A 50,876-nucleotide genomic window follows, 5' to 3' on the forward strand; every position below is an offset into this window, starting at 1 on the left:
GCCGAGGACGAATACCTGCTGGCCACAGATACGGCCGTCATCGTCCCGGTCGGCAAGGTCGTCGTGATGACCGTCACCGGGTCCGACGTGATCCATTCCTGGACGATCCCGGCCTTCGGTGTGAAACAGGATGCCGTGCCTGGCCGCCTCGCGCAGCTGTGGTTTGCCGCCGAACAGGAAGGCATCTATTTCGGCCAGTGTTCCGAGCTTTGCGGCAAGGACCACGCCTATATGCCGATCACCGTCAAGGTTGTGGACGAGGCGACCTACGACGCCTGGAAAGCCGCCAGCCAGGATGCGGGGCAATTCGTTCCCCTGACCGATCTGACGACAAGCTGATCCGGGCGACCCGCGCCTGTCCCTGCCGGGGCAGGCACACGGAGAGGGCCCCGGTTCAGGGACCGGTTCTCCGAAAAAGTCCGGCTATCTGAAAGAAAGACCCCATGAGCGACGCGAGCATCACCCCACAGGCAGCGACAGGCGAGGCGGAATTCGGCGATTACATCGCCCTGCTGAAGCCGCGTGTCATGTCCCTGGTCGTGTTCACCGCGTTTGTTGGGCTGGTCGCGGCGCCTGTTCCCGTGCACCCGGTCATCGCCTTTTGCGCCGTGCTGTTCATCGCCATCGGCGGCGGCGCCTCCGGGGCGCTGAACATGTGGTATGACGCGGATATCGACGCGGTGATGAAGCGCACTGCCCGCCGCCCGATCCCTTCGGGGCGGGTCGGCGCGCAAGAGGCGCTTGGCCTCGGGCTGGCGCTGGCGGGCTTTTCCTGCGTCATGCTGGCGCTGGCGGCGAATGTCTTTTCGGGGCTGTTCCTGGCCTTCACGATCTTCTTCTACGCAGTGGTTTATACCATCTGGCTGAAACGCTGGACGCCGCAGAACATCGTCATCGGCGGGGCGGCAGGGGCCTTTCCTCCGATGATCGGCTGGGCCGTGGCGACGGGCGGGGTCAGCATCGAATCGGTGCTGATGTTCCTGCTGGTCTTCATGTGGACCCCGCCGCATTTCTGGGCCCTCGCCCTGTTCATGAAAAGCGACTACGAAACTGCCGGCGTGCCGATGCTGACCGTGACACATGGCCGCCCGGCCACGCGGCGCCATATCGTCGCCTATACGCTGCTGCTGGCGCCGCTTGCGATCGGCACTGGCTTCACCTCGATCGGCGGGCCGCTTTACATGGCGGTGGCTGTCGTGCTGAACGTCCTGTTCCTGGCCGGAGCCCTGCGCATCTGGCGGCGGGATGAGACCCAGGCGGCGGCAGATGGCTACAAGGTCGAAAGAAGCTTCTTCCGCCTGTCACTGATCTACCTTTTCGCCCATTTCGCCGCGATTCTGGGCGAAGCGGTGCTGGGCCATTACGGCATGGGGGGCTGGTAAGATGCCGCTGGCTCATGAACATGAAATCCACCGCCGCCGCTTTTCCCGCAATGCCGGGCTCGGCGTGGTGCTGGGCGCCTTTGTGGTGCTGATCTTCGTGCTGACCTTCGTGAAGGTCACACAGCAAAGCATGGTCTTCCCCGATCAGCCGACCACTTCGGGCACGCCTTCCGCCCCCTTTGAAGTACAGGAAGGGCAGTGATGGACCGCAATATCAAGACCCTCTGGCAGACCGTCGGCGTCGTTGTCGTCATGGGCTCCCTCGCCTGGGCGGCGGTGCCGGCCTACAACTTTTTCTGCAAGGTCACCGGCTTTGGCGGCATCACGCAAGAGGCCGACGCCGGATCGGACATCGTGCTGGATCAGACGATCAAGGTCCGCTTCGATGGCTCGCTTGACCGCAACATGCCCTGGTCATTCCGCCCCGTGCAGCGCGAAATGGAAGTGCGCATCGGCGAAACCGCCCTTGCCTTCTACGAGGCGCATAATCCCACGGATCGTGTCGTCGCGGGCACAGCGGCCTACAACGTCACGCCCTACGAAGCGGGTGGGTTTTTCACCAAGATCGACTGTTTCTGCTTTACCGAACAGGTATTGCGGCCCGGCGAGACTGTGCAGATGCCCGTGACCTTCTACGTCGATCCCGAAATCGTCGCGGATCGCGATGCAAAGCATGTCCACACGATCACCCTGGGCTATACCTTTTACGAAACCGAACTGCCCGAAGGCTATGTCGTTCCCGAGGAACAGGCAGAGCTTCGGGTCCCGACCCCAACTGCAACCGATTTGAACTGACCCGGCCGCGGCGAGGAAGAACGATATGGCGCACGAAAAGAACCACGATTACCACATTCTCCCACCGTCGATCTATCCGTTCCTGGGGTCGGTCGGCACTTTCATCATGCTCTTCGGTGCGGTCGTCTGGATGAAGATCGCCGGGCCGTGGATGTTCCTCGTCGGCCTGGTCATCGTGCTCTACACGATGTTCGGCTGGTGGAGCGATACCGTCGCGGAAAACAAGGCCGGGGATCACACTCCGGTCGTCCGCATCGGCCTGCGCTACGGCTTTATCCTGTTCATCATGTCCGAGGTGATGTTCTTCGCGGCCTGGTTCTGGAGCTTCTTCAAAAGCGCAATTTACCCGCTTGGCCCGGAATATCCGGCCGTGGACGGTGTCTGGCCGCCCGCCGGGATCGAGACCTTCGACCCCTGGCACCTGCCGCTGATCAACACGCTGATCCTGCTGTGCTCGGGCGCGGCGGCGACCTGGGCGCACCATGCGCTGGTGCATGAAAACAACCGCAAGGACGTGAAGACCGGCCTGACCATCGCCATCGCCCTGGGGCTGATCTTCACCGCCTTCCAGGCCTATGAATACAGCCATGCGGCCTTCGGGTTCGGCGGCAACATCTACGGCGCCAACTTCTTCATGGCGACGGGCTTCCACGGGGCGCATGTGATCATCGGGACGATCTTCCTGTTCATCTGCCTGATGCGCTTCCACTCGGGTCATTTCACCCCCGAGAACCACGTCGGTTTCGAAGCGGCAGCCTGGTACTGGCACTTCGTCGATGTGGTCTGGCTGTTCCTGTTCGCCGCGGTCTATATCTGGGGCGGCTAAACCGACCTGGCCTTCAGGGACCAGACAGGGAATTTCGGAAAAGGCGCGGGGTTCCGCGCCTTTTCCTGCGAACAGGGGGGCGTGATGCGGGGAAAACTGATCGGATCGGTGGTGCTGGGGGCGGCCGGGCTGGCGCTGCTGGTGTCGCTTGGCAACTGGCAGGTGCGGCGGCTGGACTGGAAGCTGGGGGTGATCGACCGGATCGAGACACGGATGGCGGCCGCCCCCGTTGCCCTGCCCGTTTCGCCCGACCCGGAGGCGGATGCCTACCGCGCCGTCGAGGTGGCGGGCCGGTTCACTGGCCGCACCCTGCGTGTGCAATCCGCGATGGAGGGCTTCGGCGCCGGGTACCACCTGATCCAGGCGCTTGAAACGCCAGCGGACGGCAGCCTGTTGATCGACCGGGGGTTCGTCCCCCAGGGCCAGCCTCTGCCCCCCGCGCCGACGGGCGCGGTGACGATCACCGGCAATCTCCTGTGGCCTGACGAGCAGGATGGTTTCACCCCCGACCCCGACCGGCAGGCGGGGCTGTTCTATGCCCGCGATGTGCCCTCCATGGCCGGTCTGCTTGGCACGCGGGCGTTGATGGTGGTACGCCGCGACGGTCCGGCGGGGGGCGGGGCCCTTGTCGTGGCCCCCGTCGGCACCGCGGGAATCCGCAATGATCACAGGGGATATGCGATCACCTGGTACTCACTGGCCGCCGTATGGCTGGTCATGTCGGGCTTTCTGATTTATCGCATGGCCAAACAGTCGAAAGGCAAAGCAGCGTGAAATATATCTCGACACGGGGGAAAGCACCCGAGTTGACCTTCGAAGAGGCCATGCTGACCGGGCTTGCCCGTGACGGCGGGCTCTACGTCCCTGAAGAGATCCCGAGCTTTTCCAGCGAAGAGATCGCCGCCCTTGGCGGGATCTCCTACGAAGAAGCTGCCTTCCGCATCATGTGGCCCTTCCTCGGCAATGCCTTCGGGGCGGATGAATTCCGCGCCTGCATCGCGCGCGCCTATGCGGGCTTCGGTCATGCCGCCCGGGCGCCGCTGGTCCAGCTTGAGCCGAACCATTTCCTGGCAGAGCTGTTCCACGGTCCGACCCTGGCTTTCAAGGATTTCGCCATGCAGCTGATCGGTCAGCTGTTCCAGGCCGCGCTGAAGAAATCGGGGCGTCGCGTGACCATCGTCGGCGCGACCTCGGGCGATACCGGCAGCGCGGCGATCGAGGCCTTCCGCGGGCTCGACAATGTCGATGTCTTCATCCTGTTCCCGCATGGCCGCGTTTCCGAAGTGCAGCGCCGCCAGATGACCACCCCGGCGGATGCCAATGTCCATGCTCTTGCGGTCGATGGCGATTTCGACACCTGTCAGGCGCTGGTCAAGGACATGTTCAATGATTTCGCCTTCCGCGATGAGGTTGGCCTGGCCGGTGTGAATTCGATCAACTGGGCGCGGGTGCTGGCGCAGGTGGTCTATTATTTCACCTCTGCCGTCAGCCTTGGCGCGCCGGATCGCAAGGTCAGCTTCACGGTGCCCACGGGCAATTTCGGCGATATCTTTGCCGGTTACATCGCCCGTCGCGCCGGTCTGCCGATCGACAAGCTGATCGTGGCGACCAACCAGAACGACATCCTGCACCGTTGCCTGACCACCGGCGAATACCGTCCCGACGGCGTTTCGCCCTCGATCTCTCCGTCGATGGATATCCAGGTCAGCTCGAACTTCGAACGCGCGCTTTTCGACGCCCTTGGCCGCGACGGCGCCGCCGTTGGCCAGTTGATGGACGAACTGAAGGCCGGTGGCTTTACCGTGCCGCAGGGCGCGCTTGGCCATTTGCAGGACCTCTTCGCCTCCGGGCGCTGCTCCGAGGACGAGACCCGCGAGACGATCCGCGACATGCGCGCCCAGACCGGCGAATTGCTGTGCCCGCATTCGGCGGTTGCGGTGAAGGTGGCGCGCGAAATGCGCGACCCGCATGTGCCGATGGTGACGCTGGCCACCGCCCACCCGGCCAAGTTCCCCGATGCGGTCGAAGCGGCCTCGGGGCTGCGACCGGGCCTGCCGCCACGTATGGCGGACCTGTTCGAACGTCCCGAACGTTTGACCCGTACCAGCAACGATCTGGCCGAAATTCAGGCGTTGATCCGCGATAAAAGGGCAGAAGCATGAGCGTAGAACTAAGCACCCTCCCGAACGGATTCCGCATCGTTTCGGAACATATGCCGGGCCTGCAATCGGCCTCCATCGGGATCTGGATCGCCGCCGGTGGCCGCCATGAACGCCCTGAACAGAATGGCATCGCCCATTTCCTTGAACATATGGCGTTCAAGGGCACGCGGACCCGCAGCGCGTTGCAGATCGCCGAAGTGATCGAGGACGTGGGCGGCTATATCAACGCCTATACCTCGCGCGAGGTGACCGCCTACTACGCCCGTGTCCTGCAGAACGATGTGCCGCTGGCTCTGGAAGTCATCGCAGATATCCTTCGTGATTCCGTCTTTGATCCGCACGAGATCGAGGTCGAGCGCGGCGTGATCCTGTCCGAGATCGGGCAGGCGCTTGATACCCCTGACGACGTGATCTTCGACTGGCTTCAGGAACGCGCCTATCCCGAACAGCCCCTGGGCCGCACCATCCTCGGCCCCGAAGAGCGCGTGCGCGCCTTCACCCGCGAGGACCTGTCGGGCTTCGTGCGCGAACATTACGGACCGGGGCAGATGATCTTGTCCGCTGCCGGGGCCGTCGATCACGCGCAGATCGTGCAGATGGCCGAAAAGCTGTTCGGCGACATGGCCGCCCACGGCCAGCCCGACCTTGTGCCTGCCCGTTTCGTCGGTGGCGAGATCCGGCACGAGAAGAAGCTGGAACAGGCCCATGTGACCATCGGCTTCGAAAGCCCCGATTACCGCCACAAGGATGCCTATGCGGCGCAGATCTATTCCGCCGCGCTTGGCGGGGGCATGTCGTCGCGGCTGTTTCAGGAGATCCGCGAAAAGCGCGGCCTCTGCTACACGATCTTTGCCCAGGCCGGCGCCTATACCGACAGCGGCATGACCACGATCTACGCCGGCACTACCGGCAAGCAGATCGGAGAACTGTGCGAACTGGTGCTGGACGAGATGAAGCGGGCAGCCGACGGTATTTCCGAAGCCGAGGTCAACCGGGCCCGCGCCCAGATGAAGGCCGGCATGCTGATGGGGCTCGAAGGGGCCTCCTCCCGCGCCGAACGCCTGGCCCGGATGATCGAGATCTGGGGCCGGGTCCCCGACCTTGACGAAATCGTCCAGCGGATCGATTCCGTGACGCCCGAGGAAATCCGCGCCCATGCGGAACACATGGCGACCCGCGCCCCGATGGCGCTGGCGCTATACGGGCCGGTAGCCAATGCGCCCGATTTCGCGGGTCTGTCGGCCCACCGCGCCGCCTGATGCTGCGGAACCGCCGGAAGGTCCGGATAGAGACGGAGCGCATGGTGCTCCGTCCGCCGATCCATGCCGACTACCGCGACTGGACGACCCTGCGCCATTCGAGCATGGATTTCCTGACCCCCTGGGAACCGGCCTGGTCCGAAGATCACCTGTCGCGCCGCAGTTTCACCAACCGGGTCTATTGGGCGCAACGCTCGGTCACCGGGGGCACCGCGGTGCCACTGTTCCTGCTGAACCGCGCGGACGACAGGCTTCTGGGCGCGATCACCCTCGACAATATCCGCCGGGGGCCGAGCCTGTCGGGCACGCTCGGCTATTGGATCGGGGAACGATACGCCCGCCAGGGCTATATGCGCGAAGCGATCTCGGCTGTTGTGCACCACGCCTTTCATCGCCTTGACCTGAGCCGGATCGAAGCAGCCTGCCTGCCGGAAAACACGCCTTCGCGGCGCCTGCTGGAAAGCTGCGGGTTCAAGTACGAGGGCGTCGCGCAAAGCTATCTTCAGATCGACGGCCGCTGGCGCACCCATGTGCTCTACGCCGCGCTGCGCATCGACAGACGCGGACGCACCGACGCGGGCTAAGCCGCCGTTGCCCGGTCCGCTCTGCGCATGGCGCCAATCTGAATTGGCCAAAATGCGGGCAAAGGGTGGTGTTTTTCGCCCCTTATCCCCCGGTAACGCCAGAGTTACCCAAAGGCGGCGACACTTTCGCTAGGATCTTACTGAAAGGTTCCCCTGCGGAAGGATCAGCCCATGTCCCGTTGCTCTGCCTTTGCGGCTTTCACCACTTTGCCGGCCCTGGCCGCGCTTTTCCTGCCCGATCCAGCCCCGGCGCAGGGCCGTGTCAGCCATTGTATCGCCATCGCCGATGCCGCGCCGGGGATCACCCATCTGCACAAGGCCAGCTTTCGTGATCCGGTGCCGGATTTCTCGGTCCGCATCCAGTACCTGACCCACTCCGCCTACCTCATTCAAAGCGCCGGGGGGGTGTCGGCAGTGACCGATTTTCCAGGCTTCATCGGCACGGCTGATTTCATTCCCGATGTGGTGACGATGAACCATGCGCATTCCTCGCATTTCACAGCCCATCCCGATCCGCTGATCCCCCATGTGCTGCCCGGCTGGTCCGAGGATTTCGGCATCGCGGTCGATCACCACGTCGAGGTCGGGGATATGCTGGTGCGCAATGTCTCGACCGACATTCGCTCGGGTCAGGACGGGATCGAGGAAGACGGCAATTCGATCTTCATCTTCGAGGTCGAGGGCCTCTGCATCGGCCATCTCGGCCACCTGCATCACGAACCGAACGAGGCGCAATATGCCGCGATCGGGCGGCTCGACGTGGTGATGGTTCCGGTGGATGGCGGCATGACCCTGAACACCGAAACGATGGTGCGGGTGGTGGAGCGGATGAAAAGCTCGGTCGTCCTGCCGATGCACTGGTTTTCCGGCACCAGCCTGACCTGGTTTCTGAATGAGGTTTCCGGCACTTTCGACATCGACGTGCGTGAGGAAAGTGCGATGACCCTGTCGCTGCGCGATCTGCCAAGGCGCCCGACCATCGTCGTGCTGCGCCCCGAAACCCTCAGAGATCCGGATTGAATGTCAGGAAGGTGGAGCAGGGGCTTCAGGCCGCCCGCGTGACCTCGCCCGTGACGCCTTGCCAGGCGCCGTCTATCAGTTCCAGCCCCAGAACCCGATCCGGGTTGGTTGGCGGGGGCATTGCGATCCCTTCCAGCCGGGAAAATCCGAAACGGGCGTAATAGGGCGCGTCCCCGACCAGCAGCACGCGCTGCCAGCCACGTTCCCCGGCGGCGGTCAGCGAGGCATGGATCAACATGCCACCCAGACCTTCGCCCTGGTGCACCGGGTGCACGGCTACCGGCCCCAGCAGCAGCGCCTGCGCCGTGCCGATCCGCACCGGCCAGTAGCGGATTGCCCCGGCCACGATCCCCTGGATGTCGCGCGCGACCATGCTCAGCCCCTCGACCGGGGGCACGTCATCGCGCAGGCGGTAGGAACTGAGCGCGGTGCGTCCCGGTGCGAAACAGAGATCGTAGAGGCCCTCGACCTCCCACCAGTCGTCCATCCGTTCGGGTGTCAGTGTAAACATGCGCGGCTCTTGCCTTTGTGGTGGAAAGGCCCCTAGCACGGGACAGGATCAGCTACAAACGGATCGAGAAACGATGTTCTACACCACCGCCGAAGGCCACCCCCTGCCGCATGACCCCTTCAAGGCGATCGTATCCCCACGTCCCATCGGCTGGATTTCCACCCGGGGTGCGGCGGGCGACAACCTGGCGCCCTATTCCTTCTTCAACGCGGTGGCCGACGCCCCGCCGCAAGTGGTCTTTTCCTCAACTGCGCAGAAGGCCGACCGCAGCTTTGGCAAGGACAGCGTCGCGCAGATCGGCGAAACCGGGGTCTTCTGCGTCAATATCGTCAGCTATGTCCTGCGCGATGCAATGAATACCTCATCGGCCCCGCTACCCGCAGGTACGGACGAATTCATCGCCGCCGGTCTGGAAAAGGCCGAATGCAACACCATCGATTGCCCGCGCGTGGCGGCCGCGCCCGCGGCGCTGGAATGCCGGATGCTGGCGATGCAGCATTTGAAAGGGGACAACAATATCCTGGTGATCGGAGAGGTGACCGCCGTGCACATCCAGGACGCCCTACTGCGCGACGGCATGCTGGACGTTACCGGCTATCAACCGCTGTCCCGCCTCGGCTACCGCGATTACGCAGCCGTGGAAACTGTCTTCCCTCTGAGCCGACCGGGCCGGAATTAAAGGCCGCGCCTCCGCCTCGTCATCTGGCCGGAAATACTCCGGGGGAGCGCAGGCCGACCCCGTCGAGGGGACGGCCTGCGCGGGGGCAGAGCCCCCGGCCCCCCGGCGCCCGTGACCTCAGTGACCGCCCAGAATGCCGGTGCGCACACCGTAATCCACGGCCAGCTCGTATTCGGGGTCGTCCGAACTGTCGACCATCAGATGCCCGGCCTTCTTCAGCAGGTCATGGCACGCCCGGCTGAGATGGCGCAGCTGGATCTTCTTGCCTGCGGCTTCATATTTCGCCGCGATGGATTCGATGGCCTGCAGGGCGGATTGATCCACCACGCGGCTCGCCTGGAAGTCGATGATCACCAGCGACGGATCGCCCGTCACGTCGAACAGTTCGATAAAGCCATCGGTCGAGCCGAAGAACAGCGGGCCGTTGACCTGGTAGACCTTGGCGCCTTCGTCAGAGACATAGGTTTGCGCATGGATCCGGCGCGCGTTGTTCCAGGCATAAGCCAGGGCCGAGACGATGACACCGATGACCACAGCCGTTGCGAGGTCCGTCAGCACTGTCACGATTGTCACCAGCACGATGACCACGGCATCGGTCAGCGGCACCCGGCGCATGATCTTGAAGCTGTTCCAGGCAAAGGTCCCGATCACCACCATGAACATCACGCCGACCAGCGCGGCGAGGGGGATCTGCTCGATCAGCGGGGCGCCGAACAGGATGAAACTCAGCAGGCAGAGCGCCGCGAAGATCCCGGCGATCCGCGTCCGCCCGCCTGAATTCACGTTGATCATCGACTGGCCGATCATGGCGCAGCCGCCCATGCCGCCGAACAGGCCGGTCACCACATTGGCGGTCCCCTGGGCCACGCATTCCTGGCTAGCGCCGCCGCGCTGGCCGGTGATCTCGCCCACCAGATTCAGGGTCAGCAGGCTTTCGATCAGACCCACGGCGGCCATGATGACCGCATAAGGTAGCACGATATGCAGGGTTTCCCAGGTGAAGGGCACCATGGGAATATGGAAGCTCGGCAGCCCGCCCGCGATCGAGGCCATGTCGCCGACACGCGGCACGTCGAGCCCGAAGAGGATGACGAGGAAGGCGGTGATCCCGATGCCCGCCAGCGGGGCGGGAATGATCCGCGTCAGCTTGGGGGTGAAGTGGATGATCGCCATGGTCAGCGCCACAAGGCCCAGCATCAACATCAGCGGCCCGCCGGACAGCCATTCACCGCCCGAGGTCCCGTGACCGGACACCTCGGCCGTGCCGGGCACCTTGAATTGCGTCAGCTGCGCCAGGAAGATCACGATGGCCAGCCCGTTGACGAAGCCCAGCATCACCGGGTGCGGCACCAGCCGGATGAACTTGCCCCAGCGCATGAAGCCGACGAAGATCTGGATGACCCCCATGACAACCACGGCGGCGAACAGGTATTCGGCTCCGTGCTGGGCGACAAGTGCAACGATCACCACGGCAATCGCCCCGGTCGCACCCGAGATCATGCCGGGCCGCCCACCCAGGATCGCCGTGACCAGCCCGATGATGAAGGCGGCGTAAAGCCCGACCAGCGGGTTGACCCCGGCGACAAAGGCAAAGGCCACCGCTTCGGGAACCAGCGCCAGCGCGACCGTCAACCCGGACAGCAGTTCGATCCGCACCCGGTCAAGGCTCAGCCCTTCGGTGGGGGATAGCCGGAGATCCGGCAGGGTGATCCGCTCGGCAAAATCCGAGAAGGAGGGCTTGGGCATATGATGTCCTGCGCGCTTGGGATGAAATTTTGGTGTCGCGCTCCGATAGCGCGTTTGCCCCATCGCGGCAAGACAGGGGGGCATTTCGCGCGCGCCTGCGGTCTTGCTGGGCGTCGCGGGGCGACGTTCGGGGGGCAATCGGGGCCGCTGCGCGCAATCCCGTTGCAGCGCGCGCATGGGCACGGCAGGTTTCCCCGCAGGGCGTGACCCTGCGGTTCAGCGCCGCGACAGGCCCGAATGGCGGCAACAGGACAGGAGACCGGGCGATGACGGAAACCATGCTGGCGGTGATCGGCGGATCGGGGCTCTATGATATCGACGGGCTGCAAGACGCCCGCTGGCAGGCGGTGGACAGCCCCTGGGGCGCGCCTTCGGATGACATTCTGACCGGCACGCTCGACGGGATAAAGCTGGCCTTCCTGCCGCGCCACGGCCGTGGGCATGTGCATTCCCCGACCGACGTGCCCTACCGCGCCAATATCGACGCGCTGAAGCGGATCGGGGTGACCCATGTACTTTCGGTCTCAGCCTGCGGATCCTTCCGCGAGGCGATGGCGCCGGGGGATTTCGTCATCGTCGATCAATATATCGACCGCACGGTGCTGCGCGAAAAAAGCTTTTTCTCCAGCGGGATGACGGTCCATGTCTCGATGGCGCACCCGGTTTGCGCCGATCTGGCTGCCGCTGCCGCCGAGGCCGCGCGCAAGACCGGGGTCACGGTGCATGACGGCGGCTGCTATCTGGCGATGGAGGGGCCGCAGTTCTCGACCCTGGCGGAAAGCCGCATGTACCGGGAAAGCTGGGGGTGCGACGTGATCGGCATGACCAACATGCCCGAGGCCAAGCTGGCCCGGGAAGCCGAGCTGCATTATGCCTCGGTCGCCATGGTCACGGATTACGACAGCTGGCATCCCCAGCACGGCGAGGTCGATATCAAGCAGATCGTCGCGGTGCTGAAGGGAAATGCCGCCCGTGCCCGCAGCATGGTGGCGCATCTGGCGGGCGCGATGGCGGACCTGCCGGCGGCAGGCTGTGCCACGGGTTGCGATCACGCGCTTGATTTCGCGGTGCTGACCGCGCCGGAAAAGCGTGATCCGGCCCTGAAGGCCAGGCTGGATGCGGTGGCGGGCCGGGTGATCGACGCGCCGCGATAAGGCGGGGCGGGGGCCTGCCCGAGGGTAGGGTTTACCTTACGTTACCCGCGCGCACCGCAATGTTACCCTGGGTCATATTTCAGAATGTGACTCAGGGAGTTGTCCGCATGACCAAGGCTCAGATCCGACTTCTGCAAGGCAAATTGACCAGGCTCGGGCTATACGATGGCGCGATAGACGGGGTGGCCGGCCCCATGACGCTGGCGGCCTTGCCCGCCTGTTTCGCCGCTATGAACCAGCTTGCCCCGCCCGATTTCGCGAGGTGGGGCAAGTCGCGCCGCTGCATCGCCGCCATGCAGGCCTATGCCCTGTCCGAAGCGATCGACGCCGGGGTGATCGACGGCCTCTGGGGGCCGCAAACTGATTTTGCCATCATGGCGCTGGCGCAAAAGGTGGCAACCGGTCAGGTTCGTCAGTTCAACGATGAAGGCCCGGACGAGATCCGCAATCCGGCAGGCTTTCCCGATGAAACGCGGTCTCAGGCCGAGCTTGTGGCCTTCTACGGCCCCGCTGGCACGGCGGACGGCCGCATCCGCCCGCCGCTGGTCAGGGTGCCGCTGCCCTGGAAGATGAAACTGGCCTGGGCCAAACATCAGACGCGCAGTTTCCTCTGGGCTCACGAAAAATGCGCCGAGAGCCTGGTCAGGGTGCTCGCCCGCGTCGATGCCCTTTATGCGCCGGCGCAGAAAACCGACCTTGGCCTCGACCTGTTCGGCGGCGATTACGCGCCCCGCCTGATGCGCGGGGCGGACCGGGCCTCGCTGCATTCCTGGGGCATCGCGTTTGATTTCGACCCCGCCCGCAACCGCCTGCGGGACAACCTCTTCGAGGCGCGACTGGGCCAGCCCGACGCGATCCCCTTCTGGGAAGCCTGGGAAGCCGAAGGTTGGTGCAGCCTGGGCCGTGTGCGCAATTACGACTTCATGCATGTGCAGGCCGCCCACCGGGCCTATTGAGTCTTCGGGGCATTCCCCAAAGTCGTGCCGACGATTTTCGGGTGACAAACCGGTCGCGCCTTGGCACCAAGGCGCGATATTGCCCTTGCCCGAAAGGACCTGCCCCCGTGAAGACCGTCAGGGACTACATCCGTACCATTCCCGATTTCCCCCACGAAGGAATCCTGTTCCGGGACGTGACCACGTTGTTCGCGGACCCGCGCGGGTTGCGTCTGGCGGTGGATCAACTGCTGCATCCCTATGCCGGCGCGCCCATCGACAAGGTCGTCGGGCTCGAGGCGCGCGGCTTCATCCTTGGCGGGGCCATTGCGCACCAGTTGGGCAAGGGGTTCGTCCCGATCCGCAAGAAGGGCAAGCTGCCGGGGCCGACCATCGGGGAAAGCTATACGCTGGAATACGGCGAAGCCTCGGTCGAGATCCACAATGATGCCATCCAGCCCGGCGAAAAGATCCTGCTGGTCGATGATCTGCTGGCCACCGGCGGCACCGCCGAGGCGGGGATCAAGCTGATCGAACGGCTGGGCGGAGAGATCCTTGGCTGCGCCTTCATCATCGACCTGCCGGATCTGGGCGGTCGGGACAAACTTGTCGAAATGGGCATGAACATTCACAGCCTCTGTACCTTCGAGGGTCTTTGACGGGGCCCTGTGGCGGGCCGCCATGGAAGAGGAGGTTCGTCCGTAGGTGTTCGAATTTTCGCGCGGCGTAAGGGACCCTTAAAGGACGGCTTGCTAGGAATGGATCACCGGCCGCAAGGCCGCGTCTGCTTGCACGGCTCCTGACGGAGCCACATGCGCCCTGCCATTGTCCCCCTCGGCAGGGCGCACCCTTTTCCGGCCCTGCAATGCCGGTGTCAGGTCAGCACGGCACCGGGGTTCAGGATGCCATTGGGATCGAACAGGGCCTTGATGCCGCGCATCATTTCCAGCTTTACCGGATCGCCATAGCGCGCAAGATCCGGGGCCTTCAGCCGCCCGATGCCATGTTCGGCGCTGATTGACCCGCCATAGGCCACCACCAGATCATGGATGACTTTCATGATCCGCAGTTTCTGACCCGCGTAGTCTGCTCTGTCATGTCCCTTTGGCGGGAAGACGTTGTAATGCAGGTTGCCGTCGCCCAGATGGCCAAAGCAGTTCAGCCGATAGGGACCAAGGGCTGCGATCTGTGCGCGGCCCTCGTCGATGAAGGCGGGCAGGGCGCGGATCGGCACCGAGATGTCGTGGCTCGAGATTGACCCCACGAGGCGGTTCGCCTCGGGGATGGCTTCGCGCAGGCGCCAGAAATCCACCGCCTGGGCCTCGTTCTGGGAAATCAGGCCATCGCTGACCAGCCCGGCCTCGAAACCTTCGGCAAAGATCGTCTCCATCACCGTTTCGGCGTCCGAGAACAGGCCAAGGTCGACCAGCACCATCCAGTCCGGGGCGGGATCGAACAGGCGGCGGGTGTCCGGCATTGTCTCTGCCAGGAAATCAAGGCCCACCCCCGAGATCAATTCGAAGGCCGAGATCCCGTCGCCGGCATGGCCCCGCGCCAGTGCCAGCAGATCCAGCGCCTGCGCGGGTGACCCCGTGACCATCAGCGCCACGGACCGGCTGCGCGGGCGGGGGAACAGCTTGAACGTGGCGGCGGTGATGACCCCCAGCGTGCCTTCCGAGCCGATCATGAGGTTGCGCAGGTCATAGCCGGTGTTGTCCTTGCGCAGCCCGGTCAGGGTGTTCATCACGCGGCCATCGGCCAGGACCGCCTCGACCCCGAGGCAAAGTTCGCGCGCATTGCCATAGCGCAGCACATTGGCCCCGCCGGCATTGGTGCCCAGCACCCCGCCGACGCGGGCCGAGCCCTGCGCGCCGAAGCTGAGAGGGAACAGGCGATCTGCGTCAAGCGCGGCATTTTGCAGGTCCTCGATCACCACGCCGGCCTCGACCGTGGCGACATTGCCCACCGTGTCGATGCTGCGGATGCGGTTCATCCGTTCCAGTGTCAGCACCAGTGGGGTGGGGCCGTCGGGCATGATCTGACCGCCGCACAGGCTGGTGCCGCCACCATAGGGGATCACGGGCACGCGGGCGGCATTGGCAGCGGCCAGGATCGTCGCCACCTCTGTTGTGGAGCCGGGGGCCAGGACCAGTTCTGCATGACCCTTCCAGACGCCGCGGGGTTCGCGGTTGTAGGGCGCGGGATCGGCCCGAAAAGCGGCCTGCGGCAGTTGGGCGCGCAATTGCGTCGTCAGGGTAGTGTCGGCGGGGGACAGCGGCGGAATGGTCATGGCCGGTTGGGTCTTTCGAAGGGCCGGGCCGGGTCAGCCGACAAGGCGCAGATGGGCATTGACGGCCTCGCGCACCGATTGCTCTCCGCGTTCGGCGGCGGCTTCGATGACGGCGCGGACCTCGGCCAGGTCGACCTTCAGCAGCAGGCTTTTCACCGGTCCGATGGAGGCCGGGCGCATCGACAGGGCATGCAGGCCCATGGCGGCCAGGCAGACGGCCTCTACCGGGCGGCCCGCGTCTTCGCCACAGAAGCTGAGCGGGGTGCCGGTTTCCTCGCAACGCTCGACGATGCGTTGCAGGAAGGTCAGGAAGGAAACGTTCAGCGTGTCGTAGCGTTTGCGGACCCGTTCGTTTTCGCGGTCCGCGGCAAAGAAGAACTGCTTGAGGTCATTGCCGCCGATCGAGACAAATTGCACTTCCTCGAAGAACTGGCGCGGGGCGAAGGCGAGGCTGGGCGTTTCCAGCATGGCGCCGATTTCCAGCGATGAAGGCAATGCGTGACCCAGGATACGTTCGCGTGCCAGCGCCTTGTCCATCTCGGCGCGGGCCGCCTTGAATTCCTCGTATTGCGCGACAAAGGGGAACATTACCGACAGAGGGCGGCCATTGGCGGCCCGGATCAGCGCCTGCAGCTGCATCCGCATGACGCCGGGCTTGTCCAGCCCGACGCGGATCGCCCGCCAGCCGAGCGCCGGGTTGGGTTCATCCGTCTTCTTCATGTAGCTCAGGACCTTGTCCGAGCCGATGTCGAGCGTGCGGAACACGACCCGCCGGCCGCCAGCATTGTCCAGCACATGAGCATAGAGCTTGGAGAGCTCCGACCGGGTCGGCATCTTGTTGCGGATCAGGAACTGAAGCTCGGTCCGGAACAGACCGACGCCTTCGGCCCCCGACCCTTCGAGAGACGGCAGATCGGCCATCAGACCGGCGTTCATGGTCAGAGAGATCCGCGTGCCGCAACTGGTCACCGCCGGCGTGTCGCGGATCGAGGCATAGCGTTGCTGCGCTTCGGCCTGCATCGCGATCTTGTCGCGGAAGGCGCTGACGACCGTGTCCTCGGGGCGCAGATGGGCCAGACCGTTGTCGCCATCGACCATGATCAGGTCACCGTTCAGGGCCTCGGTCGTGATGTTGGACGCATGGATGATCAGCGGGATCGCCAGGGCGCGGGCGACGATGGCCGCGTGACTGCCGACAGAGCCTTGTTCCAACACGATGCCGCGCAGCGTGCGCCCGTAATCCAGCAGCTCCGCCGGGCCGATGTTGCGGGCCACGAGGATCGGATCGACCGGGATCTCGGCACCGGTCTCCTTGCCCTGGCCGGTCAGGATGCGCAGCAGGCGGTTGGACAGGTCGTCCAGATCATGCAGCCGTTCCCGCAGATAATGATCCGCGGCGCTGGTCAGCCGGATGCGGGCGGCGGTCTGTTCCTTTTCAACGGCGGCTTCTGCGGACAGGCCGACATCGATGTCCTCTTCCATGCGGCGCATCCAGCCCTTGGAATTGGCGAACATCCGGTAGGTTTCCAGCACTTCGAGCTGATCCGCATCGCCCTGGCTGGCGGTGGCCAGCATCTTGTCGACCCCGACGCGCAACTGTTCGACGGCCTCGTGCAGGCGTTCACGTTCGCGGACCGGATCATCCGCGATCGGGTTGGTGATGACCACGCGGGGTTCATGAAGCCAGACGTGCCCTTCGGCGGCGCCTTCCTGAGCGCAGGCGCCGCGGAACATCACCGGCTTGGTATGGCGCTTGGTCATCGGGGCGTTGTCGCCGACGAAGGCGCCAAGCTCGGCCATCTCGGCCAGCACCATGGCGACAACTTCCAGGGCATAGATCTCGTCGTCGGAATACTTGCGCGCGGTCCTGGATTGCACCACCAGCACGCCAAGGGTCTCGCCAAGCCGCTGGATCGGCACGCCGCCGAAGGAAGAATATATCTCTTCCCCGGTTTCCGGCATGAAACGGAAGCCCTGTTCCTTGGGCGCGTCGGCGGTGTTGATGACATTGCCGGTGCGCGCCACCCGCCCGACCAGGCCTTCGCCAAGGCGCATACGGGTTTCATGGACTGCACTGGGGTTCAGCCCTTCGGTGGCGCAGAGTTCCAGGGTCTCGGCATCGCGGAACAGGTAGACCGAGCAGACCTCGGTCAGCATGGAATTTGCAATCAGCCCGGTGATCCGGTCAAGCCGCGCCTGGCCATGCCCGTCCTCGGCCATGACTTCGCGCAACCGCCCGAGCATCTTGCGGCTATCGGTCTGATTCTCGTCGCCCATTTCGCGGCTCCCATGTCTTCCGGCGCCGGGACTGAATAGACCACAACGGATCGTGAAGCGAAATGGCTAAGTGACGCGGGATCGCATCGGTTGCGGCGGATTGGTGCGTATCGGGGGGAAGGGGAGCCGCCACACTTGGGGCAGCTGGCCTCAATTCACCCCGGAGTATTTTCGACAGGGTGCCGTCAGGGCCGCGGCCGGTGAGGGCCGCGGCTAGGGTCATGGCGGCCCGGTCAGGCGGATTTTTCGAGGCCGAAGGCGTCGTGCAGGGCCTGAACGGCCAGTTCGAGGTACTTGCGGTCGATCAGGACCGAGATCTTGATTTCCGAGGTCGCGATGACCTTGATGTTGATGCCTTCGTCCGACAGCGTCTGGAACATCCTGGCCGCCACGCCGGATTGCGAGCGCATGCCGATCCCGACGGCAGAAAGCTTGCAGACGCCGGTATCGGCGACAAGTTCCGCGAACTTCAGATCGCCACGGGTCTGGGCGTCCGCCATGGCTTTTTCGGCCCGTTTCACCTGGTCGATGGGGCAGGAGAAGGTCATGTCGGTCAGCCCATCTTCGGCGATGTTCTGAATGATCATGTCGACGTTGATCCCCGCCTCGGAAAGCGGGCCGAAGATGGCGGCGGCGATGCCGGGCCGGTCCTCGACCGAGACCAGGGTCATTTTCGCTTCGTCACGCGAAAAGGCGATACCGTTGACGACGTTGGATTCCATGATGTCCTCCTCGGCACAGACAAGGGTGCCGGCAGTGTCGGATTGTTCCTCGAAACTGGAAAGAACCCGCAGTTTGACGTTATAGCGCATCGCCAGTTCGACCGAGCGGGTCTGCAGGACCTTGGCGCCGAGCGAGGCCAGTTCGAGCATTTCCTCGAAGGCGATCCGGTCGAGCTTGCGGGCCTTGTCGCAGACGCGGGGGTCGGTGGTGTAGATCCCGTCGACATCCGTGTAGATGTCGCAGCGTTCGGCATCAAAGGCGGCGGCAAAGGCGACGGCGGTGGTGTCAGATCCCCCCCGGCCGAGGGTGGTGATGCGGCCTTCGGGCGAGACGCCCTGGAAGCCGGCGACCACGGCGACCTTCATGCCTTCGGCGAATTTCGCCATGATGTTTTCGGGGGGGATTTCCTCGATCCGAGCGGCGCTGTGGGCGGAGTTGGTCTTCAGCGGCACCTGCCAGCCCTGCCAGGACCGTGCGGGCACGTCCATTTCCTGCAAGGTCAGGGCCATCAGCCCGGCGGTGACGTTTTCGCCCGAGGAAACAACCGCGTCATATTCGCGTGCGTCATACATGGGCGAGGTTTCGTTCACCCAGCCGACCAGTTCATTGGTCTTGCCCGACATGGCCGAGACGATGACGATCACGTCATAGCCCTTGGCCACTTCGACGCCGACGCGCTTTGCCGCGCGGCGGATACGGTCGAGATTGGCGACGGATGTGCCGCCGAACTTCATTACGAGAACAGGCATATGTGTCTTCGCCCAGGTCCAGACTTCGGATTGCGGGGGGTTTACGCGCAGTCCGCGAGGGGCGCAAGCGGGCAATGACAGAGCAGGGACAGGGTGGGGGTGGCGCGCAGGGCGATCAGCGGGTCGCGCTGCCGCGTCAGTTGGTCTTGCGGCGCGGGGTGAAGGGCAGGGGCAGGACCGGGACGCCGTCTTCCAGAAGGGCGCGGGCTTCTTCGGGGCGGGCTTCGCCGTAGATGGCGCGTCCGGGCTTTGCGCCGTCGTGGATCTCGCGCGCCTGACGGGCGAAATCCTTGCCCACGTAATCGGCGGTTGCCTCGACCTTGCGACGCATCTCGGCCATTGCCTGTTCGGCCTGAAGTTGAGCCGCTTCGGTCTGAAGCGGATTGGAGCCGGGCGCGGCGTCGTCCCCGCGCGAAGTCTGCACACGCGGGGCCATCGGGGCCTTGTCGACATGCGCCGAGCCGCAGATGGCGCAGGTGATCATGCTGGCACCCTGAAGCTTTTCAAAGGCTTCGGACGATTGGAACCAGCTGTCAAAGCGGTGGTCCCGGTCACATTTCAGGGAAAACTGGATCATCGCGGCGCGGCGCCTGCCTGTCTTGCTATGGATGCCTGGCCCCTGGACGGGGCATGGGGCGGAACGGCCGCCCTTGCATATCACATAATTCCCGCAGGGCCGGATGCAAGCCTTGTCGCTGACGCGAGGTCTGGCGCGGGCGCCGGTGCCACCAAAACAGGCCGGGGTACCAACTGGGCGTCGGGATCGTCCGACGGGGGGCGACACGGCCTAGAAGCTGACGGCCTCGGGGTCGAACTGGCGCAGCAATTGGGCCAGTTCGGGTTCATCCACAAGGCGCGCGGCCTTCTTGCGCGACACCCATTTGCGGCGGCGCTGGCCGGCTTCGGGGAACTGGCGTTTCAGGTGGTCGACCTCGACCGGGTAGACAACGCAGCGGCAGGGCAGGGCGGCCCCGTCATCCAGCATCTTGTCATAGCCATAGGTGCCAAGTGCTTCGTCGGAGACACGGCCCGAAACGCCGGCCTCTTCATAGGCTTCGCGCAGGGCGGCGTTTGCCGGCGAGCGGTTTTTCATCGGCCAGCCCTTGGGCAGGATCCATCGTCCGGTACCGCGCGAGGTGATCAGCAGGATTTCGGGGCGGTCCTTGACCATGCGATAGGTCAGGGCCGCATATTGGGCATGGCTGCCTTGCAAGCAAGCGGCTTGGGGCGGCGAAGTCATCGTGAGATGTGCCACGCCCTGAACGTCGGGTTCGATCAATTCCGCCTGTGCTGTCACGCTTGCCTGCCTCTCCTCACTTCGAAACTGCCCCGTTTTTCCACCCCACGAGGGGCTGACCGGGATCTTGCGTTGAACTCCACATGTAGTGGAATCCTTATCAGTCGAGAGATTGAGGGCGTTTTATGAAAAATTCATTAACAATTGTGGCCAATCCCGCCGGCGCCGGGCCGTGGTGGCATAAAAACAAGCGGGCCGGGACGATTTTGCCCCGACCCGCCTGATATTGCAGCAGTCAAGGGGATCAGCGGTCCGAGACCTGCCAGCGCGGATTGATCCAGGGCGCAACGTTTTCAGCCGCCAGGGGGGCCTTGCCAAGGATGTGATCCGACGCCTTTTCGCCCACCATGATCGAGGGCCCGTTGAGGTTGCCATTGGTGATGCGCGGGAAGATCGAACTGTCCGCCAGCCGCAGGCCCTCGACCCCGATCACGCGGCATTCCGGGTCCACGACGGCCATGGGATCATCAGCACGTCCCATGCGGGCGGTGCCGCAGGGGTGATAGGCGCTTTCGGCATGTTCGCGGATATGATCGTCCAGGGCGGCGTCGCTTTGGGCGGCATCTCCCGGCATGATCTCTTTTCCGCGATAGGGGTCAAAGGCTTGCTGGCCGAAGATCTCGCGCGTCAGACGGATGCAGCGCCGGAAATCCTCCCAGTCGCTGTCTTGTGACATGTAATTGAAGAAGATGCGCGGGTCCTCGCGCGGGTCGGCCGATTTCAGCGTCACCTCGCCCCGGCTTTCCGACCGCATCGGCCCCACATGGGCCTGGAAACCGTGGCCTTCAGCGGCGGCCTTGCCATCATAGCGTACGGCTATGGGCAGGAAATGGTACTGGATGTCGGGATATTCGACCCCGGCTTTCGAGCGCAGGAAGGCCGCGCTTTCGAACTGGTTAGAGGCCCCGAGCCCGCGTTTGGTCAGCAGCCATTGCGCGCCGGAGATCGCCTTGCCCCAGAGGTTCCAGTGCTTGTAGAGCGTGATCGGCTGGGTTGCGGCCTGCTGGATGTAAAGCTCCAGATGGTCTTGCAGGTTCTGGCCGACACCGGCGCGATTGGCGACGACCTCGATCCCGTGGTCGCGCAGATGGGCGGCGGGGCCGATGCCCGACAGCATCAGCAGCTTGGGCGAATTGATCGAACTGGCGGCGATGATGACCTCGCGCCGGGCGCGGATCACTTCGATGCGGCCGCGGCGTTCGACCTCAACCCCGACAGCGCGGCCCTGTTCGATCACCACGCGACGGGCAAGGCAGCGGATCAGCTGAAGGTTCTCGCGCTTCAGCGCCGGTTTCAGATAGGCATTGGCCGTGGACCAGCGGCGGCCCTTCCAGACCGTCTGCTCCATCGGGCCGAAGCCTTCCTGTTTCTCGCCGTTGTAATCCTCGGTCAGCTCGAAGCCGGCCTGGGCGCCGGCCTGCACGAAGGCGTCGAACAGCGGGTTTTCCCGGGGGCCGCGCCCCACGTGCAGCGGGCCTTCGGTGCCGCGCCAGGCAGGGTCGCCGCCATGGCCGCCGTCATGCCAGTTCTCCATCCGTTTGAAATAGGGCAGCACATCGGCATAGCCCCAGCCGGCTGCGCCCTGATCGGCCCAATGGTCGAAATCGCGTGCGTGACCGCGCACATAGACCATCCCGTTGATCGAGGACGACCCCCCGATCACCTTGCCGCGCGGGGTCACCAGGCGGCGCCCGCCCAGCCCTGGTTCGGGTTCGGACTGAAAGCCCCAGTCATAGCGGGCCATGTTCATCGGGTAGGACAGCGCGGCGGGCATCTGGATGAAGGGACCCGCATCACTGCCGCCGAATTCCAGCACGATGACGCGGTTCTTGCCATCCTCGCTAAGGCGCGACGCCATCACCGAACCGGCAGAGCCGGAACCGATGATGACGAAATCCGCTTCGGTGGCAGACATCAGAAGGGTGCCTCGACATCGCCGGTCGCCACGTAGACCGATTTAACCTGGCTGTAATGTTCCAGCGCCGCGCGGGAGTTTTCGCGCCCCACACCCGACAGCTTCACCCCGCCGAAGGGGGCTTCGACCGGGGTCAGGTTGTATTCGTTGATCCAGCAGGTGCCCGCTTCCAGCGCGGCAACCATACGGTGCGCGCGCTTCATGTCGGCGGTAAAGACCCCGGCGGCCAGGCCGAATTCGGTGGCATTGGCGCGGGCCGTGACCTCGGCTTCGTCGCTGAAGGACAGGATGGACAGGACCGGGCCGAAGATTTCCTCGCGCGCGATGGTCATCCCGTCCGTGACGCCGCCGAAGATCGTCGGCTCGATCCAGTAGCCGGGACCGTCGGGGCAAGTCCCGCCCAGAAGAAGCTGCGCGCCCTCCTGCTGACCGATGCGGACGTAGTTCAGCACCTTCTGGCGCTGATCGTCCGTGATCATCGGGCCGATGGTGGTCTCGGGGTCGAGCGGGTCGCCGATGCGGGCGTTGCGGGTGCGTTCGACCAGCCGGTCGGTAAAGGGTTTCACCATCGCCTCCTGCACGAAGACGCGGGTGCCGTTGGAGCAGATCTGGCCGGTGGAATAGAAGTTGGCGTTGATCGCCGCGCTGACCGCGTTTTCAAGGTCCGCGTCGTCGAAGATGACCAGGGGGGATTTGCCGCCCAGCTCCATGGTCACATGGCGGATGTTTCCGGCCGCTGCAGCATAGACCTTGCGCCCCGTCGGGACGGAGCCGGTCAGCGAGACCTTGTCGACCCGTGCATCGGTCACCAGGGCCGCGCCGACGTCGCCATAGCCGTTGACGACGTTGAACAGCCCCTTGGGCGCGCCTGCCTCGACAAAGATCTCGGCCAGTTTCAGCGCGCAAAGTGGCGTGACTTCGGAAGGTTTGAAGACCATGGCATTGCCGCAGGCCAGTGCCGGGGCTGCCTTCCAGCAGGCGATCTGGGTCGGGTAGTTCCAGGCCCCGATCCCGACGCAAAGGCCAAGCGGTTCGCGGATCGTATAGACGAAGTCGCCCCCCGCACCGCCGAAATGCATGGTTTCGCCGGTCAGAGACGCGGCAATACCGCCGAAGAATTCCAGCGCATCGGCGCCCGAGCTTGCATCGGCCACCCGCGTTTCCTGGATCGGCTTGCCGGTGTCGATGGTCTCAAGCTGTGACAGCGCTTCGTTGCGATCGCGCAGGATGTCGGCAACCCGGCGAAGCACGCGGCCACGGGCCACGGGGGGCAGGGCGGCCCATTCCGCTTGTGCGCGTTTGGCCGAGGCCAGCGCCTGTTCTATCACCGCAGGGGTGGCTGAATGCAGGGTCGCGACGACCTCGCCGGTGGCAGCATAGCGGCACAGGATTTCCCGGCCCGCCTTGTCTTCGACATGGGCGCCATCGATGAAGTGGCTGCCCTGCGGCTGGATGGTTTGCTGGATGGTGTCCATGGTCACTCTCCTCGGGGAAAGCGCTGGTTTTCTTCCAGCACGTTCAGGTCCATGTGGTTGCGCATGTAGCGTTCGGAGGCCTTCTGCAGCGGCTCGAAGTCCCACGGGAAGTAGTCGCCGTTGCGCAGCGCCTCGTAGACGATCAGGCGGCGGGCCTGGCTTTGCCGCACCTCTGCATCGAAGGCGGGCAGGTCCCAGTATTCACCGACCATCTTCGCGAAACCCGCTTCGATCGTCTGCCAGTCTGGGTTGCCGGCCAGGTTCACCCGTTCGTGCGGATCTTCGGAAAGGTCGAACAGCAGCGGCGGGTCCAACTCGCAGGCGATATACTTGTAGGGGCCCTGCACCAGCCCGACCAGCGGCGCATAGGAGCCCTCGGCGGCATATTCCATCCGCACCGGGGCACTGCGCGCGGCCCCGTTCGACAGGGCGACAAGACTTTCGCCATCGGTCCAGGGCGCGATTTCCGAGATGTCGATACCAGCGAGGTCGGCGACCGTGGGGGTCACGTCCATGGTCGAGACCGGCGTGTCCACCCGTCCCGGCGCCATGGCGGGCGCGGCGACCATCAGTGGAACGCGGGCGGAGCCTTCGAAGAAGGTCATCTTGAACCACAGTCCCTTCATGCCCAGCATGTCGCCGTGATCGGACACGAACAGCACCACGGTATTCTCGGCCTGCCGGGTGTTTTCCAGCGCCTCCATGATCTCTCCGATCTTGTCGTCGAGATAGGAGATATTGGCGAAATAGGCCCGGCGGGACCGCTTCACGTCTTCTTCGGTAATGTCGAAATTGCGCCAGTCGTTGGCGTCGAAGATGCGCTTGGAATGCGGGTCCATGTCCTCGTAGGGCTGGGCGGGGATCTCTGGTAGCAGGTGCTCGCAATCCTCGTAGAGATCCCAGTATTTCTTGCGCGCGACATAGGGGTCATGGGGGTGGGTGAAGCTGACGGTCATCATCCAGGGGCGCGGGTCCAGACGGCGGCCGAGGTGGCGCACCTTGGCGGTGGCCTGAAAGGCGACCTCGTCGTCATATTCCATCTGATTGGAAATCTCGGCCACGCCGGCCCCGGTGACCGAGCCCATGTTGTGATACCACCAGTCGATCCGTTCGCCCGGCTTGCGGTAATCCGGGGTCCAGCCGAAGTCGGCCGGGTAGATGTCGGTGGTCAGGCGCTTTTCGAAGCCGTGCAGCTGATCCGGGCCGACAAAGTGCATCTTGCCCGAAAGATAGGTCTGGTAGCCCGCGCGGCGCAAGTGATGCGCATAGGTCGGGATGTCCGAGGCGAACTCGGCCGCGTTGTCATAGACGCGGGTGCGGCGCGGCAATTGGCCGGACATGTAGCTGGCCCGCCCCGGCGCGCAGAGCGGGCTGCCGGTATAGGTATTGGCAAATCGGGTGGAGCGCGCCGCCAGCGTCTTGAGGTTGGGCGCATGCAGCCAGTCGGCAGGGCCGTCGGGAAACAGCGTTCCGTTCAGCTGGTCGACCATGAGAATCAGGATATTGGGGTGTTCAGTGGCCATCATGCGCCCTTTCGAGCCAGAAGTTGAGGTAGTCGCCCACCATGGATTTGATCCGTTCGCGTTCGGGAACGGAATCCTGCAGGGCGGCGCGGATGTAGAAGCCGTCGATCAGTGCGGCGAGGCCCTGCGCGGCGGCCTCGGCACAGTCGTCGTCCAGCAGTTTGCGCAGGTCGTGAAGCAGGTTCGATTGCAGCCGCCTTGCGTATATCTGCAACAGGCGGCGGGTCTCGCTGGACCGAAGGGCACGGACGTAGAAATTCAGCCAGGCGGCGATGACTTCGCGTTCGAACTGACTGGAATCAAAGCTGGAATCGGTAATCGCCCGGATACGTTCCTGCGGGGTCTTCGCCTGTGCCAGGTTGGTCCGCACCGCCGCCCCGTATTGCCGCAGCACGAAGCGCATCGTTTCCAGAAACATCTGTTCCTTCGAGCCGAAGTAGTGATGCGCCAGGGCCGATGACATGCCGGCCCGTTTCGCAATTCGGCTGACGGTCACGTCCAGGGTCCCGGCTTCGCCGATCTCGGCAATGGTCGCGTGGATCAATGCGCTTTTTCGCACCGCTTCCATCCCGATCTTCGGCATCTTCGGAGTCCTTTCCGCCACAAGCCTTTACTTTTCAGGCTCTCTCGTTTTTGATTAACCCGTCAATCAACAAAAACGCAACCCTAGCCAAGCAACAGGAAAACCAATGACCAAAACTCTGCTCATGATGACGAGTGCATTGGCAGTGTCGGCCACGGCCGCCTATGCCGATTGCGGCGATGTGTCCTTTTCGGACGTCGGCTGGACCGATATCACCACCACGACCGCGGCAACCAAGCAGGTCCTCGAGGCCCTGGGTTACGACGTGGACGTCAAGGTGCTGTCCGTGCCCGTCACCTTCGCCTCGCTGGAAAGCGACGATGTGGATATCTTCCTCGGCAACTGGATGCCGGCACAGAACGGCGCGATCGGTCCCTACCTCGAATCGGGTGAGATCGAATCCGTGGCGACCAACCTGACCGGCACCAAGTACACGCTGGCCGTGCCTGCCTATACCTATGAAAAGGGTCTTGAGACCTACGCCGATATCGCCAAGTTCCGCGACGAACTGGACGAAAAGATCTACGGCATCGAACCGGGCAACGAAGGCAACGCCTACCTCGTGTCGCTGACCGAAGAGAACACGCATGACCTTGACGGATTCGACGTCGTCGAAAGCTCCGAACAGGGGATGCTGTCAATGGTGCGTCGGGCCTATGACAAGCAGGAAGACATTGTCTTCCTCGGTTGGGAACCCCATCCCATGAACGCCAACTTCGACCTCAAGTACCTGACCGGCGGCGAGGACTTCTTTGGCGGTGAAGGCGTGGTCAACACGGTGACGCGCAAGGGCTATTCCGAAGAATGCCCCAATGTGGGTGCCTTCCTGTCCAATCTGACCTTCTCGCTGCCGATGGAAAACGCCGTCATGGGCGAGATCCTGAACGAAGGGGCGGATGCGGACGAGGCCACCATGGAATGGATGAAGGCCAATCCCGATGCGGTCCTTGCCTGGGTCGATGGCGTGACCACCGCCGATGGCGGTGACGGCACCGCCGCCGTCCAGGCCATGCTGGACGACTGATCGCCCCAAAACCCTGATCGGCCCGGTCACAAGCCGGGCCTTTCAAATTTCGGGCCCTATCATATGCTGGGCCTGTTCATGAAGGAGACCGCCTTGGAGTGGCTGGAAAACAACAAGATCCCTGTCGGGGATTGGGCCGCCGATTTCTTCGACTGGCTGAGGGACAATTTTTCCGGAGTCGTCGATCTGCTGGCAGAGGGCGCTGAAAACCTGATCGACGGATTGCTCTGGCTGCTGCAGACGCCGCATCCCTTCCTCATCATCGCGATCTTCGTCGCCCTGACCTGGGTGTTGCAGCGCAACTGGAAGATCTGCCTGTTCGTCGCGCTGGGCTTCCTGTTCATCATCAACCAGGATTACTGGGAAGAAACCACCGAAAGCCTGACACTGGTGATTTCATCCTGCATTGTCTGCATGGCGATCGGGGTGCCCGTGGGCATCGCGGCGGCCCACCGGCCACGGCTCTACAAGGTCATGCAGCCGGTGTTGGACCTGATGCAGACCCTGCCGACCTTCGTCTACCTGATCCCGGCCATCGTCTTCTTCGGCATCGGCATGGTGCCCGGCCTGATTGCCACGGTGATCTTCGTGGTGCCCGCGCCGATCCGGCTGACCTATCTTGGCGTGTCTTCGACCCCGACGCCGCTGCTGGAAGCCTCCGAAGCCTTCGGGGGCACGCCGACCCAGACCCTCACCAAGGTCGAACTGCCCTATGCCCTGCCGCAGATCATGGCCGGGCTGAACCAGACCATCATGCTGTCGCTGTCCATGGTCGTCGTCGCTGCCCTTGTGGGCGCGGACGGCCTTGGCGTGCCGGTGGTGCGGGCGCTGAACCAGGTGAATACATCGCTGGGCTTTGAATCGGGCTTCGTCATCGTGGTCGTGGCCATCATCCTTGACCGGATGCTTCGGATCGGAGGCCGCAAATGAGCGAAGCTACCATGACCGGAAAACCCGCCGTCACTTTCGACAATGTTTCCATCGTTTTCGGCGACAAGCCCAAGAAGGCGCTGCCGATGATGGACGCCATGAAGGACCGCGCCGAGATCCAGAAGGACACCGGCCAGGTGCTGGGCGTGCATGATTGCTCGCTCGACGTGGCCGAGGGCGAGATCCTCGTGCTGATGGGCCTGTCCGGGTCGGGCAAGTCGACGCTGTTGCGCGCGGTCAACGGGCTGAACCCGGTGGTGCGCGGCCAGGTGATCGTGCGCGCTTCGGGGCACGAGATCGACGCGGCCTCGTCCAAGGGCACCGAGTTGAAGAAGCTGCGCCGCGAAATGGTCGCCATGGTCTTTCAGCAGTTCGGCCTGCTGCCCTGGCGCAACGTGCTGGACAACGTGGCCCTGGGGCTGGAGCTGTCGGGGATGTCGCGCAAGGACCGCGAAGACAAGGCGCGCGAACAGCTGGAGCTGGTCGGGCTGACCGACTGGGCCACCAACAAGGTAGGCGAGCTTTCGGGCGGCATGCAGCAGCGCGTCGGCCTCGCCCGTGCCTTTGCGACCGAGGCACCGATCCTGCTGATGGATGAACCTTTTTCAGCGCTCGATCCGCTGATCCGCACGCGCCTTCAGGACGAATTGCTGGAGCTTCAGCAAAAGCTGAAACGCACCATCATCTTCGTGTCCCACGACCTTGACGAGGCCTTCAAGCTGGGCAACCGGATCGCGATCATGGAAGGCGGGCGTATCGTGCAATGCGGCACCCCGCAGGAAATCATTGCCAATCCGGCCAATGCCTATGTCGAGGATTTCGTCACCCACATGAACCCGCTGAACGTACTGCTGGCCTCGGACGTGATGTCCGATGCCATCGCTGCGGATGCGCCGGTGAAGGTGGAGCGCGACACGCCGGTCAACGATGTGATCCAGAGCTTGTCGACCGGTGCAGATGTCGTCTCGGTCAACGAAGGCGGCGCGCCGGTGGGGTCCATCACGCGCAAGGACATCATCTCGGCCCTGCATGCCAAGAATTCCTGATATCTGACGGGTTTCAATGGAAAAGGCCGGGACCTACGGGTTTTCGGCCTTTTTCGATTTTGGGCGTCAGCCGAGAGTCTGCCTTTTCCAGCCGAGGTCTTCGCGCAGGAAGGTCGCCTGATCGCGGATCTCGAAGGAGTGGGGCGTCTCGGGGCTGCCGGCGGCCCAGGCGGTGATCTCGACCCTGCCGGGGGCGCAATCCAGCATGTTGAAGGTGTTCTCTTCGCCGCGCAGCCGTGTCGAAAGGCCTGTGCCGGCCTGGACGAACAGCAATCCGGGGGCAGAAGTGAAAGGCGCCCAATGGGCATTGTGCAAATGCCCCGAAAGAACGACATCCGTGCCCGCACCCGCCAGATCCCGCAGCGCGCCAGCGGCGCCGCGCATCTGGGGGCGCCCCCGTTCCGGCGGAGTTTCCAGCGGGTGGTGCAGGACCGCGATATTTATCCCGGATTTATGCCCGTTTTCGCCTTGTTCGATAGCCCGGCCCAGACGCCGCAGCGTGCCGCCTTTCAGCCGGCCGGTCTGCCAGGCGTAAGGATTGACGCTATTGATGCCGAAGACCGAGGTGCCCTTGCCGTGAAAGCGGGGTTCGAGATCGCGGGTGATATGTTTCCTGTAGCGCGAGAAGGGCTTGAAGAACCGCATGAAAAGGTTGTCGAGCGGCGTATCATGGTTACCCGGCACGGTGAGGACAGGGGCCGTTATCCGATCCAGAAAGGCCCGCGCGCGGGAAAATTGCCCATGCCGGGCCCGTTGGGTCAGGTCGCCGGACACCACCACCAGATCGGGGGAAAGTGCCGCGATACGGTCCAGAAGCGGGTCTTCGAGGTCGGGGTCGGTGCGGCCGTAATGCAGGTCGGACAGGTGCAGAATGCGTGTCATATGGTCGGGGTGGCCTTTGGTTTCAGGTTGGCCTTTGGCTGAACAGGGCCGTTGGCGCATGCAGGATTGCGATCGGCGGCCTGAGGGGCTTGGCCTTCCGTGTGCGTGGTCGGGTCAGCCGTCGGCTGAACCGGCAGGCGCAGGTCCAGGGCGCCTTCGGCCATGCGGAACCGGAAGGGGCTGGGCATGCGCTGCTTTTCCCCGTCAAAGGCCAGCAAGGATTTGCGTCGCGTGGTCTCCACGTCCAGTTCCCGCGCGCGGATCAGGTCGTAATCGCGTCCCTCGCGCATGTTGCGGGTGACCAGACGCCAGGCCAGCTTGAACAATTGCGCCCGGCTTTGCCCGCGCCCGGCCAGCACGGCAAAGCCGTCGTCATGGATCGCTTCTTCGCCCGACAGGCCGAAGATCCGCAGCTGATAGGCCGAACGGGCGACGAAAATCAGCGGCGTGCGCAGGTCCCGCACCGCGCCATCGGCGGTGATCCTGACGCACAGGGGCCGCTGGAATCGCAGGAAGGTCTTGACCACGGACCAATGCGCCATGATCCGGCGGCGTCCCCACCGAGCGTAGATGCTTTCCCGTTCCTTGAGGATATCGGGATAGATGCCGAGGCTGGCATTGTTCAGGAAAACCCTGTCGTTCACCGTCCCGATGGAAACGGTCCGCGTGGTGCCGGCCACAAGCTGGGCGGCGGCGCGTTCGGGGTCCTCGTCCAGCCCAAGGCCCCGGGCGAAGTAATTGAAGGTGCCAAGCGGCAGCACGGCCATCGCGGGGCGTTGCGGCATCTGCGCCTTGACCAGGGCCGAGGCGACGGCCATGGCGGTGCCGTCTCCGCCAGCGGCCAGAACTGTCCGCGCGCGGGCGGTTTCGGGACGTTTCAGCAGATCGCCGAGGTCCTCGACGGTCTTCCAGTACAGGATCTCGGTCTCGGCACCGGCATCTTCCAGCACCTTGCGGGCGCGGGTGATCGCGGCGGTGTCACGGGCATTGGTGCCCGATTTGCGGTTGGCGATGATGACGACCGGACCGATGTCGGGATTCCCGGCCTGCGGAGCGCCGCCGATCTTCCCGACAGTTTCTGTATGCGTCCGCATTGGGGTCCCCTTTGATGCGACTTGCGATCAGGAACCAACGCGCAGGCCGGGGTTTGGTTGCGTCCAATGCGGCAAGGGCGGGCGTCGCGGGGCGGGCCGGGCCTAGCCGGGCTGAACCTCCTCCGCCGCGAGGCGGGTGATTTCGGCGGCAAGCTCGCTGGCGAAATCTTCGGTGATGGCCGAGATATGCGGGGTGAGGATCGTATTGGGCAGGGCGGCAAAGCGCGGATCTGGGCCGGGTTCGGATTGGAACACATCGAGCGCCGCGCCGCGGATGACATCGCTTTGAAGGGCCTCGATCAGGGCGTCCTCGTCCACGACACTGCCGCGCGAGACGTTGATCAGAAAGCCCGCCGGACCAAGCGCGCGCAGGATGGGGGCGTCGATCAGATGCCGGGTGGCCGCGCCGCCGGGCACCGCGACCACCAGGTAATCGGCGCGCTGTGCAAGGGTTTCCAGGTCAGGTTCATGCGGCCAGGGAGCCTCGGGGAGGGGGGTGCGGCTGTGGTAGATCGGTTTCAGCCCGGCGCCGGCGAGGCGTTCCGCGATCAGCCAGCCGATGCGGCCCAGGCCGACGATCCCGACGGTCTTGCCGGTGACCCGTGTCCGATGCCCGAAATGCGCCCCGGCCCAGGTCCCGGAGCGGACATGGGCATCGGCGCGCACCAGATCGCGCGACACGGCATACAGCAGCCCCACCGCCATTTCAGCCGTATCCGAGGAGACGAGCCCGCCGGTGTCGAACAGGGCGATCCCGCGGCGTTCCAGATCGGCCATATCGTAGCGGTCCCGCCCGGCCCCGGCCGAGACGACGCGGCGCAGGTTGGGCAGCAGGTCCAAAAGTTCGGCTGGGGCGCCGTGGACGGCCGAGGTCACTGCGCAGGTGATCGCCGCGCGCCGGGCGTCGGGCAAGGCGGCGATCCGGTCATGCGGCACGGGTGTGCCGATCTGACCAAGGCCGTCGCAGACGGAGTCCATCATGTAACCCAGCAGGGCGATATCGGGCAGGTCAGGCATGGGAGCTCACGATTCGGTGGTTTTCGACGGGTCTGAATGCAGGAAGGCCGCGCGGGTCTTTTCCCAGGCGCGCCAGATCAGCTGTTCGGTGACATCGCGGGCCCCGGCGCCGCGACCGGCGCGGATTTCCGCGATCATGCGGGTGTTGCCCTCGATCATCGAGACCAGCATTTCCGGTGCATGCCGATAGGCGCGGTAACGATAGCGCAGGGCCGAGACATCCAATTGCCGCAGCAGCCGCACCAGCACGGAATTGCCGCAACGATCATGCGACAGCATGGTCATCCGCACGTTGGCTTCGAAACCGGCAAGGGAATCGCCGCTGTCATGCGCGCGCTGCATCGCGGAAAGTTCGACCTGCAGCGCATCGGCCACGGCGGTGTGATCGGCAAGCTCGGCCAGCAGCCCGGCACAGGCCGCTTCCAGCGGGGCGCGGCATTGGGTGATCTCGTCCAGGGTCTGCACGGTCATTTCGGTCACCCGCGTCCCGATCCGGGGGCGGCGTTCGACAAGGCCGCGATTCTCCAGGATCTGGAAGGCCTCGCGCAGTGGCGACCGCGACACCCCGAGCTGCGCGCAGATTTCGGCTTCACGCAGCTTTTCGCCGGGGGCGAAGGTTTCGCGCACGATGGCGGCTTCAAGCCGGTCCGCGACCTCCAGCCCGATGGGCCGCAGTTGCAGTTGAGAGACGGGTTCAATCATGCTGCGTCAGTCACGGCGACCGAACAGGAGATCCGCGGTCACGACCAGGACAAGGGTCAGCAGGATGGAGACGGTGGACACGGCGGCGGCCTCGGGGGTGAAGTTGAAACGCAGATAGTCGAACAGCTGGATCGGCAGCGGGGCAGATCCGGTGCCCTTCAGGATGAAGGAAATTCCGAAAGTGTCAAAGCTGATGATGAAGGCAAAGACCGCCCCCGTCGACAGGCCCGGCGCGATCAGCGGCAGGGTGATGCGACGGAAGGCCGTGTAGCGCGACGCGCCCAGGGTCCTTGCCGCCAGTTCGACCGAATTGTCCCGTGCCTGCAGCGATGTATTCACGTTCAGGAAGATGAAGGGCAGCGTCATCAGCACGTGGCCGGTGAACAGCGCGATCTTGTGCCGGGTGCCGATTCCGATTTCGTAAAAGAAGAACAGCAAGGCAATGGCCGTCAGGATCTCGGGCAGGATCAGCGGCAGCAGGACACCGATCCGCACCACCTCGGCCTCGGGTCCGGCGTGGCGCACGAAATAGAGCGAGGCCATGGTGCCGAGCACCAGCGAAACCGCCGTGGCGCAGACCGCCAGGATTGCGGAATAGAGGATCGCGTCGATGAAGACGTCATTGTCGAGGAACGTCCAGAACCAGCGCAGGCTAAGGCCCTGGGGCGGGAAGGTCAGGAAATTCCCCGCGTTGAGCGAGGCCAGCACGACCACCACGATTGGGGCCAGCAGGAAGACATAGACCAGTACGCGGAACAGGCCGAGAAGGGGAGTGGCTAGGCGCATCTGTCAGGTCCATTTCATCCGGGTAAGGCGGGCAAAGATCAGCACGACAAGGCCGGCCGAGACCGCAAGGGTCAGCGCCATGGCCGATCCGAAGGGCCATTGGAACTGGTCGATCAGCGCATCCACAACCAGAAGGGTCGTGGTCTTGACGCGCATGCCCCCGACCAGCGACGGTGTCACATAGGACGAGATCGCAAGCACGAAGACCAGAATGCAGCCCGCCTGCACGCCGGGCATCGACACCGGGAAGGTCACGCGCCGGAAAATGGTAAAGCGCCGGGCCCCCAGCGACCGCGCGGCTTGGGCGATGGCGGGGTCCATGGATTGCAGCGACGACAGCAACGGCAGCACCATGAAGGGCAGGAACACATGCGCCAGCGCCAGGATCACGCCGAAGTTGTTGTACATCAGGGGCAGGGGCCGTTCGATCACCCCGAGATTACGCAGGGTCGAATTGATCACCCCGGAATTGCCCAGCAGGATCGTCCAGCCATAGCTGCGCACCACGATGCCGACCAGCAGGGGCGACAGGACGATGCCGTACAGAAGGCCTCTCCACCGCCGCGAGGCGGTCGCGATATGCAGGGCGATCGGATAGCCGAGGATCAGGCAAAGCAGTGTCGTCGCCATACCAAGGGCCAGTGTCTGTGGCAGGGAGAGGGCGTAGTAGCTTTGGGTGAAGAACTGGCTGTACCCTTGCAGGCTGAAACCCTGACCATAGGGCTGGCCATCGGCCGGGGCGCGAAAGCTCATGATCAGGACTGTGACGTAGGGCAGGATCACGAAAAGAAAGATCAGCGCCGCCGTGGGCAGGATCAGCAGGTAGCCGCGAAACCGGTTCATGATGTCTCGGGCCCTTCGGTCAGGGGCAGCGACCAGAGGCGCGCGGGATCAAGGCGCAGCCCGACGGTGTCGCCCTCGAACAGGGCCTGGGTGGTCGGGCCGACCACGGAAAGGGCGCCGCAGTCGGTCTGGACCTGATACTCGACGTGGCCACCGCTGAAGTAACGCTTCTGGATGCGTCCGCCCAAGTGGCCATCGCCGGGGTCGGTCAGGCGGATCTGTTCCGGGCGCGCCATTAGGCGCATGCGGTCCTGCCAGGCGGCGGCCGGGCGCGTGCCAAGACGCAGCGTGGCACCTCCGGGCAGGGTAATCTGGGCGCTTGCGGCGTCGCCGCCGGTCACCGGCAGATCAAGGATGTTGGCATTGCCGACGAAGCGGGCCACCTGTTCGGTCGCCGGGGCGTTATAGACCGTTTCCGGAGCGGCGGCCTGGGCGATGTGCCCGCCGAACATGACCACCACCCGGTCGGACATGGTCATCGCCTCGTCCTGGTCATGGGTGACATAGATGGTGGTGATGCCGACGCGTTTCTGAAGGTCCCGAATGAAGCCGCGCATCTCGTCACGCAGCTTGGCATCCAGGTTGGCGAGCGGTTCATCCAGCAACAGGATTGCCGGTTCGATCACCAGCGCTCGGGCCAGGGCGACCCTTTGCTGCTGGCCACCCGACAGGGCCTTGGGGAAGCGGTCGGCATAGGGGGTCAGCTGCACCATATCCATGGCGCGCGCGACCCGGTCGGCGATCTGCGATTTCGGCACGCGGCGCATCTCGAGCCCGAAGGCGAGGTTCTGCACCACCGTCATATGGGGAAACAGGGCATAGGACTGAAACACCATGCCGATGTCGCGGTCCTCGGGCAGTTTGCGGGAAATATCCTTGTTGTCGAAATAGATGCGGCCATCCGTCACCTCTTCGAAACCGGCAATGCATTTCAGGGTGGTGGACTTTCCGCAGCCTGACGGACCCAGAAGCGAAACGAATTCACCATGGTTCACGTCGAGCGAGATGTCCTTGAGGGCGGCGGTCTTGCCATAGAATTTCTGCAGCGAGCGGAGCGAAACTTCGGTCATGGGGGGCGAGCCGGTCCTTGAATAAAAAGCCCGCCCTGCGCAAAGGCAGGGCGGGAAGTTGGGGAGAGGTGTCGTTACGCGCCGAAGATCTCGTTCCAGCGGCGCGAAATTTCTTCGGCGTTCTCGTTCATCAGGTCCCAATCCCATGCGATGAACTGATCCATGGCCGCGCCGTGGACGGGCACGTCCTTTTGCAGGTCCTCGGGGACAGAGACCGTCTTGTTGACCGGCGACACGAAGAATTCGCGCATCAGCAGATCCTGACCTTCCGGCCCGAGAACGAAGTCGAGGTATTCATAGGCGGCATCGCGCGCCGGGGTATTCTTGCAGATGTTGAAGGTCTGGTCCCACATCATCAGCCCTTCTTCGGGGATGATGCAATCTACCGGCAGGCCCTGGGTGCGCAGACGGGCGATTTCGCCGAAGTCGAAGGGCGCGACGGCGATTTCGCCGGTCGCCATGGCGGTGCTCATGTTGAAATCGGTCTGATAGACCGGCCCCAGTTCCTTCAGCATCTCGAAACCGGTGTCCAGATCGTCGATGCCGGAACCGTAGATCATCGAGGTCAGCATCAGGAACATCTTCCCGGCCGAATTCTTGATGTTGTAAAGGCCAAGGCGGCCCTTCAGCTCGGGGTTCTCCCACAGATCGGTCCAGGAGGTCGGCGCAGCCGAGATCATGTCGGTCCGGTACCCCAGCCCGATGGGAGAGATCAGGCCAACCGCCGCCCAGCCATCGGAGGCCGCGGTGGCGACCGGGTAGAGGTCGGCGTAATTGGGCAGCTTTTCCAGGTCGAGCTTTTCAAAGAAGCCTTCGTCGCGCAGGATCGTCGCGTAGATCTCGTTCGTCATCAGGCAGCTGTAGGGCGGGTTGTCCGAGCCGGCAGCACGCAGGTTGGTGGTATAGGTCCGGCCCAGGCCGATATCCAGCGTCGGTTCCACGCCGCTTTGTTCGCTGAATGCCGGGATCAGGATGTCGCGCCAGAATTTCTCCCAGGAGCCACCATAGGTGGTGATCACCAGGTTTTCGGCCTGGGCGCGGACGGCGGGGACGTTTAGGACAGTGGCCCCGCCAAGGGCGACAAGCGCCTGAAGCATGCGGCGACGGTTGAAGTCGGTCATGTGGTCATTTCCCTGTTGTTTGGTGCCTTTCAGGTGCCTTTACAGGCCCTCAGGACGCTTTTTTGCGGTAGTCGTAGTTCTTGTTGAGCCGTTCAAGAAGATAGTCCCCGTAAAGAACAGGCTCCATTTGCGGCGTTTCGCCGGCTTCGAGCATCGCCGGTGGGCATTCCACCAGCGCCCGCATCGAGGGGTCGTAGAAGAAGGGCTGCGAATAGCGGCCCCGGCGGCTGAGGTTCTTGACCCGGTGCGGGGTCGAGACGAAGCGCCCGTTGGACCATTTGGCCAGGATGTCACCCACATTCATTACGAAGGTGTTTTCGATCGGTGGAGCGGGGATCCAGTCGCCGCGCTTGTTGCGCACCTCGAGGCCGCCGACGTTGTCCTGCTTCAGCAACGTGACGAAACCGTAATCGGTATGGGGCGCGGAGCCGAACAATTCTTCTTCGTTCGCCTGTTCGGGATAGTGCAGAAGCCGCAGGAACAGGGTCGGATCCTGGAAATGCTGCGCAAACCAGTCACGCGGCAGGCCAAGCGCCTCGGCCAGGCCGCCGGCGATGCGTTCGCCGAGCACGGTCATCTCGGCCATGTAGGCAAGGGCGGTCTCGCGCACTTCGGGCAGGCGTTCGGGGAATTGGTTGGGGCCTTGCAGCGGTTCGCCGAAATGGGGCGCATCCTCGGGGATCTCATGCATGACCATGAGGCTTTCGGACTGGTTTGGCCGGGTTACCTTCGCCACCGAGGAGGTGACGATCGTCGAAGACGACATCGGCATGTAGCCCCGGTGGAATTCGTTGATGCGCATCGCCTGTTTTTCTTTGTCGTCAAGCGCGTGGATCGCAACGTTCATCTCGCGCATCCGGTCGACAAGGTCTTCGGGCACGCCGTGATTGGACAGATAGGCAAAGCCCGAGGTTTCCAGCGCCGTCTTGAGATCGGCCACGGATTCGCTGCGTGCCGCTTCGGTTGCACCGTCCGCGAGCCCGGAAAGATCCACGATCGGAATGTTGTCGAATTCGCCTTTCACAATGCACCTCTTTTTTGCATATTGTATACCAAAATTAAAAAGGGACGTCTGGGAAGGGCCTGTCAGAGAAATCGGACAGAAAATCCGGGACATTGTCGCGAGCGCACAGAAATGTAGCGCGGATGTATCTTTCAGCCTTTCAGACCCATGGAAAAGGAGACCGCCATGCCGCGTCACCCAGTTATTATCGATACCGATCCGGGACAGGACGATGCCTTTGCGATTCTGCTGGCGCTTGGCGCGCCGCAGCTCAAGGTGCTGGGGCTGACGACCGTCGCGGGCAACATGGGGCTGACGCAGACGACCGACAATGCGCGGCGGATCGTGGAACTGGCCGGGCGGGGTGATCTGCCGGTCCATGCCGGTGCGCCACGCCCCCTGCTGCGCAAGCCGCGTCCGGTGCCGGAAATCCACGGTGACACCGGGATCGATGGCTGGGACTGGGCGCCCGCACGGCAGGGCCCGGCAGAAGGCCATGCGGTCGATTTCCTGATCGAGACAGTGATGCAGCACCCCGAGCCTGTCACTCTTGTAGCGCTCGGGCCGCAGACCAATATCGCCATGGCCTTGCGCCGTGAACCCCGAATGGCGGATCGCCTTGCCCGCATCGTCTTCATGGGCGGCGGGTATTTTGAAGGCGGCAACATGTCTCCGGCGGCGGAGTACAACATCTTGGTGGACCCCGAGGCCGCGCGGATCGTGCTTGGCGCGGGGGTGCCGGTGACGGCGGTGCCGCTGGATTGCACCCATGCCGCACCTGCGCCGGTGAACTGGTCGGCGAGGCTGGCAGCGCATGGATCGCAGGTCATGCTGGCCTGCGCGGGGATGATGGAATTCTTCGAACGCTACGGGAACGAGAAGTACCAGACGCAGTCGCGGCCGCTTCATGACGCGGTGGCGGTGGCGGCCCTGCTTTGGCCCGACTTGTTTACCGGGCGCCTTTGTCCCGTGGATGTGGAATGCGCCGGCGAGTTGACGACCGGCATGACCGTGGTCGACTGGCTGCGTCAGACCGGGCAGCCCGACAATTGCCTGTGGCTGAACGGCTGCACAGATCCGGCCGAGCTTTATGCCCGGATCGAAAAGGCATTGCTGAACCTGCCCATCGGGGCCTGAAGGCTACGCCCTGGGCCGCTGCGACAGGATCGCGGCGGCAGCGGTCGCGCCCGATGTGATCGCGCTTTCCAGGGTGCAGGGCAAACCATTGTCGACCTGCGCCCCGGCCACCATGAGGTTGCGCAGCAGGGATCGCGTTGCGGGCCTTTGGCGCAAGGACTGCGGTGATTGATCGAAGGTCGCCGCGCGCATGCGGACTAACCGGCTGGCAAGGGGGCGGGCCATCGGGAAACCAGCGGCATGGGCGACTTCGGACCAGAGCCGTTCCAGACTCGCGTCGGAGGACAACCCGTCCAGTGGCGATGTCTCGGCGGCGGAAATGGTGACCGACAGCACGTCGTCGCGCCGAAACACCCAATGCCCGGCCCCGCCGAGCAGCCCGAGCAGCGGCGGAATCGCCTGTGCAAGCTCCGGGGCTACGCGGAAATGCGCGTTCAGAATCGTGAGGCCGGCACCGGGGGCGGGAACGCCGGGCAGCAAGGCCGCCTGCGCATCGGGCGGCACGGCTAGCACGACCTGATCACGGGGAGCCAGAGCGATCCGCGTGCCATCGGAAAAGGTGAGCGCGCTGGCCTGATTATCGGTCTGTTCGATGGCGGCAAGCTGTTGGCGCATGTTGAACGTCGCCCCAAGGTCTTTCAGCCGTGCCACGGCGGGATCGACCAGCGCCGGCCCCAGACCAAGCGGGGCGAAGACCGGACGACAGGCGCGCGTGCCGCGCAGGAAGGTCAGCGCAAGGGTATGGCGCATCAATCGGGCCGAGGCGGCCTCGGGCGGGGCATTCAGCACACCGAGGCACAGTGGCTGCCAAAGGGCCCGCCACAGCGGCCCCCGACGGCGGATGGTTTCGGCCAGCGTGCTGTCCGATCCGGCAAAGACGAGGCGCACCATATCCGGCAGATCCTTCAGGGCCGTGCCGGGCGGGCGGCTGCCGCGGGAAAGTGCCCCGAGCGGTCCGCGCGGCAGGCGCAGGGTCCAGCGCGTGTCACCGACCCGATCGAAGAAGGCGAATTCCGGCGCGCCGATCTGCAAGCGGTCCGTCGCGCCGATGCGCGCCGCATGATCCAGCACCGCGCTATTGCCAGACAGGATCAGGTGGCTGCCAGTGTCGACCAGCCGGTCAAGGCGGCTGTCATGGTAGCTGCGACACAACCCACCTGCATGGGCCGTCGCCTCGTGCAGAATGACGCGGAACCGATGGTCCTCGGCCAGATGAAGCGCGGCGGACAGCCCGGCCATACCCGCCCCGATGACATGGACTACGGGCTTTGCCGCTACCTGTGTCCCGGGCATCCTCAGCGTCCAGGACGAATGGCGAAGGCCAGCCCGTCGGTCAGCTTGCGCCAGCCGGCACGGCGCGGGGGCTGGCGGGACCAGTCGGTCTCCATCCGGGACAACAGCGCCACATAGGGGCCGGCCATCATCAGTGCGGGAAAGATCGCGCGGCGCGGGTGGTTGGGGATCTCGGCGCGGGCCCGGAGCAGGCTGTCGCGGGCCATGACGCCCAGAAGGCGCCGGGCCTCGGGCAGGGCAGGGTGGCCGGGCACCGCCTTTGGATCGGCAGGGAGGCCCGTCGTGGCCAGCACCGTCCGGGGAATATAAAGACGCCCCATCGCGGCATCCTCGGACACGTCGCGGATGATGTTGATCAGCTGCATGGCGCGGGCCAGCGACAGGGCAAACTCTTCGCTTTGCTCACCGCGCCAACCGCCGAAGATCCGCATGGCGAGGATCCCCACGGCCCCGGCGACACAGCGGATGTAATGGTCCAGCTCGGGGGCGCTCGGGGCGATGATGGGGGTGGCGTCCAACTGCATGCCCTCGACGATCCGCGCCAGCTCTGCCTGCGGCAGGTCATGAGTGCGCGCGGCAAGGGCCAGTTCCGCCCCGATCGGGGTCTGGGCGCGGCCGTCATAGGCGCGGGCCAGTTCCTGCCGCCAATCCTGCAGCCCTTGTTTCCGGGCTTCGGGCGGGGCATCGCCATCGGCGATATCATCGACCACCCGGCTGAAGGCATAGACTGCGTAAATCGCGCGCCGCCGGGGCACGGGCAGCAACCGCATCCCCATTTCAAAGGAAGACCCGGAGGCGCTGACCAGGCGGCGCGTCTCGGCGGCGGTCTCGTCATCGGCGATCCGGGGGGGCGCGACGGTGTAGGTCATCGGCTGGGGACTAGCGCGCCGGGACGCAGGCAGCGGGCGCTTCCGACAAGAGCGGCGCGCAGAAAGGCGAACGGGGAGGGGGCGACACGTCGGGCCAGCGGATCGTCGTGTCGCAAGCGGCGCGACAGGTCACGCGCCAGCCAGAGGATGCTGGCCGCTTCGCCCGCCAGACCCCGCGCGGCGATCCGCCGGGGCAGGGGGGCGGCCTTGGCCAGCAGGTCGTCGCAAAGGTCCAGCAACCCATCGACAACCTGGCGTAAAGCGGGGGTCAGCTTGTCGGCGGTCAGGTCCCTGGGGTTCACGCCCGCCGCGCGCAACCGGTTTCCAGGCAGGTAGACCCGCCCCAGCCGCACCTTGTCCTCCGTGATATCCTGGAGGTGATTGAGGATCTGCAAGGCGCTGCAAAGCGCATCCGAAGGCGCGGTGCAGTCAGGCCCTTCGCCATGAAGATCCAGCAGGAAACGGCCCACGGGCACGGCGGAGTATTGGCAATAGTCCAGCAGGTCGGCGTCGCTTGCATAGATGCGCCCACGGGCATCCTGGCGGAAGGCGGTCAGCAGGGCCTCGGGGTGGGTCAGAAGAGCGGGGTCCCGATGGCTGAGGGCTTCGCGCAAGGCCTGCGCCGCGGCGACAAGCGACCCGGTGGGCCTGTCGGTCAGCGTGCCGCGCAGGGCACCCGCGCCAGCCTCCAGCCACGCCATGCGTTCGGCTGGGCTGCGCGCGGGATCGTCGGCCATATCGTCGGCCGTGCGCGCAAAGGTGTAGAAGGTCATCACGTCGCCGCGCAGATCCCGGCGGATCAGGCGCGAGGCGACGGGGAAATTCTCGGACTGCATCGCGAGGGCCCCATGTGTCATTCCCCCCTCTCCTCCGTGGATTCCCGGGCCCGGCGGGCTGCGGGGCAATGCCTGTGGCGACACCGCCGGGGCCGAGAATGTCACAGAGCCGACCCGGCGCACAAGGGCCTATCGGGTGCCGGGCACGGGTCCTTCGGTGGCTCGCCTTCAGGCCGGGGTCTGCGGATTGAGCGGGGGCAGCGGGCTGCGCGCGCGCCGTCTTGTCCCTTGGCTGCGGGCGGCTGTCAGGGCCTGTTGCAGCGCGGTCCAGGCGGCATCGTCGGATCCGGTTTCGCCCGAACCGGCTTTGTAGCGGGCCGCGCCAAGCGCCAGCAGGCCCTGGTGCAGCGCGGGAAGGTCGCGGGGGTCCGGCGTCCGGGGGGCTTCGGCGATGACCCGATCCGCCCAGAGGTCCAGCGCCGGGCGCAGGGCGGCATGATCGCGGTCCCTGGTGATGCGCTGCAACGCCTTCCAGGCCTGATCGGCAGAGCAGCGCGCGCGCGCCTGTCGGTCTTGGATGCGGGCCCGCAGGTCGGGCAGAAGTCGGCGCAGGACAAGCACAAGCAGCACGATCACCACCAGCGCGCCCGCCGCAAGTTGCAGGATCAGGCGCCAGTTGCGCGGCTCGGTCCGGGCGGCGGCGGGGCCGGAGACATGCAGATCCAGTGCTTCGACCGAGGCGGTCTTCACCGTCTTGTCGTCGATATCGTACCAATCCAGCGAAATCGCGGGCAGGGAGCCACCGCCACCCCCTTCGGCGACGTAGGTCACCGCTTCGCTGCGGCTGCCGTTCAGGGTGCCCCGGTCATCGGTTTCCTCAAGACGGGGCGTGTCGGGATAGGCCGAGAGGCCGGGCAGGTCCTGCACCGAGATCAGTTGGGGCAGGAACATCGGCGAGACGCCCTTCACCGTCGCGGTCACCCGGCGGATAGTGCTGTCCCCGGCGGACATGTCGCCCGGCGTGCCTTCGACCTCTTGAGCCAGGGTCAGGTCGGCAGCGGCGATGAAAGGATCAAGGCCCTCGGCTCCCTCGGGAACCATACCGGTGAAAGCGATCGGGTCGGTGGTCAGGCTGGTTGTTTCCGTGGTGCCGCTGTCGGGGTTCTGCCAGGTCACGACGACTTCTTGCGGGGGCAGCGAGAACTCTCCCGGCACCATGGGCGACAGGCGGAAATGCCGCGTTACCCCGGACCAGGTCTCGCCTTCGATCCGCTGCGAGGTCGGGCCGGTGGCGCCTTCGGGCAGGCGGACCAGCAGGTTGGGGGTTTCCAGGCTGGGCCAGACCGGCGGCCTTGGCATGTAGGTCGGCACCAGCACCGTCAGGCGCAGGCTGAGCGGCTGGCCGGGAATCGCCTCGGTCTCCGGAAAGTCGATTTGCAGGACGGGGGCTGACGGCGTTGCGCTGCCTTCTGCCGCCTCCTGCGCGGCAAGGGACAGGGGCAGTGCCAGCAGGCTGAGCAGCAGAAGTGCGCGGGGGCGGGGAAGGACAGGTCGCAGATCGGGTGTCATTCGTTGTCCTCCGCTGCGGGGGCTTCGGAAGTCGCGGCATCCACGGGGGCTGTCGCGGGCGCGGCCTCCGGGGCGGCGGCCTCGGTCAGGAACCGCAGACGCAGGAAATCCCCGGTGCTGGTGTCGACCATGTTCATCCATTGATCCGTGGTCAGCAGCGCCGCGCCTTCGCCGTCCCCGGAGGGCCGCTGGGTTTCCTCGCCCATGCCGGATTCGTTGTCATAGACCTCTTCATCCGCGCCGATGCCGTTCTCCTCGCCCGTGTCCGATTGCGCCTGAGCGGATTCGACATAGGCCACGATGGCCTTGGCGGTGGCGATGTTGTCGGCGACGCCGGGATAGTCGGGGTCGCGCTGCTGCGCGGTTTCAAAGGCGCGGACGCCGTCGCGGTAACTGCGCGACCGGATATGCGCCATGCCCTGGATCGAGGCAGCCTGCGCGGTTTCCACCCGGTCCAGCACTTCGGCGGCGGCTTCGTACTGGCCATCGCGGAACAGCGCATATCCGCGCCAGAGCGGATCGACGAACAGTTCGGCGGCGCGGTCGTAATCGTGGTGGTCAAAGGCGATCTGGCCCTGTTGGTCCGGGGTCAGGAACCAATCGGCGATCCCGTCGGCCCGCGCGCCCTGCGTCGGAACCAGCAGGGCCAGGCCCGCCAGGGCGATCCAGCGCATCGTCCAGCCGCGCCGGAACCACAGCAGCAGGATCAGCGCGGCAGGCCAGGCCAGCCAGGCGGCGCGGTCTTCCCAGGGCTGGTCCACGTCGTCGAGCTGGGCACGCCGGTAGGCGGCGTTCAGCAGGCTGTCGAGCCGTCGGATGTCGGTCGCATCCGGGGTCACGCCGACCACGGCCGCCGTCAGCCCGTCAAGCCCGCGATCGTTGCTGCCCGCGGGGCGCATCGACAGCACGGCCAGCGGCGCGGTGCTGGCGTTCAGCGCGGCCACATCCGCCGGGTCGATGGAATCGGTGACGAACAGGATGCCGCCTGGGGCGTCTTCGCTTGCCAGAAGCGCCTCGGCCAGGGACAGGGCCTCGGCGGCCAGCGCGCCTTCGCGGGGCATGACCTCGGGCGACAGGCCTTCGAGGTAGGGCGCCATGATCTCGGCGTCTTCGGTCATCGGCAGGACCACGTGTGCGGTGCCGGAATAGGCGACCAGCGCGGTGCGCGCGCCGGCCCGCAGATCGAGGAAATCGCGGATCTTCTGCTTGCCACGCTCCAGTCGGGTGGGGGCGATGTCGTCGGTTTCCATGCTGACGGTCACGGCCAGGACGACGACTGCCGGGGCGGATTGCGCCGCGAAGGGGTCGGGTTGGCGCGACCAGGTCGGCCCGGCAGCCCCGAGGGCGCATAGGATCAGGATCGCCGCCACCGTGTCGATCGGGGTGATCGTCTGACGCCGCCCCTGGCCGACAATCAGCGCGTCGCGCAGATGTGGTGCGATTCCTTCGCCCGGACGGCGCCCGGCCCGCGCGCCGCGCCGCACCTGCCAGCACAGCAGCAACGCCAGCGGGATCACCAGCAGCCAGAGCGGGCGCAGGAAGTGGAACGCCTGCAGGTAGAGTGCGATTTCCATCACGAAGTCTCCGCGCCCGGTCCGGCGTCTCGGGCCGGGCTTGACCGCGTCGTCGCGCGTCGCCGATAGCGCCCGCGGCCCATCAGGGCGAGAATGGCCCCGAGGCCGATCAGCGCGGCGAGCGCCATCGGCAGCCAGGCCAGCGATTGGCGGGGCCGGAAGGACAGGGTTTCGGTTTCGCGCGGGGCGAGAGCGTCGATCCGGTCGTAGACCGCCGTCAGGGCAGCGGAATCCTCGGCAAAGAAATACGTGCCGCCGGTGCGATCCGCGATGTCTTGCAAGGTGGCCAGATCGACGCGATTTTCGCCCGTGGTTTCCGGGTCGCCGACGCCGATGGTAAAGATCTCGACCCCTGCGCCGGCAGCGATCTCGGCGGCGTTGATCGGGCTCATGCGGCTGGCGGTGTCAGAGCCGTCGGAGAGCAGGATCAGCAGGCGCTGGTCGATGTCGCTGGATTCGAATGTGCGAATGGACAGGCCGATGGCGTCGCCAATCGCGGTGTGCGGCCCGGCCATGCCAACCTCGGTCCGGTCAAGCAGGGCGGTGACCGTATCAAGGTCGTCGGTCAGCGGCGTCTGAAGATAGGCGGCGGTCCCGAAGACGATCAGCGCCATGCGGTCGCCGTCGCGCCCGGCCACGAAGTCGCGCAGCACCGCCCGCACCCCGTCGAGCCGCTGGATCGCAGGCCCGTCGGGCGTCGCGAAATCCCTGGCGTCCATGGAACCGGAGATGTCGATTGCCAGAACGATATCGCGGGCGGCGGTCTCGATGGTGATCGGCGCGCCGACCCGTTCGGGACGCGCCAGCGCGAGCACCAGCAGCACCCAGCACAGGCCCGCCGTCAGGGTCGCAATCATGGGGCGCGACAGGACGACCGCCCCGCTGCGCGGCTCGGCCCCCGCAGCTTCGGCCATGCGGCGGAAGAATGGGAAGCGCAACGCGTCTTCCTGTTTGCGATGCGGTGGGGCCAGCCACCAGACCAGCAGGGGTAGCGGCAGGAGCACCAACAGCCAGGGCGCGGCGAGCGAGATCATGCGCGGCCCCCTGAGCGCGCCGAGGTCGCGCGACGCAGGGAAGGACGGATCCGCGCCAGGCGGCGCCTTTTGTCGGCGGCAGGCGGGCGGTGGCTACGCAGCCAGTGGCCTGCGGCGGCGATCAGGGCCGGTGAGGGCGCGGCGGTTTCATCGCGGTAGGGCGCGCGGGTCAACTCGGTCGCTTCGGCCTCGGGAAAGGTTGCCTTGCCGCTGTCGGTCAGGAAGGCGGTCCAGGCGGGGCCGGTCAGCCCGGCGACCTGCGCACGGGGATAGGCAGCAAGTGCTGCGCGGCGCAGGATAACGGCGACCTCGGCGGTGGTGGCGGCGTTTTGCAATTGGAAGAGCGCGGCGCGGCGATAGGCATTGGCGCGGCGATGCGCCAGCCAGCGCCAAAGTGCCCCGCACAACACCAGCGCCAGAAGCCCGGCAAGCACGACCCAGCCCCAGGTCTGGGGTGTCATGGTCACGGGATCCGGCGGCGGGGGCTGGATCAACTGGTTGATCAGGTCGATCAGGTTGTCTGGTGCCGCGCCGCCGGTTTGAGGGATCTCTTCGTTCATCGCGGGCCAAGCCCCAGCAGGCGGCGCATTTGCGGCAGGGTTTCCTGCCCCGCAGAAAGCGGCAGCAGCGCCATGCCGTAACGGCGTTGCCAGTCCAGTACTTCGGCCAGGCGGCCTTCGGCCATCTGCGACAGGCCGCGGCGGGCCTCGGGGGCGTCGGTGTCGATTTCGGCCTGAAGCTCTCCGTCCGTCACGATCAGGCGCAGGCCCCTCGGCAGATCCCCGGCGCTGGGGTCGGTGACCGGCACCAGGATCAGGTCGTTGTGGCGCGCCAGCCCGGCAACGACCGCTTCGGTCTCCGCGTCGATGCCGTCGAAATCGCTGAGCACGACGATCAGGTGATTGCGCCGGGCAATACGGGCCACGGCGCGGAGCACGCGGGTCAGCCCGATGGGCGCGACATTGGGGGCCTCGGCGTGCAGCAGGCCATTGGCATCCGACAGCGCAGTCAGAAAGCGATTCAGCGCAGGCCGGCTGCGTTGCGGACGGATCTCGGCCAGCAGCGCGTCGCCGAAGACGATGCCGCCCACCCGGTCACCCTGATCGAGGATGCGGAAGGCGGTCATCGCGGCGGCTTCGGCGGCGGTGGCGGATTTCATGTTGCGCTCGGTGCCGAAGAACATGCTCATCCGCTGGTCGACGACAATCAGGGCGGGGCGGTCGCGTTCCTCGGTCATCACGCGGACATGGGGGGTGCCGGTGCGGGCCGTGACCTTCCAGTCGATGGCGCGGATGTCGTCGCCGGGCAGGTAGTCGCGCAGTTCCTCGAAGTTCAGGCCGCGCCCGCGCAGGCGCGAGGCATGGCGCCCGTTCAGCACCGATTGCGCGGGTTGCCGCGGCAGGAAGCTGAGCCCTCGCGCCGGCCCTTCGAGGCTGCGCAGATAAGCGAGGTCGGTGTGGATGCGTGGATCGTCCGACACCTGCCGGGGTTTCGGCAGCGTTCCGGTCCGGATCCGTGCGGCGCGGTCTCGCATCTGGTGGCTCCTCAGGGCAGGGCGACCTGGCGCAGGATTTCGGCCACTACGGCATCGGGCGTCACGCCTTCGCCCTGCGCCTCGTAGGTCAGGCCAAGCCGGTGGCGCAGCACGTCGGGGGCCACGGCGCGGATGTCTTCGGGGTCGACGTAATCGCGCGCCGCAAGCCAGGCATGGGTGCGCGCGCATTTGTCGAGCCCGAGCGAGGCGCGCGGGCTGGCGCCGACCTCGATCCAGCGTTTCAGGTCATCGCCGAACTGTTCGGGCACGCGGGTCGCGTTCACCAGATCGGCCATGTAGCGTTCCATCTCTGGCGAGACATGCAGCGCGGCGATCTCGCGGCGGGCGGCAAAGACGGCCGCCTGCGGGATCGGGGCAGGGGGCGCGGCCCTGGGTGCGTCGGCCGCGGCCTGTGCCGCGATCTCCTCGGCGCGGACAAGGCGGATGACCTCGACCTCATCCTCGACCGGCGGGTAGGTGATGTTCACATGCATCAGGAACCGGTCCATCTGCGCCTCGGGCAGGGGATAGGTACCTTCCTGTTCGATGGGGTTCTGGGTCGCCATCACCATGAACAGCGGCTCCATCTTGTGGGTGGTGCCGGCGACGGTGACCTGGCGTTCCTCCATCGCTTCCAGAAGGGCGGCCTGCACCTTGGCCGGGGCGCGGTTGATTTCATCGGCGAGCACGAGATTGGCAAAGATCGGACCGGCCTCGAAGCGGAATTCGCCGCCCGTATCACCCTGGAAATAGACCTCGGTTCCGGTGACGTCCGAGGGCAGCAGGTCAGGCGTGAACTGGATCCGCGAAAAGTCGCATTCCATGTTGCGGGCCAGGGCCTTGATGGCGCGGGTCTTGGCAAGGCCCGGCAGGCCTTCGACCAGCAGATTGCCATTGGCCAGCAGGCCGATCAGCAGCCGGTCGATCACCGCGCGCTGGCCGATGATCGCATCGCCCATGCGGTCGCGAAGCTGTTCGATCCGCCCGCGGGCATCGCCATCGGCGGGCTGGGAAAACTCGGTGCTGTCCATGGTGGCATCCCCCATCAAGGGCCCCTTCTGTGATCCGATTAGGATGGGGCAGGTCTGGCCGTCTGTCGGGCCCGTTTTGCGTGCGGTCGCCAAAGTGGTCGTGCGGCGGCGGCAGCAGGCAAAAGGGGCAGGGGTTGAAAAAACCGCGGGGATGTTGCCACCCCCGCGGTTCAGATTGTCACGACCTTACTGAACCATACCGCTCAGGGTCTGTTCCAGCTGGCTCTGGATCTGGTCGACCGAGAAGCTCGCCGCTTTCTGCGAAGGCTCGTATTCCTTGAAGGTATCAAAGAACTTGGCGACTTCGACCTGCGCCGGCGTCAGCAGGAAGACGTGGTCCATCAGCCAGTCGTAGTAGGTGTTCGACGTCACGTCAGCCCGTTCGTAGGGGTCGGACCGCAGATCGAACAGCTTGGGGACGCGCAGCGGAATGAAGGGTTCCGCCCAGATTTCCAGCGTGCCGTTGACGCGCTGTTCCTGGAAGACGATCTTCCAGTTTTCGTAGCGCATGGCGACGATGGCACCGTCATCGTTGAAGTAGAAGAACTCGCTCCGGGCGGTGTCTTCGACTTCGCCGGTCAGGTAGGGCAGCTGGTTGTAGCCATCCAGGTGAACCTTGTATTCGGCACCGTCGATGGTGGTGCCTTCCAGCAGGCGGTCCTTGATGTCCGTGTCACCAGCAGCGGCCAGCAGGGTCGGGAACCAGTCGAGACCGGAGAACATGCCGTTGGCAACCGAACCGGGTTCGATGTGACCGGGCCAGCGGATCATGGCGGGCACGCGGAAGGCGCCTTCCCAGTTGGTGTTCTTCTCGGAACGGAACGGCGTGGTGCCGGCATCGGGCCAGGAGTTCTGGTGCGGACCGTTGTCGGTGGAATACATCACGATGGTATTGTCCGCGATGCCCATGTCCTCGACCGCGTCGAGGATCGAACCGACGACGTTGTCATGCTCGATCATGCCGTCGGCATATTCGGTCAGGGCCGTCAGGCCGGGTTCGCTGCGGTGCTCGTCGCGCACGTGGGTGCGGAAGTGCATGCGGGTGGCGTTCATCCAGGTGAAGAACGGCGTGCCGGAATCGACGGCGCGCTGCATGAAGTCGATGGCGGCGGCCGAAGTTTCGTCGTCGATCGTTTCCATGCGCTTCTTGGTCAGCGGGCCGGTATCTTCGATCTCGCCGTCGGCATAGGAATGGATCACGCCGCGGGGGCCGAAGTTCTCACGGAACTCGGGGTCCTGCGGGTAGTTGAAGTTTTCGGGCTCTTCCTCGGCGTTGAGGTGGTAGAGGTTACCGAAGAATTCATCGAACCCGTGGTTGGTGGGCAGGAATTCATCCTTGTCGCCGAGGTGGTTCTTGCCGAACTGACCGGTGGTATAGCCGAGGTCCTTCAGAGCGGAGGCGATGGTGACATCATCCGCCTGCAGACCGACATCGGCGCCGGGCAGGCCGACTTTCGACAGGCCGGTGCGCAGCGTGGACTGGCCGGTGATGAAGGTGGACCGACCGGCCGTGCAGCTTTGCTCGGCATAATAGTCGGTGAACATGACGCCTTCTTCGGCAATCCGGTTGATGTTAGGAGTTTCGTAACCCATCAGACCGAAGCTGTAAGCGGAAATGTTGGTCTGGCCGATGTCGTCGCCCCAGATCACCAGGATGTTTGGCTTGTCGGTCGCGGGGGCTTCCGCGTCCTGTGCCATGGCGCCGGACGCCAAAAACAGGGTGCCGCATGTTGCGAGCGACACCATTATATGCGGTTTCATTGTAATCTCCTACCTTGCCATAGTCTCAATCGGCTGCTCGGGTGCAGCTCATGGCAAACCGCGTCGCAAGACGGGCGCACCGTTCCATACACCGTCACATTGCACCTCGGTCGCGGGCGCCATTCACATGGCGTCGCTTGCCCAAGGCGAGAGTGGCGGCTTCTGCCGACAACCACTGCCTGTCAACCTCTCTCAACGAGATGCAACCTACAAGGGTTTTTATGTGTCTTGGTGGCATTTTTGGACTTGAGATCAACCCTGCCTTGCGTCTGTGGATTGCCCTCCTTGCGGACCGTCTGTGCGCCAAACCTGCACATTGAGGCAGCAGTGCAGGGCCCGTCTCGTCAAGGACGACCGCTTCGGGTGCCATTTCGGCTTTGCAGGAAAAGCGCGACGACGCGCCCTGAACTGTGGCCTCTGTCGAGAGTACCTCAGGTGAGCCGGATCGGGTGGCTGTATAGGTATATAGTAAGAGGCGCATTCCTGCTGTGGATGCCACCGGGGCCTACCGGCCTGCTAGGCTTGGAACGTTCCGGTCCAGATCTGCTTTCCCTTTCACGAAGATTGGGGGGGCGAGCAGGGCAGGGGGCATATTCGGGGGGCTTCCCACGGCGAGTCATCCGCCCTGCAAACATGCCCCAGGGGAAAGCATATGACCCCGGATGGAATCCCGAAATCTTTGCCTCGAACCACCCGCCGAGTCGCGTGGTTTTCGGTGGGCCAGGCGCGATTCACGGGGGGATTCAGGAAAACTCTTTCCCTCAAGCGTATGTTTTTATTGAGGTTTTTGTCTTTATGCGGAAATTGTGACGTTTTCCTGATTTTTCTGCTTGCGGGTTTGGTTCACTGGCACTAGAACCCCCTTCACCGGCGGCGCTGAGGCGCTACGGGGCGC

The 50,876-nt window shown here is 64.8% G+C and carries 48 protein-coding genes (1 of these 48 cut by a window edge); 18 read left to right on the plus strand and 30 right to left on the minus strand.

The genetic code is table 11. The features are described 5' to 3' along the window. The 10 genes from coxB to PSAL_RS00815 all read left to right on the plus strand — a co-directional run. Nucleotides 1-339 carry the 3' end of a cytochrome c oxidase subunit II gene (gene coxB, locus PSAL_RS00770; RefSeq protein WP_119838626.1) on the plus strand. Its footprint begins 495 nt before the window's first position, so the window shows 339 of its 834 coding nt (coding positions 496-834); the start codon falls outside the window, past its left edge; its stop codon occupies nucleotides 337-339. 104 nt (nucleotides 340-443) lie between these two features. Further along, on the plus strand, nucleotides 444-1,382 hold the full coding sequence (gene cyoE, locus PSAL_RS00775) for a heme o synthase (RefSeq protein WP_119838627.1): 939 nt from the start codon (nucleotides 444-446) through the stop codon (nucleotides 1,380-1,382). Between the two features lies 1 nt (nucleotide 1,383). Beyond that, nucleotides 1,384-1,584 carry a cytochrome C oxidase assembly protein gene (locus tag PSAL_RS00780; protein ID WP_119838628.1) on the plus strand — a complete coding sequence of 67 codons (201 nt, stop codon included), beginning with the start codon at nucleotides 1,384-1,386 and terminating at the stop codon, nucleotides 1,582-1,584. Beyond that, entirely contained in the window at nucleotides 1,584-2,177 is a 594-nt protein-coding gene (locus PSAL_RS00785; protein WP_119838629.1) for a cytochrome c oxidase assembly protein, read from the plus strand. The genes PSAL_RS00780 and PSAL_RS00785 overlap by 1 nt, the downstream gene beginning before the upstream one ends. A 25-nt stretch (nucleotides 2,178-2,202) precedes the next feature. Beyond that, entirely contained in the window at nucleotides 2,203-3,003 is an 801-nt protein-coding gene (locus PSAL_RS00790) for a cytochrome c oxidase subunit 3 (RefSeq protein WP_119838630.1), read from the plus strand. A gap of 84 nt (nucleotides 3,004-3,087) precedes the next feature. Beyond that, complete coding sequence (locus tag PSAL_RS00795) at nucleotides 3,088-3,777, plus strand: SURF1 family protein (protein ID WP_119838631.1); 690 nt, start codon at nucleotides 3,088-3,090, stop codon at nucleotides 3,775-3,777. Then, nucleotides 3,774-5,165 carry a threonine synthase gene (thrC, locus tag PSAL_RS00800; RefSeq protein ID WP_119838632.1) on the plus strand — a complete coding sequence of 464 codons (1,392 nt, stop codon included), beginning with the start codon at nucleotides 3,774-3,776 and terminating at the stop codon, nucleotides 5,163-5,165. Before PSAL_RS00795 ends, thrC begins: the two co-directional genes overlap by 4 nt. After that, nucleotides 5,162-6,424, plus strand: coding sequence for a M16 family metallopeptidase (locus PSAL_RS00805; protein WP_119838633.1), 1,263 nt, complete (start codon nucleotides 5,162-5,164; stop codon nucleotides 6,422-6,424). The genes thrC and PSAL_RS00805 overlap by 4 nt, the downstream gene beginning before the upstream one ends. Next, a complete protein-coding gene (locus tag PSAL_RS00810) occupies nucleotides 6,424-7,008 on the plus strand; it encodes a GNAT family N-acetyltransferase (protein ID WP_119838634.1) in 585 nt (194 codons plus the stop codon). The genes PSAL_RS00805 and PSAL_RS00810 overlap by 1 nt, the downstream gene beginning before the upstream one ends. Nucleotides 7,009-7,179: 171 nt before the next feature. Further along, nucleotides 7,180-8,028: an MBL fold metallo-hydrolase gene (locus PSAL_RS00815; RefSeq protein WP_119838635.1), complete on the plus strand. Its 849-nt coding sequence runs from the start codon at nucleotides 7,180-7,182 to the stop codon at nucleotides 8,026-8,028. A 25-nt stretch (nucleotides 8,029-8,053) separates the two neighbouring features. Here the strand turns inward: PSAL_RS00815 and PSAL_RS00820 are convergent, their stop codons facing one another. Next, complete coding sequence (locus PSAL_RS00820) at nucleotides 8,054-8,539, minus strand: GNAT family N-acetyltransferase (RefSeq protein WP_119838636.1); 486 nt, start codon at nucleotides 8,537-8,539, stop codon at nucleotides 8,054-8,056. A 73-nt stretch (nucleotides 8,540-8,612) separates the two neighbouring features. On the opposite strand from PSAL_RS00820, the gene PSAL_RS00825 reads away from it, so the two are divergent. Next, a complete protein-coding gene (locus PSAL_RS00825; RefSeq protein ID WP_119838637.1) occupies nucleotides 8,613-9,218 on the plus strand; it encodes a flavin reductase family protein in 606 nt (201 codons plus the stop codon). Between the two features lie 117 nt (nucleotides 9,219-9,335). Here the strand turns inward: PSAL_RS00825 and PSAL_RS00830 are convergent, their stop codons facing one another. After that, a complete protein-coding gene (locus PSAL_RS00830) occupies nucleotides 9,336-10,964 on the minus strand; it encodes a SulP family inorganic anion transporter (protein WP_119838638.1) in 1,629 nt (542 codons plus the stop codon). 266 nt (nucleotides 10,965-11,230) lie between these two features. On the opposite strand from PSAL_RS00830, the gene PSAL_RS00835 reads away from it, so the two are divergent. From PSAL_RS00835 to PSAL_RS00845, 3 genes are all read left to right on the plus strand, one after another. Further along, entirely contained in the window at nucleotides 11,231-12,118 is an 888-nt protein-coding gene (locus tag PSAL_RS00835) for an S-methyl-5'-thioadenosine phosphorylase (RefSeq protein ID WP_119838639.1), read from the plus strand. Between the two features lie 107 nt (nucleotides 12,119-12,225). Beyond that, a complete protein-coding gene (locus tag PSAL_RS00840; protein ID WP_119838640.1) occupies nucleotides 12,226-13,074 on the plus strand; it encodes a M15 family peptidase in 849 nt (282 codons plus the stop codon). A 107-nt stretch (nucleotides 13,075-13,181) separates the two neighbouring features. Further along, complete coding sequence (locus PSAL_RS00845; RefSeq protein ID WP_119838641.1) at nucleotides 13,182-13,712, plus strand: adenine phosphoribosyltransferase; 531 nt, start codon at nucleotides 13,182-13,184, stop codon at nucleotides 13,710-13,712. Nucleotides 13,713-13,927: 215 nt separating this feature from the next. Here the strand turns inward: PSAL_RS00845 and PSAL_RS00850 are convergent, their stop codons facing one another. The 9 genes from PSAL_RS00850 to betI all read right to left on the minus strand — a co-directional run bounded on the left by PSAL_RS00850 (nucleotide 13,928) and on the right by betI (nucleotide 25,885). Further along, nucleotides 13,928-15,343 (minus strand): FAD-binding oxidoreductase, encoded by a 1,416-nt coding sequence (locus PSAL_RS00850; RefSeq protein ID WP_119838642.1) that lies wholly within the window; start codon nucleotides 15,341-15,343, stop codon nucleotides 13,928-13,930. A gap of 33 nt (nucleotides 15,344-15,376) precedes the next feature. Next, nucleotides 15,377-17,620: a phosphoenolpyruvate--protein phosphotransferase gene (gene ptsP / locus PSAL_RS00855; protein ID WP_119838643.1), complete on the minus strand. Its 2,244-nt coding sequence runs from the start codon at nucleotides 17,618-17,620 to the stop codon at nucleotides 15,377-15,379. Between the two features lie 233 nt (nucleotides 17,621-17,853). Continuing rightward, entirely contained in the window at nucleotides 17,854-19,092 is a 1,239-nt protein-coding gene (locus PSAL_RS00860; protein WP_119838644.1) for an aspartate kinase, read from the minus strand. 136 nt (nucleotides 19,093-19,228) lie between these two features. Next, nucleotides 19,229-19,669 (minus strand): DUF1178 family protein, encoded by a 441-nt coding sequence (locus tag PSAL_RS00865; protein ID WP_119838645.1) that lies wholly within the window; start codon nucleotides 19,667-19,669, stop codon nucleotides 19,229-19,231. 210 nt (nucleotides 19,670-19,879) lie between these two features. Beyond that, the gene (locus PSAL_RS00870) at nucleotides 19,880-20,389 is read right to left on the minus strand and encodes an NUDIX hydrolase (protein WP_231388570.1); all 510 of its coding nucleotides are present in this window, start codon (nucleotides 20,387-20,389) and stop codon (nucleotides 19,880-19,882) included. A 244-nt stretch (nucleotides 20,390-20,633) separates the two neighbouring features. Continuing rightward, complete coding sequence (gene betA, locus PSAL_RS00875) at nucleotides 20,634-22,304, minus strand: choline dehydrogenase (protein ID WP_119838646.1); 1,671 nt, start codon at nucleotides 22,302-22,304, stop codon at nucleotides 20,634-20,636. Then, the gene (betB, locus tag PSAL_RS00880) at nucleotides 22,304-23,779 is read right to left on the minus strand and encodes a betaine-aldehyde dehydrogenase (RefSeq protein WP_119838647.1); all 1,476 of its coding nucleotides are present in this window, start codon (nucleotides 23,777-23,779) and stop codon (nucleotides 22,304-22,306) included. Before betB ends, betA begins: the two co-directional genes overlap by 1 nt. Before the next feature lie 2 nt (nucleotides 23,780-23,781). After that, on the minus strand, nucleotides 23,782-25,305 hold the full coding sequence (gene betC, locus PSAL_RS00885; protein WP_408004195.1) for a choline-sulfatase: 1,524 nt from the start codon (nucleotides 25,303-25,305) through the stop codon (nucleotides 23,782-23,784). Further along, nucleotides 25,292-25,885 (minus strand): transcriptional regulator BetI, encoded by a 594-nt coding sequence (gene betI / locus PSAL_RS00890; protein ID WP_119838649.1) that lies wholly within the window; start codon nucleotides 25,883-25,885, stop codon nucleotides 25,292-25,294. Before betI ends, betC begins: the two co-directional genes overlap by 14 nt. Nucleotides 25,886-25,991: 106 nt before the next feature. Between betI and choX the strand changes: the two genes are divergently transcribed. From choX to choV, 3 genes are all read left to right on the plus strand, one after another. Then, nucleotides 25,992-26,909, plus strand: a complete 918-nt coding sequence (gene choX, locus PSAL_RS00895; RefSeq protein WP_119838650.1) for a choline ABC transporter substrate-binding protein — start codon at nucleotides 25,992-25,994, stop codon at nucleotides 26,907-26,909. 93 nt (nucleotides 26,910-27,002) lie between these two features. Further along, nucleotides 27,003-27,839, plus strand: a complete 837-nt coding sequence (gene choW / locus PSAL_RS00900; protein ID WP_119838674.1) for a choline ABC transporter permease subunit — start codon at nucleotides 27,003-27,005, stop codon at nucleotides 27,837-27,839. Beyond that, entirely contained in the window at nucleotides 27,836-28,885 is a 1,050-nt protein-coding gene (gene choV / locus PSAL_RS00905; protein WP_119838651.1) for a choline ABC transporter ATP-binding protein, read from the plus strand. Before choW ends, choV begins: the two co-directional genes overlap by 4 nt. Before the next feature lie 66 nt (nucleotides 28,886-28,951). Here the strand turns inward: choV and PSAL_RS00910 are convergent, their stop codons facing one another. The 9 genes from PSAL_RS00910 to PSAL_RS00950 all read right to left on the minus strand — a co-directional run bounded on the left by PSAL_RS00910 (nucleotide 28,952) and on the right by PSAL_RS00950 (nucleotide 37,424). Beyond that, on the minus strand, nucleotides 28,952-29,767 hold the full coding sequence (locus PSAL_RS00910; protein ID WP_119838652.1) for a metallophosphoesterase family protein: 816 nt from the start codon (nucleotides 29,765-29,767) through the stop codon (nucleotides 28,952-28,954). Beyond that, nucleotides 29,764-30,861, minus strand: coding sequence for a diacylglycerol/lipid kinase family protein (locus tag PSAL_RS00915; RefSeq protein WP_119838653.1), 1,098 nt, complete (start codon nucleotides 30,859-30,861; stop codon nucleotides 29,764-29,766). The genes PSAL_RS00910 and PSAL_RS00915 overlap by 4 nt, the downstream gene beginning before the upstream one ends. Nucleotides 30,862-30,963: 102 nt before the next feature. Then, nucleotides 30,964-31,878 carry an NAD(P)-dependent oxidoreductase gene (locus PSAL_RS00920; protein ID WP_119838654.1) on the minus strand — a complete coding sequence of 305 codons (915 nt, stop codon included), beginning with the start codon at nucleotides 31,876-31,878 and terminating at the stop codon, nucleotides 30,964-30,966. A 6-nt stretch (nucleotides 31,879-31,884) separates the two neighbouring features. Next, entirely contained in the window at nucleotides 31,885-32,580 is a 696-nt protein-coding gene (locus PSAL_RS00925) for a GntR family transcriptional regulator (RefSeq protein ID WP_119838655.1), read from the minus strand. Between the two features lie 6 nt (nucleotides 32,581-32,586). Further along, the gene (locus PSAL_RS00930) at nucleotides 32,587-33,366 is read right to left on the minus strand and encodes an ABC transporter permease (RefSeq protein ID WP_119838656.1); all 780 of its coding nucleotides are present in this window, start codon (nucleotides 33,364-33,366) and stop codon (nucleotides 32,587-32,589) included. Between the two features lie 3 nt (nucleotides 33,367-33,369). Further along, nucleotides 33,370-34,209 carry an ABC transporter permease gene (locus tag PSAL_RS00935; RefSeq protein WP_119838657.1) on the minus strand — a complete coding sequence of 280 codons (840 nt, stop codon included), beginning with the start codon at nucleotides 34,207-34,209 and terminating at the stop codon, nucleotides 33,370-33,372. After that, nucleotides 34,206-35,279, minus strand: a complete 1,074-nt coding sequence (locus tag PSAL_RS00940) for an ABC transporter ATP-binding protein (protein ID WP_119838658.1) — start codon at nucleotides 35,277-35,279, stop codon at nucleotides 34,206-34,208. The genes PSAL_RS00935 and PSAL_RS00940 overlap by 4 nt, the downstream gene beginning before the upstream one ends. 74 nt (nucleotides 35,280-35,353) lie before the next feature. Then, complete coding sequence (locus tag PSAL_RS00945; RefSeq protein WP_119838659.1) at nucleotides 35,354-36,400, minus strand: ABC transporter substrate-binding protein; 1,047 nt, start codon at nucleotides 36,398-36,400, stop codon at nucleotides 35,354-35,356. Between the two features lie 49 nt (nucleotides 36,401-36,449). Next, nucleotides 36,450-37,424 carry an isopenicillin N synthase family dioxygenase gene (locus tag PSAL_RS00950; protein WP_231388571.1) on the minus strand — a complete coding sequence of 325 codons (975 nt, stop codon included), beginning with the start codon at nucleotides 37,422-37,424 and terminating at the stop codon, nucleotides 36,450-36,452. 165 nt (nucleotides 37,425-37,589) lie between these two features. Between PSAL_RS00950 and PSAL_RS00955 the strand changes: the two genes are divergently transcribed. Next, the gene (locus PSAL_RS00955) at nucleotides 37,590-38,540 is read left to right on the plus strand and encodes a nucleoside hydrolase (RefSeq protein ID WP_119838661.1); all 951 of its coding nucleotides are present in this window, start codon (nucleotides 37,590-37,592) and stop codon (nucleotides 38,538-38,540) included. Between the two features lie 3 nt (nucleotides 38,541-38,543). Here PSAL_RS00955 and hpnE read toward each other — a convergent pair whose 3' ends face one another. From hpnE to PSAL_RS01005, 10 genes are all read right to left on the minus strand, one after another. Beyond that, complete coding sequence (hpnE, locus tag PSAL_RS00960) at nucleotides 38,544-39,833, minus strand: hydroxysqualene dehydroxylase HpnE (RefSeq protein ID WP_119838662.1); 1,290 nt, start codon at nucleotides 39,831-39,833, stop codon at nucleotides 38,544-38,546. Nucleotides 39,834-39,835: 2 nt separating this feature from the next. Next, entirely contained in the window at nucleotides 39,836-40,702 is an 867-nt protein-coding gene (locus PSAL_RS00965; protein ID WP_119838663.1) for a squalene/phytoene synthase family protein, read from the minus strand. Next, nucleotides 40,699-41,559 (minus strand): squalene/phytoene synthase family protein, encoded by an 861-nt coding sequence (locus PSAL_RS00970; protein WP_119838664.1) that lies wholly within the window; start codon nucleotides 41,557-41,559, stop codon nucleotides 40,699-40,701. Before PSAL_RS00970 ends, PSAL_RS00965 begins: the two co-directional genes overlap by 4 nt. 147 nt (nucleotides 41,560-41,706) lie before the next feature. Further along, entirely contained in the window at nucleotides 41,707-43,047 is a 1,341-nt protein-coding gene (locus tag PSAL_RS00975; RefSeq protein ID WP_119838665.1) for a BatD family protein, read from the minus strand. After that, complete coding sequence (locus tag PSAL_RS00980; RefSeq protein WP_231388573.1) at nucleotides 43,044-44,621, minus strand: VWA domain-containing protein; 1,578 nt, start codon at nucleotides 44,619-44,621, stop codon at nucleotides 43,044-43,046. The genes PSAL_RS00975 and PSAL_RS00980 overlap by 4 nt, the downstream gene beginning before the upstream one ends. Next, complete coding sequence (locus PSAL_RS00985) at nucleotides 44,621-45,655, minus strand: VWA domain-containing protein (RefSeq protein ID WP_119838667.1); 1,035 nt, start codon at nucleotides 45,653-45,655, stop codon at nucleotides 44,621-44,623. The genes PSAL_RS00980 and PSAL_RS00985 overlap by 1 nt, the downstream gene beginning before the upstream one ends. Continuing rightward, nucleotides 45,652-46,215 (minus strand): DUF4381 domain-containing protein, encoded by a 564-nt coding sequence (locus PSAL_RS00990; protein WP_119838668.1) that lies wholly within the window; start codon nucleotides 46,213-46,215, stop codon nucleotides 45,652-45,654. Before PSAL_RS00990 ends, PSAL_RS00985 begins: the two co-directional genes overlap by 4 nt. Beyond that, entirely contained in the window at nucleotides 46,212-47,189 is a 978-nt protein-coding gene (locus tag PSAL_RS00995; RefSeq protein ID WP_119838669.1) for a DUF58 domain-containing protein, read from the minus strand. The genes PSAL_RS00990 and PSAL_RS00995 overlap by 4 nt, the downstream gene beginning before the upstream one ends. A gap of 11 nt (nucleotides 47,190-47,200) precedes the next feature. Then, on the minus strand, nucleotides 47,201-48,235 hold the full coding sequence (locus PSAL_RS01000; protein ID WP_456239194.1) for an AAA family ATPase: 1,035 nt from the start codon (nucleotides 48,233-48,235) through the stop codon (nucleotides 47,201-47,203). A gap of 171 nt (nucleotides 48,236-48,406) precedes the next feature. Further along, nucleotides 48,407-49,981, minus strand: a complete 1,575-nt coding sequence (locus tag PSAL_RS01005) for an arylsulfatase (RefSeq protein WP_196941887.1) — start codon at nucleotides 49,979-49,981, stop codon at nucleotides 48,407-48,409. Nucleotides 49,982-50,876 lie beyond the last annotated feature (895 nt).

The organism is Pseudooceanicola algae, assembly GCF_003590145.2.
Taxonomy (GTDB): domain Bacteria; phylum Pseudomonadota; class Alphaproteobacteria; order Rhodobacterales; family Rhodobacteraceae; genus Pseudooceanicola; species Pseudooceanicola algae.

Bases quoted from the DNA above. Each gene is read 5' to 3' on its own strand.
- PSAL_RS00850 (WP_119838642.1), bottom strand. From the start codon at position 15,343: ATGACCATTCCGCCGCTGTCCCCCGCCGACACTACCCTGACGACGCAA.
- PSAL_RS00965 (WP_119838663.1), bottom strand. From the start codon at position 40,702: ATGACCTACACCGTCGCGCCCCCCCGGATCGCCGATGACGAGACCGCC.
- PSAL_RS00825 (WP_119838637.1), top strand. From the start codon at position 8,613: ATGTTCTACACCACCGCCGAAGGCCACCCCCTGCCGCATGACCCCTTC.
- PSAL_RS00975 (WP_119838665.1), bottom strand. From the start codon at position 43,047: ATGACACCCGATCTGCGACCTGTCCTTCCCCGCCCCCGCGCACTTCTG.
- PSAL_RS00940 (WP_119838658.1), bottom strand. From the start codon at position 35,279: ATGACCGAAGTTTCGCTCCGCTCGCTGCAGAAATTCTATGGCAAGACC.
- PSAL_RS00995 (WP_119838669.1), bottom strand. From the start codon at position 47,189: ATGCGAGACCGCGCCGCACGGATCCGGACCGGAACGCTGCCGAAACCC.
- PSAL_RS00970 (WP_119838664.1), bottom strand. From the start codon at position 41,559: ATGACACATGGGGCCCTCGCGATGCAGTCCGAGAATTTCCCCGTCGCC.
- betC (WP_408004195.1), bottom strand. From the start codon at position 25,305: ATGATGGCCACTGAACACCCCAATATCCTGATTCTCATGGTCGACCAG.
- PSAL_RS00980 (WP_231388573.1), bottom strand. From the start codon at position 44,621: ATGGAAATCGCACTCTACCTGCAGGCGTTCCACTTCCTGCGCCCGCTC.
- PSAL_RS00925 (WP_119838655.1), bottom strand. From the start codon at position 32,580: ATGATTGAACCCGTCTCTCAACTGCAACTGCGGCCCATCGGGCTGGAG.
- PSAL_RS00985 (WP_119838667.1), bottom strand. From the start codon at position 45,655: ATGATCTCGCTCGCCGCGCCCTGGCTGTTGGTGCTCCTGCCGCTACCC.
- PSAL_RS00930 (WP_119838656.1), bottom strand. From the start codon at position 33,366: ATGCGCCTAGCCACTCCCCTTCTCGGCCTGTTCCGCGTACTGGTCTAT.
- PSAL_RS00915 (WP_119838653.1), bottom strand. From the start codon at position 30,861: ATGCGGACGCATACAGAAACTGTCGGGAAGATCGGCGGCGCTCCGCAG.
- PSAL_RS00945 (WP_119838659.1), bottom strand. From the start codon at position 36,400: ATGACCGACTTCAACCGTCGCCGCATGCTTCAGGCGCTTGTCGCCCTT.
- PSAL_RS00840 (WP_119838640.1), top strand. From the start codon at position 12,226: ATGACCAAGGCTCAGATCCGACTTCTGCAAGGCAAATTGACCAGGCTC.
- PSAL_RS00935 (WP_119838657.1), bottom strand. From the start codon at position 34,209: ATGAACCGGTTTCGCGGCTACCTGCTGATCCTGCCCACGGCGGCGCTG.
- PSAL_RS00860 (WP_119838644.1), bottom strand. From the start codon at position 19,092: ATGCCTGTTCTCGTAATGAAGTTCGGCGGCACATCCGTCGCCAATCTC.
- PSAL_RS00810 (WP_119838634.1), top strand. From the start codon at position 6,424: ATGCTGCGGAACCGCCGGAAGGTCCGGATAGAGACGGAGCGCATGGTG.
- PSAL_RS00865 (WP_119838645.1), bottom strand. From the start codon at position 19,669: ATGATCCAGTTTTCCCTGAAATGTGACCGGGACCACCGCTTTGACAGC.
- PSAL_RS00835 (WP_119838639.1), top strand. From the start codon at position 11,231: ATGACGGAAACCATGCTGGCGGTGATCGGCGGATCGGGGCTCTATGAT.
- betA (WP_119838646.1), bottom strand. From the start codon at position 22,304: ATGTCTGCCACCGAAGCGGATTTCGTCATCATCGGTTCCGGCTCTGCC.
- betI (WP_119838649.1), bottom strand. From the start codon at position 25,885: ATGCCGAAGATCGGGATGGAAGCGGTGCGAAAAAGCGCATTGATCCAC.
- PSAL_RS01005 (WP_196941887.1), bottom strand. From the start codon at position 49,981: ATGAAACCGCATATAATGGTGTCGCTCGCAACATGCGGCACCCTGTTT.
- PSAL_RS00910 (WP_119838652.1), bottom strand. From the start codon at position 29,767: ATGACACGCATTCTGCACCTGTCCGACCTGCATTACGGCCGCACCGAC.
- PSAL_RS00790 (WP_119838630.1), top strand. From the start codon at position 2,203: ATGGCGCACGAAAAGAACCACGATTACCACATTCTCCCACCGTCGATC.
- choX (WP_119838650.1), top strand. From the start codon at position 25,992: ATGACCAAAACTCTGCTCATGATGACGAGTGCATTGGCAGTGTCGGCC.
- PSAL_RS00815 (WP_119838635.1), top strand. From the start codon at position 7,180: ATGTCCCGTTGCTCTGCCTTTGCGGCTTTCACCACTTTGCCGGCCCTG.
- PSAL_RS00820 (WP_119838636.1), bottom strand. From the start codon at position 8,539: ATGTTTACACTGACACCCGAACGGATGGACGACTGGTGGGAGGTCGAG.
- PSAL_RS00780 (WP_119838628.1), top strand. From the start codon at position 1,384: ATGCCGCTGGCTCATGAACATGAAATCCACCGCCGCCGCTTTTCCCGC.
- PSAL_RS00805 (WP_119838633.1), top strand. From the start codon at position 5,162: ATGAGCGTAGAACTAAGCACCCTCCCGAACGGATTCCGCATCGTTTCG.
- betB (WP_119838647.1), bottom strand. From the start codon at position 23,779: ATGGACACCATCCAGCAAACCATCCAGCCGCAGGGCAGCCACTTCATC.
- PSAL_RS00785 (WP_119838629.1), top strand. From the start codon at position 1,584: ATGGACCGCAATATCAAGACCCTCTGGCAGACCGTCGGCGTCGTTGTC.
- PSAL_RS00990 (WP_119838668.1), bottom strand. From the start codon at position 46,215: ATGAACGAAGAGATCCCTCAAACCGGCGGCGCGGCACCAGACAACCTG.
- PSAL_RS01000 (WP_456239194.1), bottom strand. From the start codon at position 48,235: ATGGGGGATGCCACCATGGACAGCACCGAGTTTTCCCAGCCCGCCGAT.
- PSAL_RS00795 (WP_119838631.1), top strand. From the start codon at position 3,088: ATGCGGGGAAAACTGATCGGATCGGTGGTGCTGGGGGCGGCCGGGCTG.
- cyoE (WP_119838627.1), top strand. From the start codon at position 444: ATGAGCGACGCGAGCATCACCCCACAGGCAGCGACAGGCGAGGCGGAA.
- choV (WP_119838651.1), top strand. From the start codon at position 27,836: ATGAGCGAAGCTACCATGACCGGAAAACCCGCCGTCACTTTCGACAAT.
- PSAL_RS00920 (WP_119838654.1), bottom strand. From the start codon at position 31,878: ATGCCTGACCTGCCCGATATCGCCCTGCTGGGTTACATGATGGACTCC.
- PSAL_RS00955 (WP_119838661.1), top strand. From the start codon at position 37,590: ATGCCGCGTCACCCAGTTATTATCGATACCGATCCGGGACAGGACGAT.
- ptsP (WP_119838643.1), bottom strand. From the start codon at position 17,620: ATGGGCGACGAGAATCAGACCGATAGCCGCAAGATGCTCGGGCGGTTG.
- PSAL_RS00830 (WP_119838638.1), bottom strand. From the start codon at position 10,964: ATGCCCAAGCCCTCCTTCTCGGATTTTGCCGAGCGGATCACCCTGCCG.
- hpnE (WP_119838662.1), bottom strand. From the start codon at position 39,833: ATGCCCGGGACACAGGTAGCGGCAAAGCCCGTAGTCCATGTCATCGGG.